Source organism: Rhodanobacter sp. C05, assembly GCF_002001165.1.
Classification (GTDB): domain Bacteria; phylum Pseudomonadota; class Gammaproteobacteria; order Xanthomonadales; family Rhodanobacteraceae; genus Rhodanobacter.
Genome location: NZ_MUNQ01000006.1, coordinates 400,889 through 458,559 on the forward strand (window position 1 = coordinate 400,889; position 57,671 = coordinate 458,559).

General features: G+C 60.1%; 40 protein-coding genes and 2 tRNA genes (2 of these 42 running past the window's edge). 30 read left to right on the forward strand and 12 right to left on the reverse strand.

Translation table 11 applies throughout. From position 1 onward, the window contains the following. From B0E51_RS04365 to B0E51_RS04390, 6 genes are all read right to left on the reverse strand, one after another. Positions 1–88 carry the 5' end (the start) of a serine/threonine-protein kinase gene (locus B0E51_RS04365; RefSeq protein ID WP_077443599.1) on the reverse strand. Its footprint begins 1,571 nt before the window's first position, so the window shows 88 of its 1,659 coding nt (coding positions 1–88); its start codon is at positions 86–88; its stop codon lies off the left edge, out of view. Between the two features lie 231 nt (positions 89–319). After that, complete coding sequence (locus tag B0E51_RS04370; RefSeq protein WP_077443600.1) at positions 320–1,303, reverse strand: SOS response-associated peptidase family protein; 984 nt, start codon at positions 1,301–1,303, stop codon at positions 320–322. A 102-nt stretch (positions 1,304–1,405) separates the two neighbouring features. Continuing rightward, positions 1,406–2,779 (reverse strand): RNA-directed DNA polymerase, encoded by a 1,374-nt coding sequence (locus tag B0E51_RS04375; protein ID WP_077443601.1) that lies wholly within the window; start codon positions 2,777–2,779, stop codon positions 1,406–1,408. Next, positions 2,776–4,074, reverse strand: coding sequence for a restriction endonuclease subunit S (locus B0E51_RS04380; protein WP_077443602.1), 1,299 nt, complete (start codon positions 4,072–4,074; stop codon positions 2,776–2,778). Before B0E51_RS04380 ends, B0E51_RS04375 begins: the two co-directional genes overlap by 4 nt. Continuing rightward, positions 4,074–5,513, reverse strand: coding sequence for a class I SAM-dependent DNA methyltransferase (locus B0E51_RS04385; RefSeq protein WP_077443603.1), 1,440 nt, complete (start codon positions 5,511–5,513; stop codon positions 4,074–4,076). The genes B0E51_RS04380 and B0E51_RS04385 overlap by 1 nt, the downstream gene beginning before the upstream one ends. 12 nt (positions 5,514–5,525) lie before the next feature. Next, complete coding sequence (locus B0E51_RS04390; protein ID WP_077443604.1) at positions 5,526–7,910, reverse strand: DEAD/DEAH box helicase family protein; 2,385 nt, start codon at positions 7,908–7,910, stop codon at positions 5,526–5,528. 388 nt (positions 7,911–8,298) lie between these two features. Here B0E51_RS04390 and B0E51_RS04395 point away from each other — a divergent pair, with 388 nt between their 5' ends. Next, the gene (locus B0E51_RS04395) at positions 8,299–8,673 is read left to right on the forward strand and encodes a hypothetical protein (RefSeq protein ID WP_077443605.1); all 375 of its coding nucleotides are present in this window, start codon (positions 8,299–8,301) and stop codon (positions 8,671–8,673) included. Between the two features lie 4 nt (positions 8,674–8,677). On the opposite strand, the gene B0E51_RS04400 is transcribed toward B0E51_RS04395, so the two are convergent. After that, on the reverse strand, positions 8,678–8,896 hold the full coding sequence (locus B0E51_RS04400) for a hypothetical protein (RefSeq protein WP_077443606.1): 219 nt from the start codon (positions 8,894–8,896) through the stop codon (positions 8,678–8,680). Between the two features lie 442 nt (positions 8,897–9,338). Between B0E51_RS04400 and B0E51_RS19095 the strand changes: the two genes are divergently transcribed. Next, positions 9,339–9,809: a hypothetical protein gene (locus B0E51_RS19095; RefSeq protein ID WP_143525783.1), complete on the forward strand. Its 471-nt coding sequence runs from the start codon at positions 9,339–9,341 to the stop codon at positions 9,807–9,809. 176 nt (positions 9,810–9,985) lie between these two features. Here B0E51_RS19095 and B0E51_RS04405 read toward each other — a convergent pair whose 3' ends face one another. Further along, a complete protein-coding gene (locus B0E51_RS04405; protein ID WP_077443607.1) occupies positions 9,986–11,170 on the reverse strand; it encodes a site-specific integrase in 1,185 nt (394 codons plus the stop codon). A 129-nt stretch (positions 11,171–11,299) separates the two neighbouring features. Between B0E51_RS04405 and B0E51_RS04410 the strand changes: the two genes are divergently transcribed. Further along, positions 11,300–11,376, forward strand: a tRNA-Asn gene (locus tag B0E51_RS04410). A gap of 51 nt (positions 11,377–11,427) precedes the next feature. On the opposite strand, the gene B0E51_RS04415 is transcribed toward B0E51_RS04410, so the two are convergent. Next, complete coding sequence (locus tag B0E51_RS04415; RefSeq protein ID WP_254424403.1) at positions 11,428–11,943, reverse strand: GspH/FimT family pseudopilin; 516 nt, start codon at positions 11,941–11,943, stop codon at positions 11,428–11,430. Between the two features lie 197 nt (positions 11,944–12,140). Here B0E51_RS04415 and uvrB point away from each other — a divergent pair, with 197 nt between their 5' ends. Together uvrB and B0E51_RS04425 are read left to right on the forward strand one after the other, a co-directional pair. After that, positions 12,141–14,162, forward strand: coding sequence for an excinuclease ABC subunit UvrB (uvrB, locus tag B0E51_RS04420; RefSeq protein WP_077443609.1), 2,022 nt, complete (start codon positions 12,141–12,143; stop codon positions 14,160–14,162). An 83-nt stretch (positions 14,163–14,245) separates the two neighbouring features. Then, positions 14,246–14,320, forward strand: a tRNA-Val gene (locus B0E51_RS04425). Between the two features lie 77 nt (positions 14,321–14,397). Here the strand turns inward: B0E51_RS04425 and B0E51_RS19100 are convergent. Then, positions 14,398–14,730, reverse strand: coding sequence for a hypothetical protein (locus B0E51_RS19100; RefSeq protein ID WP_143525784.1), 333 nt, complete (start codon positions 14,728–14,730; stop codon positions 14,398–14,400). Positions 14,731–15,326: 596 nt separating this feature from the next. Here B0E51_RS19100 and tssB point away from each other — a divergent pair. The 13 genes from tssB to B0E51_RS04485 all read left to right on the forward strand — a co-directional run bounded on the left by tssB (position 15,327) and on the right by B0E51_RS04485 (position 29,999). Further along, positions 15,327–15,848 carry a type VI secretion system contractile sheath small subunit gene (gene tssB / locus B0E51_RS04430; RefSeq protein WP_077443610.1) on the forward strand — a complete coding sequence of 174 codons (522 nt, stop codon included), beginning with the start codon at positions 15,327–15,329 and terminating at the stop codon, positions 15,846–15,848. Between the two features lie 6 nt (positions 15,849–15,854). After that, positions 15,855–17,351, forward strand: a complete 1,497-nt coding sequence (tssC, locus tag B0E51_RS04435) for a type VI secretion system contractile sheath large subunit (protein ID WP_077443611.1) — start codon at positions 15,855–15,857, stop codon at positions 17,349–17,351. 129 nt (positions 17,352–17,480) lie between these two features. Continuing rightward, positions 17,481–17,969 (forward strand): type VI secretion system tube protein Hcp, encoded by a 489-nt coding sequence (locus B0E51_RS04440; RefSeq protein WP_254424404.1) that lies wholly within the window; start codon positions 17,481–17,483, stop codon positions 17,967–17,969. A 189-nt stretch (positions 17,970–18,158) separates the two neighbouring features. Beyond that, positions 18,159–18,950: a type VI secretion system accessory protein TagJ gene (locus tag B0E51_RS04445; RefSeq protein ID WP_077443613.1), complete on the forward strand. Its 792-nt coding sequence runs from the start codon at positions 18,159–18,161 to the stop codon at positions 18,948–18,950. Between the two features lie 18 nt (positions 18,951–18,968). Next, the gene (gene tssE / locus B0E51_RS04450) at positions 18,969–19,472 is read left to right on the forward strand and encodes a type VI secretion system baseplate subunit TssE (protein ID WP_077443614.1); all 504 of its coding nucleotides are present in this window, start codon (positions 18,969–18,971) and stop codon (positions 19,470–19,472) included. A 6-nt stretch (positions 19,473–19,478) separates the two neighbouring features. Continuing rightward, positions 19,479–21,362, forward strand: a complete 1,884-nt coding sequence (tssF, locus tag B0E51_RS04455) for a type VI secretion system baseplate subunit TssF (RefSeq protein WP_077443615.1) — start codon at positions 19,479–19,481, stop codon at positions 21,360–21,362. Continuing rightward, positions 21,326–22,348, forward strand: coding sequence for a type VI secretion system baseplate subunit TssG (gene tssG / locus B0E51_RS04460; protein WP_077443616.1), 1,023 nt, complete (start codon positions 21,326–21,328; stop codon positions 22,346–22,348). The genes tssF and tssG overlap by 37 nt, the downstream gene beginning before the upstream one ends. 110 nt (positions 22,349–22,458) lie before the next feature. Beyond that, the gene (gene tssH, locus B0E51_RS04465; RefSeq protein WP_077443617.1) at positions 22,459–25,191 is read left to right on the forward strand and encodes a type VI secretion system ATPase TssH; all 2,733 of its coding nucleotides are present in this window, start codon (positions 22,459–22,461) and stop codon (positions 25,189–25,191) included. 97 nt (positions 25,192–25,288) lie between these two features. Continuing rightward, a complete protein-coding gene (locus tag B0E51_RS19105) occupies positions 25,289–25,900 on the forward strand; it encodes a hypothetical protein (protein WP_143525785.1) in 612 nt (203 codons plus the stop codon). 104 nt (positions 25,901–26,004) lie between these two features. Continuing rightward, entirely contained in the window at positions 26,005–26,928 is a 924-nt protein-coding gene (locus tag B0E51_RS04470; RefSeq protein WP_077443618.1) for a hypothetical protein, read from the forward strand. 42 nt (positions 26,929–26,970) lie between these two features. Continuing rightward, on the forward strand, positions 26,971–28,101 hold the full coding sequence (locus B0E51_RS04475) for a hypothetical protein (protein WP_077443619.1): 1,131 nt from the start codon (positions 26,971–26,973) through the stop codon (positions 28,099–28,101). A 112-nt stretch (positions 28,102–28,213) separates the two neighbouring features. Further along, entirely contained in the window at positions 28,214–28,501 is a 288-nt protein-coding gene (locus tag B0E51_RS04480) for a PAAR domain-containing protein (protein WP_077443620.1), read from the forward strand. Positions 28,502–28,622: 121 nt separating this feature from the next. Next, positions 28,623–29,999, forward strand: coding sequence for a tetratricopeptide repeat protein (locus B0E51_RS04485; RefSeq protein ID WP_077443621.1), 1,377 nt, complete (start codon positions 28,623–28,625; stop codon positions 29,997–29,999). A gap of 33 nt (positions 30,000–30,032) precedes the next feature. On the opposite strand, the gene B0E51_RS04490 is transcribed toward B0E51_RS04485, so the two are convergent. Continuing rightward, complete coding sequence (locus B0E51_RS04490; RefSeq protein WP_077443622.1) at positions 30,033–30,830, reverse strand: lysozyme inhibitor LprI family protein; 798 nt, start codon at positions 30,828–30,830, stop codon at positions 30,033–30,035. A 13-nt stretch (positions 30,831–30,843) separates the two neighbouring features. Continuing rightward, positions 30,844–31,590: a glycoside hydrolase family 19 protein gene (locus B0E51_RS04495; protein WP_217333058.1), complete on the reverse strand. Its 747-nt coding sequence runs from the start codon at positions 31,588–31,590 to the stop codon at positions 30,844–30,846. Between the two features lie 507 nt (positions 31,591–32,097). Between B0E51_RS04495 and tssI the strand changes: the two genes are divergently transcribed. From tssI to B0E51_RS04555, 12 genes are all read left to right on the forward strand, one after another. Continuing rightward, the gene (gene tssI, locus B0E51_RS04500) at positions 32,098–34,098 is read left to right on the forward strand and encodes a type VI secretion system tip protein VgrG (protein ID WP_254424405.1); all 2,001 of its coding nucleotides are present in this window, start codon (positions 32,098–32,100) and stop codon (positions 34,096–34,098) included. Positions 34,099–34,113: 15 nt separating this feature from the next. Continuing rightward, positions 34,114–34,653: a hypothetical protein gene (locus B0E51_RS04505; RefSeq protein WP_077443624.1), complete on the forward strand. Its 540-nt coding sequence runs from the start codon at positions 34,114–34,116 to the stop codon at positions 34,651–34,653. 566 nt (positions 34,654–35,219) lie between these two features. Beyond that, entirely contained in the window at positions 35,220–36,605 is a 1,386-nt protein-coding gene (gene tagH / locus B0E51_RS04510) for a type VI secretion system-associated FHA domain protein TagH (RefSeq protein ID WP_077443625.1), read from the forward strand. Between the two features lie 127 nt (positions 36,606–36,732). Continuing rightward, positions 36,733–38,070, forward strand: coding sequence for a type VI secretion system baseplate subunit TssK (gene tssK / locus B0E51_RS04515; RefSeq protein ID WP_077443626.1), 1,338 nt, complete (start codon positions 36,733–36,735; stop codon positions 38,068–38,070). 4 nt (positions 38,071–38,074) lie between these two features. Beyond that, entirely contained in the window at positions 38,075–39,448 is a 1,374-nt protein-coding gene (gene icmH / locus B0E51_RS04520) for a type IVB secretion system protein IcmH/DotU (RefSeq protein WP_077443627.1), read from the forward strand. A gap of 5 nt (positions 39,449–39,453) precedes the next feature. After that, the gene (gene tssM, locus B0E51_RS04525; RefSeq protein ID WP_077443628.1) at positions 39,454–42,987 is read left to right on the forward strand and encodes a type VI secretion system membrane subunit TssM; all 3,534 of its coding nucleotides are present in this window, start codon (positions 39,454–39,456) and stop codon (positions 42,985–42,987) included. 4 nt (positions 42,988–42,991) lie between these two features. Further along, positions 42,992–44,599 carry a type VI secretion system-associated protein TagF gene (tagF, locus tag B0E51_RS04530; protein ID WP_077443629.1) on the forward strand — a complete coding sequence of 536 codons (1,608 nt, stop codon included), beginning with the start codon at positions 42,992–42,994 and terminating at the stop codon, positions 44,597–44,599. Next, the gene (locus B0E51_RS04535) at positions 44,596–45,318 is read left to right on the forward strand and encodes a PP2C family serine/threonine-protein phosphatase (protein WP_077443630.1); all 723 of its coding nucleotides are present in this window, start codon (positions 44,596–44,598) and stop codon (positions 45,316–45,318) included. Before tagF ends, B0E51_RS04535 begins: the two co-directional genes overlap by 4 nt. 16 nt (positions 45,319–45,334) lie before the next feature. After that, positions 45,335–49,822 (forward strand): protein kinase, encoded by a 4,488-nt coding sequence (locus B0E51_RS04540; protein WP_077443631.1) that lies wholly within the window; start codon positions 45,335–45,337, stop codon positions 49,820–49,822. Next, positions 49,819–50,175, forward strand: coding sequence for a hypothetical protein (locus tag B0E51_RS04545; protein WP_077443632.1), 357 nt, complete (start codon positions 49,819–49,821; stop codon positions 50,173–50,175). Before B0E51_RS04540 ends, B0E51_RS04545 begins: the two co-directional genes overlap by 4 nt. Positions 50,176–50,775: 600 nt before the next feature. Then, positions 50,776–52,371: a ShlB/FhaC/HecB family hemolysin secretion/activation protein gene (locus tag B0E51_RS04550; protein WP_254424406.1), complete on the forward strand. Its 1,596-nt coding sequence runs from the start codon at positions 50,776–50,778 to the stop codon at positions 52,369–52,371. 12 nt (positions 52,372–52,383) lie between these two features. Then, positions 52,384–57,671 carry part of the coding region annotated (locus B0E51_RS04555) for a filamentous hemagglutinin N-terminal domain-containing protein (protein ID WP_168172571.1) on the forward strand (this coding region is incomplete at its 3' end). The annotated region continues 689 nt past the right edge of the window, so 5,288 of the 5,977 annotated nt are shown.

Here is a 57,671-nt window from a genome sequence, read left to right on the forward strand (position 1 = left end):
GTGTTACACCTTGGCCACCTCGGCCAAGTTCCTCGCGCCCAGTCCACGCTAGCTCCCACTTTTTGTCGTTCACCCATACTTTGGTCATTCAGCACCCGTCCGCGTTTCGCAGCGTTGGCGATATGGTTAATGGAAACGATGCTAGCTGATCGAATGTTCCAAAACGGCCATTCATAGGTGGCCGCTCTTGGCCGATTCCGGCCGGTGGCGTCACGCTGACCAGAATGCCGACGCGCTGATCATGATCGACTGGTTCTACTGAACAACCACATCGGTGTTCGCAGTCAGATTCAGGTTGCTGCGATCGTAAGCATCAAAGCTACTTCTGCTGCACCAGTTGATGTTCGTAGTACGGCCGCACACGTCGGTCGAGGATCGCGTACAAGCTCGCGTAGTCGTCAGGACTTGGATTGAGCCATGCGTCGATGTCATCTTCCTGAATTGGAACGGGACATCGGTCATGGCCCGCCTCGACAACTTCAAAGGGTGGATCATCCGTGATTGCGGCGAACGTGTAGAACCCTGGATCGTCGCCGGCCGCCTCAACATAGGTCCAGAGACAAGCTACGAAAAGGTCTTCACCGGTCGATGGCGAAAAGAGAATTTCAACGCTCTGCTCGCGCTCACCTGGCACCAGCGGTCGTTGCTGCAGATTGTGGAGATAGACGCTTTCGTAGAACCGATCCACGACCATGATCCCGTGGCTGTAACCAAACACCTTGCGCCAAACGGTCGACAGCTTGTCGCGCCGCGCGTTATATGTGCCTGGCTTCTCGATCTCGTCGGCTTCTGTCCACCCCGGCAGGCGGCAGCGGTAGCGCATCGGGACGACCATGCGCTCGCCCGTTTCAGAATCTCGAATCATTACCGGAGCGAAGAAACCAGGCCAGATTCTGTCGATGCCGTCGGCCGGCGCCGGTAAGGCTAAGTCTTCCAGCTTCTTCCTTCCTGCCTCTATTTTGTTTGTCGCGACGCGGCGATCGTTCTCGGCCTTTTTTGTCGGCTTGCTTGACGCTAGCTTGGCGTTCGCGTCGACGAGGCGTGCTTCCTGGACGCCGATCTCAGCCGCGATCAAGGCGATTGCCTCAGTTTCCGCTTCGCGCGCCATCCCGACCGTGCCAATGTCCAGCACGCCACTCGTGGCATCGGTCATGGCGCGGCGCATCGCCTTAGGGACAACCTTGACCCAAGTGCCCTTCTTCTTAGTCCAGCCGGCGAGCTTCGTGAATTCCTTGATGGCGAGCTTTCCGCCAAACCGCTCGTATTTCCTGAAGTCCGCCCAGATCTGCGCCGAGTAGCACATGTCGAAACCTGCTTGATGGGACTTCGCTAAGAATAGAGCGCAGTCAGCTGCACTTGAAACTGCTCACCCGCCCGCCCTCACGCACAGTCACCATGAGAAGGCCTAAGGGGAAACCCGGTTCGCGTCCATCTGCTCCTGGATCTCAGAGAGACGCGTAGTGAAGAATTCAGTCAGCGCCTTGTCCTTTACCTCACGAGCGTAGCCGAGGCCCTCGTGATGGAAGGCGTTGTGCATTGTCTTTTGCCCGAGCTCTGTCAGGCGTTTTCCGAGGTTCATAGGCCTCTTCCTTTTGGCGTTGAGCTCATGCACGCGGACCAATTTTCCCTTCTCAGAACGGAGGAGATATTCGGGTGCGGTGAACCGAGAGAGAAGCTTGTTGAAAAGCTTCTGCGGTAGAGACTCGATATTCGCCCAGAGAAGGCGATTGAGAAGTGGCAAGCCGCCGTTCCAAGTGGCGGCGAGCTTCTTGTCCGAGAGTTTCAGGTAGGCATAAACGAACTTGCGGACCAGCTTCGCGTCCTGGTTGTCCCCCTTGTTGGCAAAGATCGACTGGATGTCTCGGCAGCGGTGCCGCTGGAGTTCCTTCACGGTCCATAAGTCGACCTTCTTCTGATTCACACGCAGGCCGTGGCGGTCGAGATTCCTCGTAAGAAGGAGCATGAGCGCATCAACGCTGTCCGTTCCGTTGACGAGGATCATTTGGTCGTCGGCATACCGGAAGTAGCTCGCGCCCGCTGTCGCGCAGATCGCAGCGGCGAACTTGTCATACTTCTGGAGGTAGTAATTGGCAAGCAACCGCGAGCAGTCGGCCAAGGCATCTTGCGGGATTCCTACACCCTGCGGATGCAGACCCGTGTTGCGACGGTTCCACTGATTGAGGAAGTAGAAAAGAAGCGCGATCACCCAGCCCTTCTCCGCAGGGGCGTCTTCGCGAATCCACCGCTCCAGAATGTCGAGTCTGATGCAGTCGTAAAAGTTTGAAAGATCGAACTGAAGGGCGTGCGTGTAAGCGCCGGTTTCAAGCTGCGCAAACAGCAACGAGTTGAACTCCCCAAAGGCCGACGTCCATGCACGAGGGTTGAAGGCGTAGCGGGCGTTGGAAAATCCGGAGTCGAACTCGACGTCAATGTTCTCAAGCTTCCGCAATTCTCCGCCAAGCGTCCAGCCGCCGAAGGTGTGGTCTGTCCGGTTGCCGGAAATAACCTCCTCCAGTTCCTTGATGCAGAAATAGAAGACGATGTAGTCCTCGATGCAAAACACCGGGATCGTCCGAGCCACTCCATGGCCCTTGTTCATCACGATTTCCTCCTCCGGGATGGACGGAGCGTAGCGAGACGACTTCACCGCTTCGAAGACCTTGCGAACCATGGCCTCCTTGTTGGCAGCGGTCTGGGGGATGTCGATGGGAAACGTGCGGTTTTTGAAGGCTTTCCAAAAACTGCTGTTAAACCACCGACTGAAATTCTCCCAGTTCATGAGAGGGGGGCGAAGGCTTCTTTGAGGACAGCTTGGAGGAGGTGGTCGGCGTGGATACGGGCGTGCTCAATCTCCGCTTCCAGCGTCCGGCAGGTCGTCATCAGCGCCTCCACTCGCTCCACAATCGCAGCTTGCTCAGCGAGGGGTGGAAGGGGGATGAGAACCTGAACTAGCCGGCTCGACTTGATTCCTTTCGCCGTGATTCCAGACGCTTTTTCGGCGAGCTGCGACTTCACTGTGCGGGATAGTATCGCGAACAGGAAGAAGCGTTTCTCGGAAAGAATTGGCTGAATCGTTATAAGCCGCTGACCGAGAGCAAACCGTTCGCTCATGTTCAATTGGCAGGCGTTCCCAAGAGGCGCTTCGGTCGTAAAGAGAATATCTCCATTGTCGGGAAATCCACGAACCATGTGACGGCTGAAGCTCTCTTCTGACAAGTAGTCACGCGGCGTGTCGGAAAATCTACCGAACTTCACGTTCTTGGCAGTTATGAGCCTCACTCCACTTGAGATCTTGTTTGGCGTCTTACCCCGGTAATCGAAAAATCGCGTGACTGCACCCAACCGGCACCACTCCCAGCCCTTCGGGATCTCGAAGGGGATTTCGCTGAGGGCGATTTTTGGCAGGGGCTTTTCGGTGCGGAGTTTCTTGTCGGCGATGAGACGGGCTTTTTCGACTTTGATGCGATGAAGGAGCTGACTCGCGGGTTCCACGTCCGGGTGGGCGACTCGCCAACCTTCCGTCAATTTGCCCTGGATCGCCTCCTGCAGGATGGCTTGCTTGAGCTGAGGGAGCTCGTGACGATCACTGTTCTCTTCAAGGATGAATCGGATCGTTTCCCTAATCCGATCAATCCGCGACACGAAAGCGCGCTGCTCAACCATGCTCGGGACAGGAAGTTCGATCTCGGCAAGGCCGGAGTAGTAGAGTCGCTTCCGCACTGCCCCGGAGCTATTGCGAGCAATGGCTTCGAGTCCGTAGTCGCTCTTGAGGAAATGCAATAGGTAGTGCGGATCAAGTCCCTTGCGGCAAGAGAAGACGGTGTAGTCCGGGCTGGTAAAGCCAGTCTTGGACTCGTTATCGGCGAGGCCGATAGAGCCGACGTTCACCCTCATAGGGTTGTAAGCAAACCAGTTCTTTTCAACACGCTGATAGCGTGCGAGATCGGCGGAGGTATCACGCGAGCTGGCATGGAGACCATGCTCATTGCTCACGCCGATTAGTCGACGATCCTTCGCGCCCGATGAACCAAGTGGATTGCACTCCTCGCGGATGTAGTCGCCGAGCTTTGCCACTAGGAATTTCCGTTGAGGGATGATGTCAACTTAGCGACCAGATCGCCGATCTTTTGCTGACGTTTTGCCAGGAGGTGCAGTAGTCCCTCGACGGTATACTCGTTCTCCTCGACTGTGGAGTTCGGATTCTTTACATCCAGGTCGAACCCCTTCTTCAAATCCCCGATCTTCACGTTCCACGCAACGTCACTTACCTCGCGGTTGTCCCACCATTCGATCAGCGGCGCGAACTCTTCGAACTGGATGGCTTTGGTTTTTGAGTAGCTCTTTTGCCCCTCGGGCAAGCGGTGCTCCCAATACCAGATTTCCTTGGTGGGCGTGCCCTTTTGGAAGAAGAGCAGGTTCGTGGAGACGGTGGCGGGAAAGAAGGTGGATTGCGGGAGGCGCACGATGGTGTGGAGGTTGCAATCGGTGAGGAGTTTTTCGCGGATGCGCTCCTTGTAGCCATCGCCGGTGATGCAGCCGTCAGGCAGCACGATGGCGCAGCGTCCACCGGGCTTGAGCAGCTGGATCATGAGGATGACGAAGAGGTCGGCGGATTCCCTGCAGCGGAAGGACGCTGGGAAGTTTGTCTCCACGCCGTCGGCAATGCTGGCGCCGAAGGGCGGATTAGCGAGGATGCAGTCCACCTGTTGCCTAGGGCCGATGGCGTTGTATTCGGTCTTGAGGCTATCGAGGTAGTGCCAATCGGGTACGTCGAGTCCGTGGAGGATGAGATTCGTGAGGCCGAGGACATAGGAGACGGGCTTCAGCTCCCAGCCCGTGATGGATTTCTGGAGGATGCCTTCGTCGTCAAGGGTGTGAACTTCCTTTTCGCGGATGAAATCAATGGCAGCGCTGAGGAAGCCGCCGGTGCCAGCGGCAGGGTCTAGGACCTTTTCGCCCAGCCTGGGCGCGGTCATCTGCGTCATGAGCTGGGTGATGGCGCGGGGAGTGTAGTACTCGCCCTTGTTTCCGGCATCGCGCAACTCGACCAAGATGGATTCATAGACGGTGCCGAAAACGTGGCGGTCGTCGCTGCTGTTGAAGTCGAAGCCATTGAGCTGGTTGATGACCTTGCGTAGCTCGTAGCCGGACTTCATGTAGTTGTTCGAGCCGTCAAAGACTTCGCGAACGAGCATGGCGCGCGGCGCAGCGTGCGGAGCCTTGAGGTTCTTGAGCGTGACGAAGAGGCCGTCCGTGGGATGGTCGATGAAGAGGATGAGTTCCTCGCCGGTGATGCCTTCAGCGTCGGCGGCCCAGTGTCGCCACTGGAATTTTGCGGGCATGACGGACTTGTAGCGTTCGCGGATTAGTTCGAGCTCCTGATCCTTGTCGTCGAGGATTTTCAGGAAGAGAAGCCAGCCGAGTTGCTCCAGACGCTGGGCATCGCCGGAGACGCCACGGTCTTGCCGCATGATGTTGCGGACGTTCTTGATGATGGATGAGATATTGGGCATGAGTGTCTAGGGTCAGGCAGCCTTGTAAAGTTCGTCAGTTAGCGCGTGGATCGCGGCCTCGTAGGTTGACTTGCCACCGAAGGCGCGGATGATTTCAACCGGAGAGCCGAGCTTGCTGAGCGGGTCGAGGCGGATGATCTCGGGGTTCTCGAAATCGAGCCCACCGTCGTCGGCGTATTTGTCGAGGAGCGCGGCGATGACCCTGCGGGCAAGGTCTCCGTATTTGGTGAAGTAATCGCGCTTCTTCACCTGCTCCGCGCGCTCCTTGCGGGTAAGTGGCTTCCGCTCGTAGGCGACGTGGCAGATCAAATCGAAGGGATCGAAGGCTGAGCCGATTTCCTCGTTCAATGCGGCAAAGATAACGCCTTGTTGCTCCAGCTCATCGACGATGGCGCGCTTTTTGTCGGCGAGATTCCACGAAGTGAGAAAGTCATCGAGCGAGGCGTAGGCTATGCGGACGCTCTTGCGTGTGTAATCGCGCAGGCTCTCGGTGATGATCTTGCCATCGTTGCCCATGTATTGGACGCGCTCCTTGATGACAGTGACTTCCACGCCGTTGACGGTGACTTTGCGGCGACGCTCCGGCGCAGTGGGGTCGCCGTCGATTGAAACATCGGGCTTTTCCGCCTCCGGGAAGTCGATCTCGTCGCCGGTGATGACGTCAGTGACAGGCTTGTCGTCGGTTTCATCGTCGGCGTCCGCGATGTCGTCGTTCTCGCTGAATTCTTTCACACGGACGGGATCGCCGTCGAACTCCTTGTCCGCAAAGAGCGCGGTGACATTGCGAAAATCCATGATGGTGAAGTAGTGCTTCCCAAAGTCCTCATTGATGCGGGTGCCGCGTCCGATGATTTGCTTGAATTCGGTCATGGAGCCGATGTTCGAGTCGAGGACGATAAGCTTGCAGGTCTGCGCGTCCACTCCCGTGGTCATGAGCTTCGATGTCGTAGCGATGACGGGGTAAAGCTCGGTGGGGCTGATGAAGGCGTCAAGGTGGCGTTTTCCCTCCTCGTTGTCCCCAGTGATTTGCATCACATATTTGCTGTTGACGGCGACGAGATCGGCGTTGGCGTTGGCCAATTCCTTTCGCATCCCCTCGGCGTGCTCGATGTCCACACAGAAAACGATGGTCTTGGAAAAGCGGTCGCTACCTTTGAGAAAATCCGTGATCTTCTGCGCGACGATGTGGCGGCGTTCTTCGACCACGAGGTGACGGTCGAAGTCGGTGCGGTTGTAGAGGCGATCTTCAATTTCCCTGCCATCCTTGTCCTTGAAGCCCTTCGGCGGACGCCAGCCTTCGGCGTCGATGTCGAGCGTGACCTTTATGACCTTGTAGGGAGCGAGAAATCCGTCGTCGATGCCCTGCTTGAGCGAGTAGGTGTAGAGCGGTTCGCCGAAATACTCAGAGCTGGAAATTTCCTTGGTCTCCTTCGGCGTGGCGGTGAGGCCGATGTGAGTCGCACCTTTGAAGTATTCGAGAATCTCGCGCCATTTACTGTCTTCTCGGGCGCTGCCGCGATGACACTCATCCACAATGATTAGATCGAAAAATTCGGGGCTGAACTGCTTGTAGGCGTCGGCGTCGTTATTGTCGGAAAGGCCCTGGTAGAGGGCGAGATAGATGTTGTAGGCAGTGTCTATCTGCTTGTGCTTGATGACGGTCATCGCGTCCTTGAAGTGGCGGAAGTCGCCGCGGACGGTCTGGTCGATGAGCGCGGTGCGGTCGGCCAGAAATAGGATCCGCTTCTTCAGGCCGCTCTTCCACAGGCGGTAGATGATCTGGAAAGCCGTGTAGGTTTTGCCGGTGCCCGTCGCCATGACGAGGAGGTGGCGGTTGTTACCTTCGCTTCGGGCGATTGCTTCGACCGCGCGGTTGATGGCGATTTGCTGGTAATAGCGTGGCGAGCGGGTTGAGCCGTCTGAGAAGTAATCCTGCGCAACGAGAGACTCGATCTCATCGTTGATCCCTTTAAAGGCTTTGTATTTCTGCCAGAGCTTCTCAGGCGACGGGAAAGCGTCGAGCGGGAGTTCTGTCTCGATAGGTCCCGACTTCACCGTCTTGTCGTGGAAGAGGAACCCGTCACCGTTGCTGCTGAAGACAAATGGAACGTCAAGCGGCTTAGCGTAGCCGAGGGCCTGCTGCATTCCCGCGCCGACCGTGTGGTTGTTGTCCTTGGCCTCGATGATCGCGAGAGGGATGTTGGGCTTGTAGTAAAGGATGTGGTCCACGCGCTTCTTCGCGCCGCGAGCGTGGATTTTTCCGCGCACATAGATGCGGCCGTCGGTGAAGCCGACTTCCTCACGAATCTGGGTGTCGAGGTCCCACCCCGCTGCCACGAGGCTCGGCGTGATGAACTTCGTGCAGATGTCGCGCTCGCTGAGGGATTTTTTGTTCATGCGGCTAGAGCGCGTTCTGGATCGGACATGCTATTTTTCCCCTGGCCGCTGACGAGGCGGGTGCCATTCTCTCGCTCGAATACTTCGGCTTGGCGATAGTAGTTCAGGTTGCCTTGAAGGCGTTCATCAATCTGCGTGTCCTGGTATCCCTCATTAAGTCGCTGCCCCACCACAGGAGCAGTCCAAGGGGGATTTTGGCATGCACGAGCCGGTTGTGGCTGCTGGCAATGGTATTGACTGGACGCCGGCGCGCGGATCAACTTGATTGACGACCGAGTTACTGCTCTCAATCGCTGAGATCGCCTGCACTTCCTGAATTTCCAGCCCGACAGTAGCGCGCGACGTCGCTAGCATTGAGCGATCAATCACTCTTGAACGCGAGGTGCACATGGCCATCTACCATCTGATTTCAGTAGCTGAGGACCAACTCCGAACCAAGCACGGCGATCAGGCCGACCGCGAACGCGCTGTTGGAGCTGCGGTCATCGAAGCTTGCCTCAACCCCGAGTCAAGAAAGCCCGCAGCCAAGGGTCACTCCGATCAGGCAGGGCAGGATTCACCGACGCGTCTTGTAGCAGTGACGCACGTCGATGAACACGAAAGCGACGAGTTCGTCATGTGGGTATGGTCTTCGGGCGATTCCGTTTGCATCGCTGATTTGCCAGGCGATGATCTCGACCTGATCATCAAGCTCGCGCATGCCGTGAGAATGAAGACGATGGTCGACTCTGGCAACTTGTCGCCGACGGTGGTGCCGGACTGACGGTCTATCGACTTGCAGGCAGCTGCGTGAGGGTGATGGCGGAGTCTTGGACATACATCTCCACAACGGCGTCCTCACCGGTGGCGAGCTGTTCGTCGCGGGAGAGTTGGTTGGCTTGCTTGATGGCTTGTTCCAGCCGTAGGCGGCTGGCGATATCGTGGTGACCGCGACAGATTCGCCAGAGTCCGGCGCTGTCTTCCTTGATGGAAAAGGTCCCACTCATCGTTGTAGCCCAAATGAAAAGGTGCGTCCCGGTTCGTCGGTTCCACCTGACTCGTTCGACGCCGGCATGGCCTGACGTCCGTCGGCTCGGGCCGGACTAGCGGGACGGCTTGAGAGTGTCATCGAGGCTTGCTACTCGTATGTCAGGGGTTGCCGACACGCAGTGTCGGTGGGAGGACTGTGTGAAACGTTACCGGGTAATCCTCACACGGAGAGCTTCCGCCGCCCCTCGGTGAGGAAAATAATCTCGATAAATTTCCTAGGAATTTCCTAAAAATTTTTTAGGAAAAAACTGCCTAAAGATTTCTGTTGAAATACTGTTTTGATTAAGGCTCAATACTTCTCGGGCGCAGACCGCCACCCGGCTGAGATGTCTACACAGCGTGGAGATATCTGGGTTAAAAAGAATTCGGAGAGTCGACACATAACAGGAGGAATACAAGATGCAGAATGCGGCAATGGTGACGGGTTCACCTCAGGAAGATAATGATGTGGCAACATTGATTTCGCTCTTTGCAGAGCTCTGCGATCAAGATGCGACTTACAATGTGGCCATGAGTCGCGCGCCTCTTGTTGCAGTCCCTGAGCGCTTGGTTACACAGGGTTTTCATGTAGGTGAATCAACAAACCCTGAATTCCCAATCGAGATTTGGCTTCGTGACAATGTATTAATGTCGGGTGCAATGCTCATTGACGAAGGCGAGGCGGAAACACTCGCCAGTCTAATCCGACTTGCAACTGATGGATTTGTAGAGAAGGGAAGTATTCCTCTCAAATGGTCGGGGGAAACAGTAACGATTATTCCGCAGCATCGAGGGCGAGTTCGAATCAAGCTGCATTCTTCAGGCTTATCGGCTCAACTGAAAAGATCACAAGTTCACAATATGGTCTGTGAGCTTCGTTCAGCTGCCTAATTGATAATATATATGGTCACTTCGGTGGTGCTGGATAGGATCCGTCCTGCACCACTGTGACTCGCGAAGCGCAGGCAGCAGCCTCGCGTCAGGTGAGCGAGAGCGTTTGTAGGGTAACGTCATACGAAGTGTTGGCGTCGTCGAGCAGGTACGATTCAATAACTTTACGAGGTAAATTAGGATTTCGTATCACGAACCATTTTAAAGAATGCCTCGTCCAACGTTGCGGCTGAACGGTGGATGTTTTCGTCAAACAAGTGTGCATACCGTTCCGTGGTGCGGCTCTGCGTGTGTCCGAGCACCCCGCCAACCTCCGCAAGAGAGTGACCCGCCGATAGCAACACAGAAGCGCTGGTGTGGCGAAGATCATGTAGTCGCACGCCTTCTAACCCTAAATCTTTTTGTAAGGCAGCCCAGAACTTTTTGATTCCAACGATCGGTTTTGCTGGATCTGACCTGCGAGGGAAGACAAAAATGGATGCTGCCCCGACCTTTTCCTGCCGGCTTTCTAGAATTTCGACCGCGGCCTTCGACAGTCCGACGACGTGCTCGCGATTTTGCTTGGTGTGATGGCTTGGCTTGATCCAAAGCTTCCGTGTGAGATCGAACATGTTCCAAGTGGCTGCAAGGACTTCGCCTCGTCTAGCGCCGGTGAGAAGAAGTAGCCTCACAACATCAGCCGCGTTCTGATTACGATGCCTGTTCAGATAGGTGACGAGGGCTGATTGCTCGGCAGTTGTTAGAAAGCGTTCTCTGGCGCGTTCGCGATAGGCGATCACGCCCTGGCAAGGATTTTTCTCGATCCAACCTAAGTTGACTGCGACGCCATACATCCCGGAAATGACCGCCCTCAGCCTATTGGCTGCGGTCGGTGTCCCAACCAGTGTATGCATCAATGCCGTCATGTCGCCCTTGGTGAACTGGTTCAACTTCCAGTTACCAAACTTCGGTAACAGATGCTTGCCAAGTGCCCGGCGATACTCGTTGAGCGTAGTGGTTCTGTTTCCTTTGGTTGTTGCGTGTTGCCCCAGATAGTAGTCAGCAAGTTCGCGCACGGTCTTGGCTGCCCGGGCTCGTCGTCGTTCAACCGCTGGGTCGACTCCTTTCGATTTCTGGGCGTAGAGTTCCCGAGCATGCTCACGAGCTTCTTCGACAGAGAGACTTGGATATCGACCAATGGTTACCTTTCGATCATTCCCACCACCCGGTGTGCGATAGCGGAACATGAATGATCGAGTCCCACTAGGTTTGACCCTTACGCCGAACCCGGTCACCTCGGTATCCCAGATAAATACGTCCCCAGAGACTGCCGGGCGTAGAGATTCGACAAGCCTCTTGGTGAGCTTTTGACCTGCTGGCATTGATCCCCTCTGCGGTGCTGCCCGGGGAAGCGCCAGGGAAGCGGAGTGCGTGATTTCGAGGGTTCATTATACTTCGTTGTCTGAAAGAATGCGGTATATATATGATATATATCAATGGCTTGGATGATAGCCCGAATAGCTCAGCTGGTTAGAGCACTTGACTGTTAATCAGGGGGTCGCTGGTTCGAGTCCAGCTTCGGGCGCCAGTTTGGCAAAGGCCGGCACATAGCCGGCCTTTTGCTTTTACCGCATTCCATTCAGTCCATCTGGGCGCAACCTGTGGCTTCGGTCATGCTGGCAGGAGCGCCACGAATTCGACCGGAGTTGGAGACCACCACGCTTAGTGCGTTTCGTGGGTTGGATCGCTCGCAGAACACCAGGGTGAGATTGCTGCCGCTGGCGTTGCCATCGGGTTGAAAGCGCACAAAGCGGCGCCCGGTGCTGCTGTGGACGATCAACCTGTCGTTGTAACGGCGGCCGGTATACAGCGGTGCCTGGTCCGGTTGATTGTTGCGATCAGTGTCGTGACCAAGCAGCCAGCCGTTTTCCCAGCGCCATTCATCGCTGCAACTGCGGCCATTGCGAGTCGGGCAGAACAGAGCGGGTTTGCCGGTAGTCACCGCAGTTTCGCGGGCGTGCTGCAAGGCTTCGATGAAATCAGTCTGGGCAACCTGCAACTGGTTCCTGCTCAACAGTCGCTGCAATGGCGGTATGGCGATGCTGGTGAGCGTCGCCATCAGGGCAAGCACCATGATCTGTTCGATCAGGGTCACGCCGCGCTGTCTGCACGGTATCCATGCATTCCGGCATATCCTCATGACGACATCCCTGTGTTGTCAGGGACCTCATGCTAGGACAGTGCCGATGTGCGGCCAGTGGCGCAGCCGACTGCCCGAGCGTCGGACTCTGCTGACGCATCCTGTCAGCAGGCTCGATTTAAAATGCGCTGCCCCGCCCACATCTGTAGCCGATGACTGACCGCTTCCAGCTCGTTGCCCCCTATCAGCCCGCTGGCGACCAGCCGCAGGCGATCCAGCGCCTGTCCGAGGGTTTCGAGGCGGGATTGGCTACGCAGACCTTGCTTGGCGTCACCGGTTCGGGCAAGACCTACACCATCGCCAACGTGATCCAGCAAGTGCAGCGGCCAACCATCGTGATGGCGCCGAACAAGACGTTGGCGGCACAGTTGTATGGCGAGTTCAAGGAATTCTTCCCGCACAACGCGGTGGAGTACTTCGTCAGCTACTACGACTACTACCAGCCGGAAGCCTATGTGGTGGCGTCGGACACCTTCATCGAAAAGGACGCCTCGATCAACGAACACATCGAGCAGATGCGGCTATCGGCGACCAAGGCGCTGCTGTCGCGACGCGATTCGATCATCGTGGCCACCGTGTCGGCGATCTACGGCCTCGGCAATCCGGAGGACTACCTGTCGTTGCGGCTGATCCTGGCCAAGGGCGAGCGCATCGACCAGCGCAAGCTGATCCATCAGCTGACCGAGCTGCAGTACACCCGCAACGAGATGGAGCTGCGCCGCGGCATGTACCGCGTGCGCGGCGAGATCATCGACGTGTTTCCGGCCGAATCGGAGATCGAGGCACTGCGTATCGAGCTGTTCGACGGTGAGGTGGAGAGCCTGTCGCTGTTCGATCCGCTCACCGGCGAAACGATTCGCAAGGTGCAGCGCTACACCGTCTATCCACGCACGCATTACGCCAGCACGCGCGAGAGCGTGCTGAACGCGATCGAGACGGTCAAGGTCGAGCTGAAGGAGCGTCTGGAGCAGCTGTACAAGGACAACAAACTGGTCGAGGCGCAACGGCTGGACCAGCGCACGCGCTTCGACATCGAGATGATGGCCGAAGTGGGTTACTGCCAGGGCATCGAGAACTATTCGCGCCATCTGACCCGGCGCGAGCCCGGCGAGCCACCACCGACGCTGTTCGACTACCTGCCATCCGACGGCCTGTTGGTGGTGGACGAATCGCACGTCACCGTGCCGCAGCTCGGCGCGATGTACAAGGGCGACCGTTCGCGCAAGGAAACCCTGGTGGAGTTCGGCTTCCGGTTGCCGTCGGCGATGGACAACCGGCCGCTGCGTTTCGAGGAATGGGAGCAGCGCGTGCCGCGCTCGATCTTCATCTCGGCCACGCCGCGCACCTATGAGCTGGACAAATCCGGGGAGGCGGTGGTCGAGCTATTGGTGCGCCCGACTGGCCTGGTCGACCCGGAAGTGGAGGTGCGTCCGGTGCGTACCCAGGTCGATGACCTGCTAAGCGAAGTGCACAAGCGCGTTGCGATCGGCGATCGCGTGCTGGTCACCACCCTGACCAAGCGCATGGCGGAAAACCTCACCGAGTACCTGGCCGAGCACGACGTGAAAGTGCGCTATCTGCACTCGGACATCGAGACGGTCGAGCGCAGCGAGATCATCCGCGACCTGCGCCTGGGCGAATTCGATGTGCTGGTCGGCATCAACCTGCTGCGCGAGGGCCTGGACATGCCCGAGGTATCGCTGGTGGCAATCCTCGACGCCGACAAAGAGGGTTTCCTGCGGTCCACTGGCTCGCTGATCCAGACCATCGGCCGCGCCGCCCGCAACGTCCGTGGCAAGGCGATCCTGTACGGCGACCAGATCACCCGCTCGATGCAGGCGGCGATGGACGAGACCGCTCGTCGCCGCGAGAAGCAATTGGCGTGGAACGAGCAGCAGGGCATCGTGCCGACCACCATCGTGCGGCGCATCGCCGACATCATGGAGGGCGCGCGCAGCGACGCAGGCAACCGCCGTGGCAGCAAGTCTTCTCGTGGCCGTACCGCGGTGGCCGAGCAGGCGGCCGATTACGTGGCGCTCAACCCGCAGCAGGCCGCGGGCGCGATCAAGAAGCTGGAAACGCAGATGTACAAGCACGCGCAGAATCTGGAGTTCGAGGACGCCGCGCGGCTCCGTGACCAGATCCATCAATTGCGCGAACAGGCGCTCCGCTGAACCGCCAGCCTGTGCCGGGATATTGTCGAGCGCAACCGGCTGCCGTATACTGCGCGGCTCGCGCGGTCATCCCGTGGCGAGACGGGCGGTTAGCTCAGCGGTAGAGCACTACCTTGACATGGTAGGGGTCACAAGTTCGATCCTTGTACCGCCCACCACTTTTCACAGCGGCGTAGGTATAAACCTACATGTGTTACCGACGCAACTGTACGTAGAAAGTCCAGAAAGCCACCCTTTAAAAGGGTGGCTTTTTTGTTAATGTCACCGTCTTGGTAACCAGCGGCCGATAAGCCGGTTGCTGAAATATGGATGTCATCGGATGATCGCCACGGCGGCCTTTGCTGAGCAGGGCCGCTTCTTGGAGTTTCCCCCAAAGCACGAATTTTGAAGCGCGGGGTCTTTCCTGGTTGCTGTCGTGGATGTCTTGGCGCCGACAGGTAGCAACGGCGACGGGCAAGTTCAAATTCAGCTTGCAGACGATCGTTGGCGGATGTACGTTAACGAGCGAACAGCTCTTGTTCTTGGCCTGAAGGTGCGCCGGATCGGGGGGAGCTTGTTGGTGCTGCATGGGGCTTCTGTCGTTCGTGCGATCTGCGCTATTCGGACGTCATGTCGATGATGACGCCATGTGGCAGTGGGCCGGTGGTTCACAAAGACTTATCCCGTCTGGAACTGGCGGGTGCCTTGGTCAACCGGGATTTTCGGGGAAGACCATTGCAGTAACACGGTAGATGTACGGTTGAGGCGAGTAGGAATGCCTCATGTCTGTCCGACGCATGGAATGGAGGGGGGGGACGACCACGCTTGCGAAAATACCTGGCAATCATGGGCCCGGCCCGGTTGCGTGCGCGAGCATCCGGAATTCCGGTGGCTCGAACGCAAGGTATCGAGGATCGCAGCATTCAAGAATATTTGACCTGACGATGCCAAAGCTTGATGTGCGGGAAGTGCGTACTGCACGACACGGCACAAGCCAGTGCCGTTAATGACGGCAGCAGACTGCATCGGCGCAGGTTGCAGTAAATCGGCACTTCCATCCAAGTCAGCTTGCTGGGTTGCCGTCACATTGAAGCCTGCTTTCCCTGCGGCAAGTTCGTTTACGCGCTGCACCGAAATTGATCGTTCCGTTCGAATCCGTACGAGCATTTACTTGGGAGACATCGCATGGCCAAGCAAAGTAGTCAGAAATTCATCGCACGCAACCGTGCGCCGCGCGTGCAGATCGAATATGACGTTGAGGTCTACGGCGCACAGAAAAAGGTGCAGGTGCCGTTTGTGATGGGTGTGATGTCCGATCTTTCCGGTGCGAATGCCGGGGAGCTGCCGCCGATCGAAGACCGCAAGGCGCTGGAGATCGATGTCGACAACTTCGACAACCGCATGCAGGCAATGAAGCCGCGAGTGACTTTCGCTGTGCCTAATACGCTGACCGGAGAAGGCAATCTCTCCGTCGATATCACCTTTGAGAGCATGGATGATTTCTCTCCCGCCGCGGTCGCAAAAAAAGTGGGTGCGGTAGCAAAGCTGCTTGAGGCACGTACCCAGCTCGCCAACCTCGATACCTACATGGATGGCAAGGCCGGTGCTGAAAAACTCATTGCGCAGGCCTTGAAAGATCCGGCACTGCTGCAGTCCCTGGTATCGGCACCCAAGCCGGCCGACGGCAACAACAAAGACGGGGAGTAATCGAGCATGGCCACCGAAAACCTAGCCGAACAACAGGGCGGCGCAGTCCAGACTCTTGATGCGGGCGATTTCGCCTCGTTGTTGAACAAGGAATTCAAGCCGAAGAGCGATCGTGCGAAAGAGGAAGTGGAGTCTGCGATTCGCACGCTGGCCGAGCAGGTATTGAACAAGTCGGACATCGTTTCCGACGATGTTGCTCAGACCATCAATGCCTATATTGCAGAGCTGGATCGCAAACTCAGTGAGCAAATCAACCTGATCATGCATCACGCCGATTTCCAGAAGCTGGAAAGCGCCTGGCGTGGTCTTCATCACCTGGTCAACAACACCGAAACGGATCAGCAGCTGAAGATCCGCGTGATGAACATTTCCAAGAAGGAACTGGCCAAGACCCTGAAGCGTTACAAGGGCACCGCCTGGGATCAGAGCCCGATCTTCAAGAAGATGTATGAAGAGGAGTATGGCCAGCTGGGTGGCGAGCCGTATGGCTGCCTGGTCGGTGACTACTACTTTGACCATAGTCCGCCCGATGTGGAGCTGCTTGGCGGCATCGCACAGGTTGCCGCGGCCGCGCACGCGCCATTCCTGGCTGCTGCCAATTCAACCTTGATGGGTATGGACAGCTGGAACGAACTTGCCAACCCGCGTGATCTGGCCAAGATTTTCTCGACCCCGGACTATGCCTCGTGGCGTTCGCTGCGTGAATCGGACGATGCCAAATACATCGGCCTGACCATGCCACGCACGCTGGCGCGTCTGCCTTATGGTGCGAAGACGGATCCGGTCGAAGAATTCAACTTCGAGGAAGATACCGCGGGTGCCGATTCGTCCAAGTACACCTGGCAGAATGCGGCGTATTCGATGGCGGTGAACATCAATCGCTCGTTCAAGGAATATGGTTGGTGCTCGCGGATTCGTGGCATCGAGTCCGGTGGTGCGGTGGAAGGACTGCCCTCGCATACTTTCCCGACCGACGATGGCGGCGTGGACATGAAGTGCCCCACTGAAATCGCCATTACCGACCGGCGCTCGGCCGAACTCGACAAGATGGGCATGATGCCGCTGGTGCACCGGAAAAACTCGGACATGGCGGCCTTCATCAGCGCGCAGTCCTTGAGCAAGCCGGAGGAGTATGACGATCCGGACGCAACGGCCAATGCCGCCTTGGGTGCACGCTTGCCTTACATGTTTGCCTGCTGCCGTTTCGCGCATTACCTCAAGTGCATCGTGCGCGACAAGATCGGCTCGTTCAAGGATCGCGATGCGATGGAGCGCTGGCTGACGTCTTGGATACTGCAGTATGTCGACGGTGATCCCGCCAACTCCAGTGAAGAGACCAAGGCACGCAAACCGTTGTCTGCCGCAGAAGTCGTGGTTGAGGAGGTCGAGGGTGCGCCGGGCTACTACACCTCGAAGTTCTTCCTCAAACCGCACTATCAGCTGGAAGGCCTGACTGTCTCCCTGAGGCTCGTGTCTCGTCTGCCGTCCGCGGCCAAGAGCTGATTGAGTGTAAGTGTCACCTGGTTTCAAAAGTCGCATCAGCAATTGCAACGCAAGCAACTACCAGTAGCGTCCACGAAATACGTAGGGTACGGCTGGTTCAACTGAAATAAACAGTCCAGGAGAATTCTGATGTCATTAGACATGCATTTGAAATTGGAAGGCGGTTCGACCAAGTTCACCGGCGAATCGAAGCATGCGAAGCACAAGGACGAGATTCAGGTTCTGGCTTGGTCCTGGGGCATGTCGCAGAGTGGTTCGTTTGGCCACGGTAGCGGTGGTGGTGCCGGCAAGGCGAATGTGCAGGACATCAGCTTCACCAAGTACATCGACAAGAGTTCGACGTCGTTCATCAAGGCACTGACGACGGGCGATCACATGGATACCGTGACCTTGGCGATTTCGAAGGCTGGCGGCAAGCAGGAAGACTACTTCACCATCAAGCTTTCGAGCGCAATGGTCACCAGCTATTCCACAGGCGGCTCGGGTGGCGAAGACATGCTGACCGAAAACGTCTCGATCGCCTTTGCGAAATTCGATGTTGAGTACTTCGCACAGACCGACAAGGGTGTGGTTGCCTCGGCCGGTACGGTGACTTACAGCGTCGAGACCGTAAGCTGATCCAGGTCGTTTGATTGAGGTTCGTGGGAACCCTGTACGAGTCGGTCGTGTATTGTGGCGTTGCGCATGAGTTTGCAGTTGCAAACAGCCATATGCCGACCGCTTGTCCAGAGTTTCCCCGTGAGCCGGACACTTCATGGGGTTGGTCATGTCATTGACATGGCCAAGAGTTGGCCTGCGAGAGATGAAATGACGCCTGAAAGCAAGCTCAAAGAAGGCCGGCTCGACGAGGCATTGCAACTGCTGACTGTGGAAGTACGCAACAACCCGGCAGACGCCAAGCGCCGGGTTTTTTTATTCCAGCTGTTGTCCTTGCTGGGGCAATGGGAGCGTGCGCAGAACCAGTTGAACATCAGCGGCGAGCTTGAACCACTCAACGCGATGATGGTGGGTGCCTATACCGAAGCGTTGAAAGGTGAGCTGGTACGTACCGAAGTTTTTGCCGGAAAGCGTCTGCCGGTGGTGATCGGTGAGCCCGAGCAGTGGCTGGCATTGTTGCTGCAGGCGCTCAAGCTGACGGCTGACGGATTGCATGAACAGGCCGCGGTCTTGCGTGAGCAGGCTTTCGAGCAGGCCACGGCGGTAAGCGGGACCATTGACGGTACGCCGTTCGAGTGGATCGCAGACGCCGATCCGCGGCTTGGCCCGTGCCTCGAGATCATCGTCAACGGCGGATATTCCTGGGTGCCGTTTTCGCGCTTGAAGGAACTGAAGTTCGAAGCGCCGACAGATCTGCGCGACAAGGTGTGGGTGCCGGTGCAGGTGACATGGGTCAATGGCGGCCGCGCGATCGGTTTCATCCCCAGCCGCTATCAAGGCTCAGAACGTGCCGACGAGAGTGATCTCGTACTGGCACGCAAGACGGACTGGGTCGAGACCGCGACCGATTTCCAGGTCGGTTGCGGCCAACGGATGCTGGCGACCGATACAGGTGATTACCCGTTGCTCGATGTCCGCCTGATCGCGTTTGACGCAGCATGACGCGGGTGTGAGGACGTCATGGCCGAGTTGACCACTCAGGAAAGGCTGCAGCCCTCGCTGCTTGATCGGCTGACCGACGATGAACCCGGCAAGGCTGAGGAAAGTCGCGAGAAACGCGTGATCTCGGCTACCAGGCTGCGCGATTGCGTGTCGCGAGACATGTCCTGGCTGCTGAACTGCGTGAGTCTTTCGGCGGGTATGGATCTCGCCGACTACCCCGAGGTGTCACGCTCGGTGCTGAATTTCGGTATCCCCGACCTCACTGGCGTGGCTCTGTCGGGAATTGATGCGGATACCCTGCAGCGTCAGGTCAAGGAAGCGATACTCGCTTTCGAGCCGCGTCTGACGGCTAACACATTGCGAGTCACGGTAAACGCGAACGCCTCGCGCATGGATCGGCAGGCGTTGATGTTCAACATCGAATCCGAAATGTGGGCCCAACCGATTCCGCTCAATCTCTACCTGAAAACCGAGGTGGATCTGGAGACGGGCAAGTTCAAGGTATCGGAGGGCTTCGGCTGATCATCCATGGACCCGCGTTTGCTGCGTTACTACAACCGTGAGCTACAGCACGTCCGCGAGATGGGCGGCGAATTCGCGCGCGAATACCCGAAAATCGCCGGTCGTCTCGGGCTGGAAGGCTTCGAGTGTGCAGACCCGTATGTAGAGCGCCTTCTTGAAGGGTTTGCGTTCCTGGCAGCTCGAGTGCAGCTCAAGCTGGATGCGCAATACCCTGTGTTTACCCAGCACATGCTGGAGATGATCTACCCGCATTACCTGGCGCCGATTCCCTCGATGGCCGTAGTGCAGATGCAGCCTGATCTGAAAGAGAGCGGGTTGCTCACGGGGCATACTGTGGCTCGTCATACCGCACTGCGCAGCCTGACCGGCAAGGATGACCGTACCGCGTGCGAATACCGTACAGCTCACGATGTCACGCTATGGCCGCTGGAGCTCACCGAAGCCAAGTACTTCGAAACTCCAGCTGCCATCGCCGCGACCGGCGTAGCGCTGCCGGCGGGCAAGCCGGTACGTGCGGGTTTGCGACTGAAGTTCCGCATTTCTGCGGGCGCCCAGGCAAACATGTTGGCGCTGGACAATCTGCCGGTATTCATCGCCGGTGTGGATGAACTACCCAAGCGATTGTACGAACAGCTGCTGGGCAACGCGGTGAGTTATATCGTGCGTGGGCATGGCGCGAACGGCGAAGTCAGTCAGAGTTTCGACGGTGCAAGCATCCGGCGCCGGGGCTTCGACGATGATGAGGCCCTGATTCCCTACACCGGTCGCTCGTTCAGCGGCTATCGGCTGCTGCAGGAGTATTTCGCCTGTCCCGAACGATTCCTGTTCGCAGAATTTACCGGCCTCAAGCCTGTGCTGGCGCGTATCCCGAACAGCGAATTCGAGATCGTGGTGCTGTTCGACCGCAGTGTGGCCAGCCTGCACAACGCAATTGATGCCAGCAACTTCCGCCTGTTCTGCACGCCGGCGATCAACCTGTTTCCGCGTCGTGCCGATCGCATTCATCTGCAGCAGGGCAAGACCGAATATCACGTTCTTGCCGATCGTACGCGCCCGATGGATTTCGAAATCCACAGTATCGGCAACGTCGAGGGGTTCGGTGACAAGCAGGAGCCAGAGCAACGCTTCCTGCCATTCTACGGCTGCGATGAGCGTACCTGGCACAGCCAGCATTCCGCTTACTACACTGTTCGTCGCGAGCCGCGCCTGGTCTCGTCGCGGCAGAAGCGGCAGGGTGCGCGCTCCAGTTACGTCGGCAACGAGATGTTCATCGCGCTGGTGGATTCCAACGATGCGCCGTACTCCACCCAGCTGCGCCAGGTCGGCATGCAGTTGATGTGCACCAACCGGGATCTGCCGCTGCAGATGCCAGTGGGCAAGTCAAAGACCGATTTCACACTGGAGACGGGTGCGCCGGTCGAAGCCATCCGCTGCGTTGCCGGTCCGACCAAGCCGCGGGCACCGGTGGCCACGGGTGAAACCGCGTGGCGACTGCTGAGTCATCTGCAACTGAACTATGTATCGCTGCTGGAAAACAACAGTGGAGAGGGTGCGGCTGCCCTGCGCGAAATGCTGACGCTGTATTGCGACGAGTTCGATTCCGGCGCCTTGCGCCAGATCGAAGGCGTGAAGGCTGTCAGTTCACAGGCGATCGTTCGGCGTATTCCGGTGCCGGGGCCGATCACCTTTGGTCGTGGGTTGGAGATCACGCTGACTTGTGATGACGGCGCTTTCGAGGGGACTGGCGCCTTCCTGCTGGGCGCAGTGATGCAGCACTTTTTCGCGCGCTATGTATCCATCAATTCCTTTACCGAAACCGTTCTGCGCACATTGGAACGTAACGAGGTCGCTCGATGGCCCGCCAAGCTGGGAACGCGGCAGACGCTGTAGCGCTGGAAAATGCGTTGCGCGACCATCCGGAGAGCTTCGAATTTTTCGAGGCTGCCCGCAGGCTTGAGTGTGCGTTTCCGGAGCGGCCCCGGTTGGGGCAGTCCACCAAGGCCGCGGATGATTTTGTGCGGCTGTGCCAGACACCATCGTTGCTCTTTGCACCGCGCATGGTCGATCGCTATCAGCCAGGTGGTGGTGGCAGGCCGGCGCGCATGCATGGGCTGTTCTTCGGCCTGTTCGGACCCAACGCGCCGCTGCCCCTGCATCTCACCGAATACGCGATGGATCGCGAGCTGAATTCCAAGGACAGCACCTTCATCGCGTTCGCAAACATCTTCCATCACCGGATGATGAGCCTGTTCTATCGGGCATGGGCCGATTCCCAGCCGACCGTGCATCTGGATCGTCCAGCCGAGGATCGTTTCCGTCTTTACATGGGCGCGATGGTGGGGCTGGCCACGCCGAACCTCGGCGACCGCGATGCATTGCCGGATCAGTTCAAGCGCTTCTTTGCCGGTCGACTGCTGCAGCAAACCCGCAATGCCGAAGGCTTGAAGGGAATGCTTGAACGGTTCTTCCGCATCCCGGTCGGCATCGTCGAATTCGTGGCCGAATGGATGCGCCTGCCGCCGGCTTCCCATCTCCGGCTGGGCTCATCCAGCGAAGTAGCCGGGTTGGGGCGCACGGCGGTCACGGGCGAGTACGTGTGGGGTTGCCAGCAACGCTTCCGTCTGCGGCTCGGGCCGCTCAGTCGTGCCGAATTCAACAACTTCCTGCCCGGTGGCGAGGCGCTCAGGCAACTGGTGGCTGCGGTCAAGACCTACGTAGGCGAGGAAAAAGCCTGGGATGTGCAACTTGTGCTGAAGCGGGCCGATATCCCTGCTACCCGCCTGGGGCAGAACGGACGTATGGGGCTGACCACCTGGATGGGCCAGCCGTCGCAGAAAAACGATGCCGACGATGTCGTGCTCAAACCCGTAGGGTGATTGATCGCGCACGGTATCGAGATCGGACAAGAGAGACGGCCTCACGACATTGGCTTGACTTCGTTCCAGCAAATTCGGATTGACAACCATCGCACTAAGGATCAATGACCATGGCCGAAATCAGTCGCAGCGCCCTGTTCGGGAAGCTCAACAAACTCGCCTTCCGGGGCATCGAAAGCGCCACCGTGTTCTGCAAGCTGCGCGGCAATCCGTATGTGGAGCTGGTGCACTGGATCCATCAGATCCTGCAGCTGCAGGATTCGGATCTGCATCGCATCGTCAAGCAGTTCAATCTGAATCCGTCAAATCTGGTGCGCGACCTCACCGACGCGCTGGATCGCCTGCCGCGAGGTTCATCGAGCATCTCCGACCTTTCCGGCGATGTCGAAGAGGCTGTCGAGCGTGGCTGGGTGTTCGCCACCTTGATGTTTGGCGAGGCGCAGGTGCGCACTGGCTATCTCATCGTCGGCTGCATGCGCACACGCAATCTGCGCAATGTGCTGGTGAACATCTCGGCGGAATTCGACAAGATCAAGCCCGAGGCGCTGATGGAGAAATTTGCCGAAGTCGTAGCGGGCTCGCCGGAAGACGGACAGAGCGCAAACGACGGCTTCAAGATGGGTGGCGGTAGTGCACCCGGCGAAGCCAGCGGAGCAATGTCGCCCGCCCAGATGGGCAAGCAGGAAGCGTTGCGGCAGTTCACCGTAGACCTCACCGAACAGGCGCGCAGCGGCAAGATGGATCCGATCGTGGGTCGTGACGACGAGATCCGTCAGCTGGTCGACATCCTCATGCGTCGCCGGCAGAACAACCCGATGCTGGTCGGCGAGGCTGGTGTGGGCAAGACTGCGGTGATCGAGGGTTTCGCATTGCGCATCGTCGCCGGCGATGTACCGCCACCGCTGAAGGATGTGCAACTGCGCGTACTCGATGTCGGCCTGCTGCAGGCCGGTGCCAGCATGAAGGGCGAGTTCGAGAACCGCCTGAAGCAGGTCATCGAGGAAGTGCAGTCCTCGACCAAACCGATCATTTTGTTCATCGACGAGGCGCACACCCTGGTTGGTGCTGGTGGAGCAGCGGGTACCGGCGACGCCGCAAACCTGCTCAAGCCTGCGCTGGCGCGCGGCAACCTGCGCACGATTGGCGCCACCACCTGGGCCGAGTACAAGAAGCATATCGAGAAGGATCCGGCGCTGACCCGCCGCTTCCAGACCGTGCAGATCGACGAGCCCAGCGAGGAAAAGGCGATCCTGATGATGCGCGGTGTCGCCAGCGTGATGGAGAAGCACCACAAGGTGCAGATCCTCGACGAAGCGCTGGAGGCCGCGGTCAAGCTTTCGCATCGTTATATCCCGGCGCGTCAGCTGCCGGACAAGGCGGTCAGCCTGCTCGATACTTCGTGCGCACGCGTGGCGATCAGCCAGCATGCGGTGCCTGCAGAAGTGGATGACACCCGCAAGCGCATCGAGGCGCTGGAAACCGAGCTGGCCATCATCGGTCGCGAGAAGAATGTCGGTGTCGATGTAAAGGTGCGCGAGGAAGCGGCTACCGAGAAACTGGCAACGCAGAAGGCGCGGCTGGAAACCCTGGAAGCGAACTGGGTCACCGAGAAGGCGCTGGTCGAGAAGGTTCTTGAAATACGCGCCCGTTTGCGTGGTACGGCTGCGCCCGTGGAAGGTACCGGCAGCAAGCTGGAGGAGTCTGCCAACAAGGAAGCAGTTGCCGAAGGTGTAGCGGCACTCGACGGCGCCGAACGTACAACGGCGCTGGAGGAGCTGAAAGGGCTGCAAACCCAGCTTGCCGAACTGCAGGGCGAGCACCCATTGATCCTGGCTTCGGTGGATCAGCAGGCCGTCGGCTCGGTGGTTTCGGACTGGACCGGCATTCCGGTCGGTCGCATGGTCAAGAGCGAAGTCGAGACTGTGATGAACCTGGCCAAGCTGATGGGTGCCCGTGTCATTGGCCAGGATCATGCGATGGAGATGATCGCCAAACGCATCCAGACCTCGCGTGCCGGACTGGTCGATCCGAACAAGCCGATCGGCGTGTTCATGCTCGCCGGCACTTCCGGTGTCGGCAAGACCGAGACCGCTCTGGCCTTGGCCGAAGCTTTGTATGGTGGCGAGCAGAACATCATCACCATCAACATGAGCGAATTCCAGGAAGCGCACACGGTGTCCACCCTGAAGGGCGCACCTCCCGGCTACATCGGCTATGGGGAAGGTGGTGTCTTGACCGAGGCGGTACGTCGCAAGCCATATTCGGTGGTGCTGCTGGACGAGGTGGAGAAGGCACACCCGGACGTGCATGAAATCTTCTTCCAGGTATTCGACAAGGGCGTGATGGAAGACGGTGAGGGCCGCTCGATCGACTTCAAGAACTGCCTGATCCTGCTCACCACCAATGCCGGCACCGAGATGATCGCCAGCCTGTGCAAGGATCCCGAGCTGATGCCCGATCACGAGGGCATGGCCAAGGCCTTGCGCGAGCCCTTGCTGAAGATCTTCCCGCCGGCCCTGCTGGGGCGTTTGGTGACGATCCCGTATTACCCGCTCAGCCCTGAGATGCTGGGCAAGATCGTCAAACTGCAGATCAACCGCATCAAGAAACGCGTCGAGGCGCGCTACAAGATCCCGTTCGAGTACAGCGAGGACGTGGTGAAGCTGGTGGTCGCGCGCTGTACCGAGACCGAGTCAGGCGGGCGCATGATCGACGCGATTCTCACCAACTCGATGCTGCCCGATATTTCACGTGCATTCCTGACCAAGATGATGGAAGGCGAGCAGATTGCGAAGGTGCAGGTGGGGGTGACGGACGGGGAGTTTTCGTACGGGTTTGTGTGAAGAATGCGGAATTGAGCTGGAGTGCCTTGGTCTTTTTTTAATATTCAATAAGCATAAAAATATTATTTCAGTATTTGAAACCTGAAGGGAATCTACCATGCAGAATGCATTTACGGCTGTAACCCCTGATTATAGGCCATGGGGTGATGCAATTCCTGCGGCTTTGGGCACCAAGGGCACTGCTCTGACGGACGCTGGGCATCCAGTTGAGGTGTGGCAGCCAAATGCGGGCATTCCGGCAAAATATAGATACTGGTGTCACGGGCACGCTACATTCAGTTACTGGCTTCACGGTTTTTCTATTTTCAGTAATGCGGACATGGAAACGGTTTTGAGCGATGAGTGGGTTCGTGTCGATAAGAAGCCCATAGTTGGTGACATCATTGTGTTCAGAGCTGATGCCGATGGAGTGGGCTATGCAAGCGGCGCCATACTTCATACTGCCCGGGTAGAGTCGGCCGCTCATCATTTTGGTGGGCGAACCAATATCAATGTAAGCAGCAAAAATGGTACGGCTAAATTAAAGCTCGCATCGACACCCGCAGAAGTGCTTGGCGTATACAACGATTGTCACTGGTTCAAGACAGAGCAGGCATGTTGCTGCTCAACGAAACGTATCGACAAGCAATATTATCGAAGACTGGATAGAACTGTTGCTCAAGGTACCTTTGTGGCATGGGCTACCCGGAATATGGATCGGCTGAGATAGGCTAAATAACTGGTTCAAGGATATTCGCACTGATCAGTGAAATTGCAGGGAGTTTTCATTCGGAACAATCCACAAGCTCGATTCATTGCAAGGGAGAATCCATCATGGGAACACTCAGCGACGCCGAGATCATTGCCGACTTCGCCAAGGGCGCACGCCCGATCTACGAGAACTGGCAGAAGAACACGCCGATCGCCAACCAGAACGCCATCGTCAACCTGTTGCGGGCTGCCGTTCGCAACACGCCGATCACGTCATATTCGTATTCGTTCAAGGACTTCGCCAACGGCAGCGGAGGTCAACTGACTTCCGAGCACTGGAGGCTGGAAATCAACCGCGCCTATACGAACCAGCATGCGTTGCCGGCTTACCTGTTCCAGTGGTTGTGCGGCATCCTCTACCACGAGGCACGCCATGGGGAACAATGGTTCTGTTGCGCGCAGGGCATCCATGAAGGAGACCTTGTACTGACTACGCCGCTGAGCGGTACCGGTACGAAGAGCCAGCAGATTGCCGCCGCCATGGGCAACATGCCGGCAAACGTGGTCACCGATGCCGAGAATACGGGCAGCTACCGGCTCAAAAGCGGCGCCGAAAAGACCACGATTGCTGCGTGGTTCAATTCGGTGTGGGGAACCCAGGCGGGGCACCGGAACACCGTATATGGAATGGGCGATCTGTTTACACCGGGGTCAGCCGGCAATCTTGCCTATACCAGCTTGCCTGAAGAGGTCGATGCGTATGCGATTCAGGCAGCCGTCGAGGCTGCCGTTGGGGCAGAGATCAACACGGTCGTGCAAATCGTCGTGGCTGACAAGGCGCCGGTGGCCACGCTCAAGACTCAGGTCGTCAGCGCCCCTCCAGCGGTGACCGGGCCGAAGCCCGTCATTGCAACCGGTGCAACTCAGGGCGCTTCACAGCTGGCCGCCAGCTTTTCCACCGCACCGACGCTGCCTTCAGTCGATGCGGTGAAGCCTGCGATGAGTCGCAACACCGTCGCCTCGCTGGCAAGCCTGTTCTCGAAATGATCTTTGGGTGGAGACGCGTCTCCGATTGACAGGGTTACGATCATGGCCGGCAATGACTATCTGTCGAATTATCAGAACCTCAGGTTGAACGAAGTCGTCATGCCGGGCAGCCATGATGCCGGCGTGTACACCGCGAATAAATCCAATGTGCAGACGCAGGCGCTTGACATTGCAGGCCAGGCAAATGCCGGGTGCCGCTTCTTCGACCTCAGGATAGCGACGTACAAGTCGACGGTGGGCGGCCAGACAACGTATACAAACAAGGCCTTTCACCTTGACCAGAGCCTGGTGGTCGATCACAAGGTCAAGAACACCCCAGGGATCACGTCGTATCAGAATGTGGGTCATGCAGGCGGCTGGGGCGGTGGTCTGGACGACATGCTTGATGATGCCAGGACCTTCGTCACGACAAATCCGACCGAGTTCCTCATCCTGAAGTTTTCGAAATGCGCGAACTGGTCGAGCATTGCGAACGCCTGCATTACGAGGCTCGGGCCCGCGCATTACACGGATGCCGGAAATCTCAACAACAAGACCGTTCGGCAGTTGTCGGGGAGAGTGATCACCGTATTTGACGAATCGGCCAGACCAAAGCTGATTCCCGTCATCACGGCGCAAGGTGGGCGTCCCCACGGAATACTGTTCATCAAGGCGCTGTATGACAGCGACTCCGGCAGCAGCAAGACCTACGACCCCAATTTCTGGGGCATTCAGTACTTTGGCAAATTTTCGAGTACCGACAAGGTCGGCAAGAATACTGCCAAGCAGGGCAGGACTCTGGTCAACGGTGCGGCCACGCATATGGATGTGCTGGGCATGATGTACTGGACAACGACAGGGTTGTTGGGAGACATACGCCAGCGCAACAACACCATGTGGAACCAGACCAATGTTGCCGCCTTGCAACAGACCTGGAAGTCAGGTCTGGAAGCATCGATCACGCAACGTTTCGGCAACGAGAAAGACAGTGCCATGCTGCTGGCCCAGACTCATGGTGGTGCACTCGGTGGCCGCTTGAAGTCATTCATGCCGAACATTGTCATGATGGATTTCGTTGACCAGCAGAAGTGCGACATCGTGGAGCAATTGAACGCCGTGGCGGCAACGTCATTGCTGCAACTCATGATCCCGGCACCGCGAGGCCCGCAGCCTCATCCGAATCCCATCGGTTGATTCCATGCATGTGCTGGAACTGCTTTTCCGGACCATTTCCACGGTGACGTTGCATGCGGTTGAATTTTTGAAGTAGCGTGTCATACCCGAATTGATGACGAGGACGTCGATCATGCCTCCAGCAGCCAGAATCACCGACATGCATGTCTGTCCCATGGTGACGGGCATCATTCCGCATGTGGGCGGTCCGATTCTTCCGCCCGGTGCGGTCACGGTGCTGATCGGCGGCTTGCCGGCAGCACGTGTCGGTGACATGGCAACCTGCGTGGGTCCACCGGATGTCATCGCGCTGGGTTCGTTCAAGGTGTTGATCGGCGGGATGCCTGCAGCGCGCATGGGAGACATCACGGCACATGGCGGCGCCATTGTGCTGGGTTGCCCGACCGTGATCATCAATTGAAGGGCAGGCCCTGGATCACCGTTGCGGCACTATGTTAATCGGGTGGGAGCTGGGTGATGGACAGGGATCAGGTGAAAGTGTGCCGCCGTTGGATTGAGTGCGACGTACCTGGAATGTCGACATGAGCAGGGCTTCGTCGAGCAACGCCGGACGCAGGCATCGCGGTGCGCGAGGCGTGAGCATTGCGCTGCAGGAGGCGATTCACGCACATCAGCTTGGCCACCTTGATCTGGCGGAGCCGCTCTATCGCAAGGCCCTGGAGTTGCATCCGGGGCAGCCGGATGCACTGCATTTTTTTGGTGTGCTATGCCACCAGCGCGGACGCAGCGAAGAAGGAGTTGAACTGATCCGCACGGCGTTGCGTGCCATCCCGCAGCATGCAGACGCGCACAACAATCTCGGCAACATCTACAAGGAAAGCGGGAACCTCGTCGAAGCCGAGGCCTGCTATCGAAAGGCGTTGAGCTGCGCGTCGTACCATCACGATGCATTGAGCAATCTTGCGCTCGTGCTTGAAGCGCAGGAGCGGACAGAAGAAGCCTTCGAGGTCTACGAGGCTTTGCTTGCGCATGCCGGAGCGCCGCAACTTGCGCGGGCGAATTACCTGATGGGGTTGTACCTGAGCACGCATGCGCGCACGTTCGACGACGTCGAAAACGCCGTCGTCTGCTTCAGGGCTTCCTTCAAGCACGACAACAGGGACATGCGAACGCTCGAGTTGCTGGGCATTGCGCTTTACATGCTTGGCAGGCGCGATGAGGCCATCGAGGTATACCGCGACTGGATCAGACGCGAACCGGATAACCCGGTGGCACGTCACATGCTGGCTTCCTGCGGTGGCGAGGTAGCCCCGCCGCGGGCGGACGATGCTTACGTACGCAAGGTGTTCGACAGCTTTGCCAGCAGCTTCGACGAGCAATTGCTGAACAAGCTCGCATATCGCGCGCCGCAGATATTGATAGATGCATTGGCCCAGATACTCGATCCGCCCTGCGCCGCACTCGATGTGCTCGATGCGGGTTGTGGTACGGGCTTGTGCGGCCCGCTGATCAGGCCCTATGCGCGTCAGTTGAGCGGCGTCGACCTGTCCGGTGGGATGGTCGAAAAAGCCCGGCTGCGCGGTGGTTACGACGAATTGACTGTAGCCGAGCTCACGGCCTATCTGCAGGCCAATCCGGATGCCTGGGATCTGGTGCTGTCTGCCGATACTCTGGTCTATTTCGGTGACCTGCAAGCGGTTCTGTGCGCCACTTACGCTGCTTTGCGGCCAGGTGGCTGGCTGGGGTTCACGCTGGAAGCGCTGGACAGTGAAGAGGATCGTGCCGAGTTGAGTCACAGCGGTCGTTACCAGCACACGCAGCACTACGTGCAGCACGTACTGGACACAAATGGGTTTACCGATGTGAAGATTTCCCCTGAATCGCTGCGCAAGGAAATGGGCGTGCAGGTGGCTGGTTGGGTGGTGCTTGCGCGCAAGGGAAAGATCGGCGGCGAATAAGGCATGTAAGGGCTGACAGAGCCTACCTCGCACCTACTGTTGCATAAGCTGATCGACCCGGTCGCGCATGCTTTTCTCCAGGCATGCGGCATCCGCGCCGCAGGCATTGCGGGTCTTGAGCCAGTCGAGCTGCTCCTGTTTGATCGAGGCTGCATCGTCGCCTGACACCGTCAGGGCATGGCGATAGGCTGCGGTGACACTGCGGTCATACCCGGCCAAAGCGGCGGACGTGCAGATGGCATGTTCGACGATGCTCTGGGCCTTGGGGCAGGCGAACGAAGCCTTGATCGGATCGGCTTCCTGGCGGCGGTGCAGCACCAGTACGTAACCATTGTTGTCGAAGTTGGTCAGCAGACGGTCCGATGCGATGGGGATGATCCAGGCGCCGTTCCATTGCGAAGTATCGGGATCGCAGTTGACTTGCAAGGGCTGTACCGATGAATCAGGGAGAGTCAGGCCAAAATCGGACAGGGTCGGATGGACAGGTGTCGCGGATTGCGGGGCACGCGGAAATTTCTGTCCGATGTATTTCTGCAGTTCGGTTTTTGGAAGTACCGCCAGTGCCGGCTTCGAACAGTCGCGCGAGTCGTTGTTCAGGCTGATCACGGAGTCACTGATGTGCAGCTCGCGACCGAGCAATCGCGGATCCGCCGGGAAATACAGCCAGTGCGGCTGGTCCCGTTGATCGACGGCCACCTGCACCACTTCCCATGTGCCTTGCAGATTCGGTGGCGGTGTGGCGGCCGAAGCGTATCCCGCGATACATCCCAGTGGCGGCAGGATCAGGCGCAGGAATGTCGGCAGGCGAAACGGCGAGGTGGCTTGAGGCATCGTGGTTTCCGGCTCAGGATTTCGCAGCGAGTAGGATGGTTTCGAAGTCTTTCGCAATCGTGGCGATCTTCATCGCATTGTCGGAGCCGTTGACCATGGCGCGAGCCTTGATGTAATCGGTGGTGGCGCCGTGAAAATATTTTTCCAGCTTTCTGCCGTTGGCAAAACCTTCACCGGTGAGCATGCCTTGAGCCATCAGCTTGTAGGCGATTTCCGGCTGCAGCACCATGTCCGGATCCAGCAGCAGTTGCAGTCCCATATTCAGGTTGGCGCCGGCTTTGGCGTAGTTTGACCACCAGGTCAATTGCACGTACCCGCGACCGTAATATTTCAGCTCGGTGCCATCGTCATCGGAATAGGCTTTTACCGCCTTCTGCGTGGCGGGTACTCCCAGCTTTGCACCCTTGGTGATCGCGCTATCCCGGCCTTTCGCGGTGACGGTGAACTGGTCGCCATCCTGCTCGGTGACGCGCGCTTCACCCGTGGGCAGGGATTTGACCTTGACCGGCAGGAAATACTGCCGGTTGGCGCCTTTGCCCACTTCCTCAACGGGCGACATCGTGATGAGCCAGCTTTGTCTCGAGCGCACCAGCGGATTGCCCTTCTTGTCGGTACGCTGCTTGCCGTGCTTGTCGAGCATGGGCACGGTTTCCTTTTTCAGGGAGGTGGTCTCCCAATAGGCGGTGGCGAGCATGTACGCGATCCAGCGGATATCGGTAAGGCGGATATCGCTCTCCATGAAGCCGAGCAGCAGCTCCATGTGCGGTATGGCTGAGGCATCGAAGTGAGGATCCTTGCCGAACTGCCGGGTGAAGCCTTCGCCCAGCTTGATCCGGTCGAATTTTCCCTGCCAGACATAGATGGCCATCGCCGCGACGTCAGCGGCACTGTTGGTTGTGACCGGTGGATCTGCCGGGTGGGCTGCCCTGTGGCGGGTCTTGCCTGGGCCTGATTGATGCCCCGGCAACGGGTGCTGGATGACCTTGCGTGTATGCCCCGGGTGTGAGGATCGAAAATTGGCCATGACATCGTTCCATTGACAGGGTCGGGGCAACTGCACGCCGGATGACACGATTTTAGCGACTCCAGGCATGGCTGCCATGTTAGTCGCCCATGGAAGCAAGGGACTTGCCATGCACGAAAGTGACAAATTCAGGGATGCCTGACACGGCGTAAACTACCCGCAAATAGCGGAAATATGGTAAACAATCGAGCTTGCCAGCCCGTCATCACGGGCTCGCTGGGGAGAATGGATATGACGCATCGGATGACACTGAAGTCAAACCTCGGTGACAAGCTGCTACCCGCAAGTCTGTCGGGCAGCGAGCAGCTTGGAAGGCTTTTTTCCTATCAGCTGAAATTGCTGAGCAAGGAAGGCGCCGTTGAGCTGCGTGACCTGCTTGGCAGCTCGATGACGGTTACGCTCGATACCGACGGCTACAAGCGCTATTTCAACGGTATCGTTTCGGAAATTTCCCAGACCGGCTTCGAGAGTTTCAAGAACGAGCGCTACGCCGAGTACACCGTGACCCTGGTGCCGAAGCCATGGCTTTTGCTGCACAAGGTGGATTGCCGCATCTACCTGAGCTCGACGGTTCCCGACATCATCCGGACCGTTCTGTCCGAGGTGGGCTATACCGACGTCAAGTTGAGCCTCAGCGGCAGTTATCAGCCGCGTGATTACTGCGTGCAGTATCGCGAGGACTACTTCAATTTCATCAGCCGGCTGATGGAACAGGAAGGCATCTACTACTTTTTCCAGCACACCAGCGATACCCACACCATGGTGCTGGCCGATTCGCTGGGTGCGCATGCGGCAAACAGCGGATTCGACAAGTTGCCGTATCGGCCGCAGGGCGCCAGCAGTCGCGGCAAGCAGGAGGTGGCGGTCCACGACTTCTCGACCGTGCGAACCGTTCAGACCATCAAGTATTCGCTGACCGACTACGATCCGCTGAAGCCGAAGACGTCCTTGCTGGGAACCGACCAGATCAGCAATGCGGACGACAATCACAGCGTGAACGGACTGGAGTCGTTCGATTATCCGGGTGACCATTTAACGGCTAGCGATGGGCAGCATTACGCACAGGTTCGGCTCGAAGCACTGAATGTGCCGCAGTCGCAGTGCGCTGGTTCAACCACGGCCTGCGGGTTATTGACCGGCGGCCTGTTCAACCTGAGCGAATTTCCGCGTAGTGAACTGAATCTGGAATACCTCGTCACCGGCTCGACCATCCACATCGAGGACGACACCTACATTTCCGGACAGCAGGCCGGTGGAGATCTGTTCTATTGCCATTTCTCGGCCATCCAGAGCCGACAACCGTTCCGCACCATGCACACCGCGACGAAGCCGATGATCGTTGGCCTGCAGACGGCGGTGGTGGCCGGCAGCGACACCGCCGAGGACATCAGCGTCGACAAGTACGGGCGCATCCAGGTGACTTTTTTCTGGAATCAGGCGGACAAGAAGAATGCGCACATTTCCTGCCCGGTCAGGGTGGCTTCCTCCTGGGCCGGCCAGAACTGGGGTGCGGTGAATATTCCGCGCGTCGGCCAGGAAGTGGTGGTCAGTTTCCTTGAGGGCGATCCGGACCGGCCGCTGGTGATCGGCAGCGTCTACAACGCAAGCAACATGCCGCCGTACACGTTGCCGGACAACAAGACACAGAGCGGCATCAAGAGCCGAAGCCTGCTGGGCGGTGCGGACGACTTCAACGAGATCCGCTTCGAGGACAAGAAGGGCAGCGAAGATTTCTTCATGCATGCACAGAAGGACATGCATGAAGAGGTGGAGAACGACCATACGGTCACGATCGACCACGATGAGTCGATCACCATCAAGCACGACCAGACCGAGAGCATCTCGAACGATCGCAAGATCAGCGTGGGCAACAACGACAAGCTTGATGTCACCCAGAATGGCACGACCACGATAGGTCAGAAATTCAGCCTCAATGCCGGCACCGAGATCGAGCTGGTCACCGGCGCCTCCAGCATTGTCATGAAAAGCGATGGCACCATTGAGATCAAGGGCGTCAACATCACGATCACCGGCCAGATGGGTGTAAAAATTGAAGGCCAGACCCAGGTCGGCATCACGGCTGGTGCGACGATGGACATCGGTGCAGGAGCCAGCCTGAAGATGCACTGCGACGCGATACTGGAAGTTGCTGGTACCGCCATGACGACAGTCAAGGGAACCATGTTGACGCTGAAGGGCGACGCCATGGCACAGATGTCCGGTGGCATCATCATGATCGGGTGAGCGGAGGACACGCACATGTCAGCAGTCATGCAAGCATGCATCCAGATGGAGCTATCCGAGCCGGCGGGTGCACTGCTCAGTTCCGATATGACCCCGCAGATGGCGGTGCAGGCTCTGGTGGGCGCCGGCAAGGTACAGGATGCGTTGAAATTGCTTGCGCGGCTGTTGCCCAAGCGTTATGCCGTGGCGTGGCTGTGCCAGTGCGCACGCGATCAGACGCTGAGTCCCGAGGACAAGGCTGGCGCATCGCTGGCTGAAAAGTGGGTGCGCGAACCGAATGAAAGCAATCGGCGGGCCGCGTTCGAATTCGCCAGTGCGGGGGGCTACAAGTCGACCGGTGCATGGCTGGCCGCCGCGGCTGGCTGGTCCGGTGGCAGTCTGGCACCGGCTTCGCAGGAAACACCGGTGCCTCCGCCGGATCATCTGACCGCCTACGCCGTGGTGGCCGGGATCAACATGCTGGCGGCGCTGGTCATCGAGAAATTCGAGGCCCGGCGGACGGGATTCATCGAGCCGGCAATGAGCCTGTTGAATGGCTCAGGCGGGGGGGCATGAGCCTGGCGCCGCATGGTACTCGGGGCATGGCTTAGTAACGGTTGTCCTGCCGGATAACTGCATCGCCGAGATGGTCATGTCATCCTGGTGGATGCGATTGGTGTAGCCATTTGACTACACCGCTGACAGAGCACGTTGCCGGCCAAGACAGACATGCCGCGAACTATGCGGGCGCGCGTTGCTATCGGGCTTCCGGCGGCTTGCCCGTTGTGCGGATGGGCGATACGATGGCGAGCGGCAGATGCATCGCGCGTGGCTTGGCCATGGTCGAGTTTGACCAAAGTTTTTGTCGGCCGTGAGTTGTGGTTTATCCACGAGCAGCAGCGTGTTGCGTCGGTTGATGAAGGTAGGGATTGCCGAATTGTTTGATGCCACGGGGGCGGGACGCTTTGACGCCGATGAGAGAGTCATCTGCGCGCTCGCGCCAACTCCCGGATAAGATCTTTTGCTCGTGCCATCGTGGTCTTGCCGGGGTTGATCCGGACAGGTTGGTCACGCAGGTGCGAGGCGGTTCATCGATTGCTGTCTTGGTTGCAGTGACAGCTCCAGGGAAATAGAGCGTGCCGATGTCGCAGACCCTGATCCTCGCAGTTGCCGGCCATCAGGCTGCCCAATTCGGCAGTCGCAGCCGCAAGACGTTCGAGGCCAAGGGTGGCAGTGTCGGGCGTTCGGAGGATTGCGACTGGGTGCTTAGTGCCTCGGGCATATCCCGCGTCCACGCGATGATCCGTTATCTCAACGGCATGTACTTCGTCGAGGATCGCAGCACCAACGGGATGCTGTTGAACGATGTGCCGCTGATCAAGGGTGAACCTTCCGCTTTGAAGGAAGGCGACCGCCTGCTGATCGATACCTTCGAAGTGGAGATCCATCTGCAGGATGCCAATGCGGCATCGGCAGTACCGGATCTGCTGGGGACTGCACCTGCGCCCGCGAGTGAGCCGGTACGGCAGCCAGTGCCGGCGATGATGGATCCGCTGGATTTCGGCCTGCTCGATCCGGCGCCACACGCCAGTTACCCGCCGACGTCATCGGTCATTCCGATGGATGCCGAACTGATTCCCGGAGCGGTCAGCGCGACTTCCGGCAATGAGCTGGATCCGCTGAACCTGTTCGGTCCCACTGATACTGGGTCGTCGGGGTTGTTGTCGTCGGCAACGACGGGCAATGGCAGTTCGGGGTGGAACCACTCGGTCAGCACCGAAGATTATTTCCGACCGCCCATAACGACGGAGCAGCGGCAGGCTCAGGCTCTGCCGGACGACTGGGATCTGACCATGGGCGACTTCGGATCGGCGCCAGCGCCGTCACCCAGTCCACCCGCACCCGCACCCATACCCCCGCCGCCAGCAGCTGCACCGGCATATGCACCCGCGGTTGCTGTGGCTTCGATCGCGGAAACCACGGGTTCTGCGGCACAACTGCCGGCTAATATCGACCAGATTTTCCGTGTCGTGGTCGACGGCGTCATGGATGTGTTGCGCGCCCGCGCGGAAATCAAGAACACGTTCCGCCTGCCGGTGACGATCATTCAGCGCTCGGAGAACAATCCGCTGAAGTTCGCGCCGAACCCGGAAGAAGCCTTGCAGAAAATCATGGGGCCAACGAATTCGGCCTTCATGTCGGGAACCATGGCGTTCGAGGATGCATTTGACGATATCCGCTGCCACCAGATGGCCATGCTGGCCGGGGTGCGCGCGGCGTTCGAATCGTTGCTGGCGCACTTCAACCCGGATCGGTTCGAGCAGGAGGCGGATGGCGGCGGCAAGCGCTCGGCGTTTGCCGGCAAGGGCAAATACTGGGAGAAATACCGCGAGGGCTTCGACGGGCTTTCCAAGGATCCCGACGAATGCTTTCGCCGACTGTTCGGCGACGAATTCGCGCGTGCCTACGAAGAACAGTTGTCACGCCTGAAATCGGCGCGGAGAATGCAGAAGTCAGCACGTCACTGAGGCGCAGGGGGCGCCACGGGTCGCAACAGGAAATATCCAGGGGGAGGCGTTACCGGCTGCGTGCCGGCAATGCCTTATTGGCCGGCAGCATCGCCGGGCGGAATTCTGACAGGGGCAGACGCGACGCATGACGGATAACAACAAAGTCGTCTGGAGCGAGGGACTGTTCCTCCGTCCCCAGCATCTGCAGCAGCAGGAGCGCTATCTTGAGCGTTTCGTGGAGCTGCGCTCGGGCAGTTTGCGCCCTTATACCTGGGGCTTCTCGGAGCTGGAGCTGGAGATCGACCTGCTGGCGATCGGCAAGCTCGGCATCAAGCGCGCGCGGGGCGTATTCCCCGACGGCACCCCCTTCTCGATGCCGAACGACGATCCGTTGCCGCTGGCGCTCGAGGTCGACGGCAACTGGCGCGACCAGACCGTTTTTCTGACCTTGCCACTGCGCTCGCCGGCACAGCCCGACAGCGGGCGGCCCGAAGCCCCTGCGGACAAACTGTTTCGCTTTCGCGTGCGGGAAACCGAGGTGCGTGACGCCTCCGGCAGCGTCGATGGCCTGACTGCGCTGGAGGTGGGCGGTCTGAACAGCCGGTTGCTGCCGCAGTCGCAGCCGCTGGAGGGGCTGGCACAAATCCCGCTGGCGCGGATCGTGGAGTGCCGCTCCGACCGGCGCGTGATCCTCGAAGAAGCCTTCATGCCGACGGCGCTCAGTGTCCAGGCCGCGCCCAAGTTGACCACCTTCCTCACCGAACTTCTCGGCCTGCTGCACCAGCGCGGCGAGGCGCTGGCCAGTCGCGTGGCGGTGACCGATCGTGGTGGTGCGGCCGAGATTGCCGATTTCCTGTTGCTGCAGGTGGTGAACCGCTACCAGCCGCTGATCGCCCATCTGGCCGCGGCGCCGATATTGCATCCGGAGGATTTCTACCGGGTGCTGGCGGGCATGGCTGGCGAATTGGCCACGTTCACCATGCCCGGCAAACGGCCGTCGTCGTTTCCGCCGTATCGGCACGAAGCACTGTATGAGAGCTTCGAGCCTTTGATCCATGCTTTGCGCAGTAGCCTCAGCGCCGTGCTGGAACAAACGGCGATCCCGATTCCGATGCAGCAACGCAAGTTCGGCGTATGGGTGGCGGTGGTACCGGATCTCAGCCTGATCGACACCGCTGCGTTCGTGCTGGCGGCCAAGGCCGACCTGAAATCGGAGGATCTGCGTCGACAGCTGCCGGCGCAGTCGAAGATCGGCCCGGTCGAAAAGATCCGTGATCTGGTGAACCTGCAGCTTCCCGGCATTCCGGTGACGCCAATGCCAGTGGCGCCGCGACAGATTCCATACAACTCCGGTTATCTGTATTTCGAGTTCGACAAGAACTCCTCGATGTGGCGGATGTTGAAGACATCCGGCGGCATCGCCTTCCATTTTGGTGGTGAGTTCGCCGGTCTCGACCTGCAGCTCTGGGCGATCAGAGGTTGAGCGCATGAATACCAATGGCCCGCATGATGACGATCCGCTGCGCGACGCTACTGTCGTTCGTCCGCGTGGACCGGCGACTCCCGCTGCACCCCCACCGGCTGCCCCGGCACCACCGGTTGCAGCACCGGCGGCTGCAGCGACCCGTGGTCAGGCGACCCGCGCGCCGAACCAGGGTGTCCCGCCCGCCGCGATCAGCGAGTTTCTGGGCGGTGGATTGAATGCCCTGGTGCAAGCTGCCAGCCCGTTGCTGCTGTTGGCGGTGCAGTTGCGCAACAGTGTGTCGCAGCCGGACGCAGCGCATCTGCGTGAACAGGTGATCGCCCAGGTGCGACAGTTCGAAACCAATGCGCAGGCTGCCGGCATCGCCTCCCAGACGATCACCGCGGCGCGTTACGTGCTGTGCACGATGATCGACGAATCGGTGATGAATACTCCCTGGGGCCAGCAAAGCGGCTGGGCTGCCAAGACGCTGCTGGTGGTCTTTCACGGCGAGTCCTACGGCGGCGAGAAATTCTTCATCATCCTCGATCGGCTGTGCGCGGATTTTTCGCGGCATATCGATCTGATCGAGATGATGTACATCTGCCTCACCCTGGGTTTCGGTGGGCGCTATCAGATCGAGGCCAATGGCCGCGCAAAGCTGACCGACATCCAGGAAGACCTGTACCGGCGCATCAAGGGGCAGCGTGCTCCGGCGGCGGAGGAGCTGGCGCCGCACTGGAAGGGCCTCGAGGATCGCCGCAATCCGCTGGTGCGCTACGTGCCGCTGTGGGTGATCGTGGCCGCTGGTGCATGCCTGCTGCTGGGTGGCTTTCTGTACTTCTATACGCGGCTCAACGAGTTGTCGTCGCCGGTCAGTGCACAGGTCGCGCAGATCGGCCTGCAGGGCGCGGTACCGCCGGATGAAGCGAAGTTGCGGCAAACCCAGCCGAAGCCCGAGCACAAGAGCCTCAAGCAGCTGCTGGCGCCGGAGGAGCAGGCGGGTCAGCTGAGCGTTGACGAGAAACCGGATGGCTCGGCTCAGGTGCGCCTGAACGCCGCGGTGATGTTCGCCTCGGGCGGTACCGACGTCAGCGCAGCGCAGATTCCCCTGTTGCACCAGATTACCGCTGCGCTGAATCAGGTGCCCGGACGTGTGGTCGTGGTGGGTCATACCGACGACCAGCCGGTGCACTCGCTGAAGTTCAAGGACAACTACGCGCTGTCGGCGGAACGCGCACGTTCGGTGATGCAGATCCTGAGTCAGGGTATCGACAATGCCGGAAGGCTGGAATCGAGCGGCGCCGGTTCGTCCCAGCCGATTGCGACACCGCCGGAACTTCCGGAAAACCGCGCGCGCAATCGCCGCGTCGAAATCCTTTACAGCCCGGAGGACTGAACACCGTGGGCAAGCTTCTTGCGCTGTTCAAATCCCGTCTGTTCATCACCCTCATCGGCTTGCTGCTGCTGTCGCTGCTGATCTGGTTCGGTGGCCCCTATCTCGGCTTCGGCGAGTCGCAACCGCTGGCCAGCCCGGTCGCACGCCTCCTGCTGATCATCGTGATCGTGGTGATCTGGGCCGTGTGGCTGCAGATCCAGCAAATGCGAGTGCGTGGCAAGACCAAGCAGATGGCCAGCGAGCTCAGCGAGCAGGGTGCGCCGGCAGCCGGGGGTGAGCGCGACGAACGTTCCGCCAACGAACGCGCCCAGCTGCAGGGCCGCTTCCAGGAAGCGGTTGAAACCCTGCGCAAGAACCGCAGCGGCGGCACCAATCTCTATGCCCTGCCGTGGTATGTGGTGATTGGGCCGCCAGGTTCGGGCAAGAGCACGTTGCTGCAGAATTCCGGCCTCAATTTTCCGTTGTCGAACAAGTTCGGCAAGGAAGCGATCCGCGGCGTCGGCGGCACCCGCAACTGCGACTGGTGGTTCACTGACGAGGCGGTGTTCCTCGATACCGCCGGTCGTTACACCACACAGGATTCCGACCGAGGCGCCGATGCTTCAGCCTGGGAGGAATTCCTCAACCTGCTGCGCAAATACCGCAAGCGCCGGCCGATCAACGGCGTGATCGTCGCGATGAGCCTGTCCGACCTGCTCACGCTAGACACCGCAGGCCGCCAGCAGCACATCCTGGCGATTCGCCAGCGACTGGATGAACTGGCCAAGTATCTGCGCATCGGCGTGCCTGCCTATCTGGTGTTCACCAAGTGCGATCTGGTCGCCGGCTTCACCGAGTTCTTCGACGATCTCAATCCTGAGTTGCGCAGCCAGGTCTGGGGCGTTTCCTATCCGGTCGACAAGACCATGGATGGCACCGCTGCGAAGCAGTTCCTCGACGAGTTCAACCTGCTGCTGGACCGGCTCAATACGCGCATCCTCGATCGCCTGCATGGCGAACGCGACCCCACCCGGCGTGCGGCGATCCTGTCGTTCCCGCAGCAGCTCGGTGCGCTGCGCGACATCACCCGGCAGTTCGTCGAGGGCGTATTCACGGGTCACCAGTACGACGCGCCACTGCTGTTGCGCGGCACCTATTTCACCTCGGGCACGCAGGAAGGCACGCCGATCGATCGCATGATGGGCGCGGTTGCGCGTACCTTCGGTCTGGACGCTTCGCGCCTGCACGTGCCCGGTGCGCAGAGCCGCACGTTCTTCGTCGAGCGCCTGCTCAAGGACGTGCTGTTCAAGGAATCGGGTTTTGCCGGTACCAACCCGAAGCTGGAGCATCAGAAGATCCTGATCCAGGCGGCGTCCTACATTGGCGTGCTGCTGGTCTGCGCACTGCTGATCTTCGGGCTGGCCAGCAGCTTCCGCCGCAACGGCAGTTACCTGACCGAGGTACAGACGGCGCTGCAGAAATATCCGGCACAAAGCGACATGTCGCTGGCGCCAACCCAGCAGGCGTATTTCGCCTTGGTGCTGCAACGACTGGAGGCTCTGTCCGCTGCGGTGGATGTTGCGGATGAGCACAAGGGCGATGTGCCACTGTCGATGCGCTTCGGCCTGTACCAGGGCAATGCCGTCGGCGACGAGGTGCGCGATGCGTACTACCGCGAGCTCAACGGCATCCTGTTGCCGGGCGTGGCTTCGCAGTTCCGCGCCGGTCTGGCGGCGAACGCCACCGACCCGCAGATGCTGTACTACTACCTGAAGGGCTATCTGATGCTGGGCGAGCCGCAGCATCTGGATCACGACGAGATCGTGGCCTTGTCCAGCATCGAATGGCACCGGCTGTTCCCGGACGATCCGGTGCTGCAGAAAGCACTGACCAAGCACTTCGATGCACTGGTATCGCATGAAGGCCGGCTGCGTCCGCTGAGCCTGGACAACACCCTGGTGGAGCAGGCGCGCAATACGCTGCGTACGGCGGACTTGCCGACCCTGATCTACGGCAACATCAAGCTGACCGCAGACAGCAATGCGTTCCCGCCATTGCGGCTGGACAAGGAGCTGGGTCTGCTCGGCAATGTGTATCGGCGCAAGAGTGGTGCAGCGCTGTCCGATCCGCTGCCGGCGATGTTCACTCAGCCAGCCTTCAAGAACGAGGTCGACAAGGGCATCGATCAGGCCGTGACGCAGTTTGCCGCGGACGACTGGGTGTTTGGTGCCACCAAGATCGATTCGCTGCAGAAAGCGCATCTGGCCCAGCAGGTGCTGGCCTTGTACGAGCAGGATTACATCAAGGCCTGGGATGCCATTCTGGCCGATCTGGAGCTGCAGCCGATCAACAACATCCAGGATGCCAGCTCGATCGCGGCCAAGCTTGCCGGCGCCAATTCGCCGTTGAAGCTGCTGCTGAAGGTGGTGCGTGACAACACCAATGACCTGATGCGTGCACCGCCGGCGGATGCCGAGGACAAGGCGCTCGCCACTGCCAAACAGGCGGCGCAGGCCAAGGCCACGCAGAGCGCGCTGGCACGTGCACTGGCCTCGGCTGGAGGTGCCGGCGCCGCCAACACTGCCAGCGCAGCGACGGAGCAGCCTGGGGCCGTGATCAGCGACCATTTCGCAGAGATCAACAAGCTCACCGACGGACCACCGGGCGCAGCACCGATCGACCAGACGCTGAACACGCTTGATCAGCTCAGCAAGACCCTGCTGACCATGGGCGATTTCAGCAATGCCGCCGGCCAGGCGAATCCGCAGCTGCTGATGGCGCAGCAGGCGGCCGCGCAGCTGCCGCCGCCGGCATCGGGCTGGTTTGCCGCACTCACCGGCAAGAGCCAGGCCCTGGTCGCCAGTGGCACCAAGGGTGCACTGGATGACCAGTACCAGCAGATGGTTGCCAAGGACTGCGCCGATTTCACCCGCGGTCGTTATCCATTCACGCCAGGCAGCAACAACGATATCCCGTTGCAGAATTTCGGCGAGATGTTTGGCTATGGCGGTCGTTTCGACGGCTTCTATACGCAGACGGTGGGCAAGCTGATCGATGCCAGCGGCCGCAACTGGCAATGGAAGACCGGGCCCGGCGCAGTCAGTGGGTCGGCCGGCATGCTGGCGCAGTTGCAGGGTGCCGATCGCATCAAGCAGATGTTCTTCCGCAGCGGCAATGTGCCCGAGGTCGACTTCACCTTGCTGACGCCGGTACTCGATGCCGGCATCGGCAAGCTGGTCATCAACGTCGACGGCCAGAAGTACGAATACCAGCCGGGTGGGCCGACCAATATCACGATGAAGTGGCCTGGGCCGACACCTGGCAGCGTCTCGATTTCGGCCTACGATCCTGCGGGCACGCTGCTGACGACCTTCGATTATCACGGTGACTGGGCATTCTTCCGGGCGTTGCAGGCGGCCAATCTGCAGAAAGTGTCCGATCTGAGTTTTCTGGCCAGCTTCAACTTCGGTGGCCATGTCGCGAAGGTGACGATCCAGGCCAACAACCTCAAGAATCCCTTCCTGAGCAGCGCCCTGCAAAGCTTCCGGTGCGGGGGATAAGCGCATGCCGAATCCCGTCGCAGGCTTCTTTGGAAAGCTGCCCAGCGCCGGGGATTTCGTGCAGCGGCGGTTGTCGCCGGGTTTTGTCGACGTTTGGGATCAGCATTTCGAGAATGCGGTAGCGGCCAGTCGCGACGCGCTTGGCGGCGACTGGCATGAGGCTTATCACGCCAGTCCGGTCTGGCGTTTCCTGCTGACACCGGGCGCATGCGGAGACTCCGCGTGGCTTGGCGTCATGGGACCAGGCACGGACCGCGTCGGTCGCTGCTTTCCGATGGTCATTGCCAAGCCATTGGCGGCGGATCTGGAAGCCTGCCGGCAGACCTTGCTGGACGACGGTGGCTGGTGCGATGCCGCCGAGCGGCTGCACAACATGGCGCAGGACGATGCTGCGCTCAGTGTGGACGCTTTCGATGAGCAGGTGGCCGCACTGACAGGTTCGCAGGATGTCATGTCGCCCAGTCGTGGCCTGGATTTTCTGCGCGGTGTGGACTGGAATGCGGCGGGCCATTGGCGCTTGCCGTTACCGACCGAGCCTGCCTTGGGCTCATTCCTGAGCGAACTGTGGACGCGACTCGGCACAGCTCCTGGCCGTTGGTGCCTGTGGTGGACGACAGGTGCCGGGCGAGTACCTGCCAGCGTGCTGGTTACCAACGGGCTTCCGCAGCCTGCAGCTTATGCAGGGTTTCTCGATGCCGGTCACAGTGCGGCCGCGTGGCAATCGCTGGGTGTGTTCGAACAGGCCACCCTGTTCCATCACGTCGCGCCCGAAGCCATGGCTGCTGCCGCAACAGTCACGGCAGAACCGGTGCCGCCAACGGCATGGCTGCCGGATGATCTGGAACTGCTCGCCGATCCGGGCACAGCCACCACGCCCGTCTTGGCTGCTGCTGCGCCGGTCGCTGTTGCGACCGATGTCGCGCTGGAAGCGTCTGCGCAGGATGCTTCTCATGCCGTCGTCGTGCTGCGCCGACAGGACTTCGCGTTGACCCTGGTAGCAGCCGAGGTCGGTCATCGGGATCCCCGGCAGCAGGCGGTTGCCGCCGTGGGTGCGATTGGCCGCGAGCTGATCGAAGCCGATCTGGCGGCAGGCATGCAGACACTGTGTACGCGGATCATGGCGCTGAACCCGCGATTGCGGCAGGCCGGCGAGGATCTGATCGATCCGGTGATGGAGGATTGCGCCGTGATCGCCGCGCACGTGGCTTCCGGTCAGGTGGGTCTGCTACGCATCGGCACGGCGGCGGCCTGGCACTGGCGGCAGGGACGGCTGCAGCCGATCTTTGCCGAGGGTGAGGCACCACCCGTTGCTGCTGATGCGGGTGTTGCCGATGATTTCGAGGATCTGCTGTTCAATCGCGCGTCGTTGACGGTACCAGGTCTCGGTGCGATCGAGCAGCCGAGCTGTGGCGAAGTTTCCTGTGCGATTACGGCGGGCGATCGCCTGTTGCTGGCAGCTGCTCCGACGCTGGTGCAGTTGCCGGCGGAAGTCCTGGTTCACAGTCTTGCGATGCCGTCGTGCGACGACGCGCGCCTGCATCTTGCCACCGCTGCGGGTCTTGGCGCAGATCCTGCGCAATGGCCACTGGCGATCATCGAGATTGACGCATGACGACTCGATACGTATCCGCTGGTCGCACGGTGACCGGAAAGGTGCGCGGCCACAACGAAGACGCCATCCTGGTCCGCGACGACGCCGGTTTGTGGGTGGTGGCCGATGGTCTCGGCGGTCATTCGGCCGGCGACTACGCCAGCACGATGATCGTCGAGCGTCTCGGTGCGTTGCCGCGCACAGGCAGTGTGTTCGACTTCATCGAATCGATCGAGGACACCCTGGTCCAGATCAATGCCGAACTGCTGCAGACGGCGGCGACTCGCGGTGTCGACCTGATCGGCTCGACGGTGGTGATCATGGTCTACGACCCGGACTTCATCCTGTGCGGCTGGGTCGGCGACAGTCGTGCGTACAGCTTCGAGGGTGGGCGCCTGCAGCAGATCACGCGCGATCACGTGCATGGTGGTGAAGAGGATGATGTCACCCATTTTGGTACCACGCCGACCCAGCAGCAGGCTGGGTCCGGTGTGCTGACGCGGGCGATCGGCGCCGAGGATCAGCTGTTCGTGGACTGGGTGTTGGCCGGCAATCGTCCCGACACGGCGTTCGTGCTCTGCTCCGACGGCATCAACAAGGAAATGTCCGATGTCGAGATTGATGACCAGTGTCGCCGTAAACAGCAACCGCAGGATCTCATCGACAGCCTGTTCGAACTCGCTCTCAGCCGTGCCGGTCGCGACAACATTTCGGCGGTCGTAGTGCGCCTCCAAGAATGAAAAAAGTCTCCCACTCATGAATTCCATTGCCGAACTGGTTGCCGCCTACCGCGCCGACAAGCTCAAACTTCCTGCTGTCTTCGAGGCACTGGCTGTACGTGGCGTGCTGCCCGAAGCCGACTATCAGGCCGAGGTGGCGTGGCTGGAGCGGCAACGAGCCGAAGGTACGCTCGACCCGTTGATCATCAAGGCGCTGCTGGCCAAGCTTGCGCTGGTGCAGACGTCGCCGGCGAGCGCGGCGGCGGACGCCGACGCCACCGTCGTCAAGCCTGCAACACAGCGGCCGGTCGTGCCACCAACGGGGCCCGGCGATGCCGATGCCACGGTGGTCCAGCCGACTTCCCGGCCTGTGCCACCCGTGTCGCCACCGCGGCCCTCACCGCCAGCGCCCGTCACGGACGAAGCCACCGTCGTCAAGCCGGCGTCACGCCCTCCGTCGCCACCGTCACCACCCGCTGGCGACGAAGTCACGATGGTCAAACCCACCTCGGGCACGCCACGCCAGCCCACCGGTGATCCTACGGTAGGCACCGGCACACAGCGTAGCGCTACCGGTACCCAGGGCATGACGGGCACCAGCTCGAGTCTCAGCAGTTCAAGCTCGAGCTGGCAGAACATCGCCGATGCGGAAGAGGGAGACTTCGTCGCGGTCGGTTCACTGCTCAAGGGGCGTTTCTATCTCGAGAAGGAAATCGGCCGCGGCGGCATGGGCGTGGTTTACATGGCGCGCGACGAGCGCAAGGTCGAGGCGCGTGACCGCGACCCGTATGTAGCGATCAAGGTGCTGAATGACGAATTCCGCCGTCATCCCGATTCGCTGATCTCGTTGCAGCGCGAATCACGGCGATCGCAGCAGCTCGCACACGACAACATCGTGCGCGTGTTCGACTTCGACAAGGATCGCACCATCGTCTTCATGACGATGGAATACATCGATGGTTCCGATCTCAAGCAGCTGATCCGTGAAAAGGCCTTCAACGGCATGCCGCTGGCCGAGGCCAGGCCACTGATCGAAGGCATGGCGCGGGCGCTCACCCGCGCGCACACCGCCGGTGTGGTGCATTCCGACTTCAAGCCGGGCAACGTCATGGTCACCCGCGACGGTGTGCCGAAGGTATTCGACTTCGGCATCGCCCGTGCCGGCAAGCACATGGGCGACGCGGTGGGTGAGCAGACCGTGTTCGACGCCGGCACGCTGGGCGCGCTGACTCCGGCTTATGCCAGTCTGGAAATGATCCAGGGCAAGGAGCCGGCACCGAGCGACGATGTGTATGCACTGGGCTGCGTCACGTTCGAACTGCTGACCGGCAAGCACCCGTACGACAAGCACAGCGCCGAAGTGGCGATGAAGGAAGGGCGCAAGCCGCCGCCGGTGAAGGGCCTGACCAAGCACCAGTACAAGGTGCTGTGCGCGAGCGTGGCCTTCACCAGCGAGCATCGCCTGAAGAGCGCGAACGAACTGATCGAAGGCTTGCGTGAAGTCGGCTTCGGCGAGCGGGCCAGGCCTTACCTCATCTACGGCCTGCCATCCATCCTCGTGCTGGCTGGTGGTGTGTGGGGCTGGATCGTCTACCAGCAGAAGCATCACGTCACCGAGGTGATCGCCCGGTTCACGATGACCCGGCCGGATCATTACGCCGACGAGAACCAGGCGCTGCAGGCCTTGAACAGCCTGGGTGAAGACGACCGCAAGCGGATCGTGGTGGATCAGGGCGATCTGATCCAGACCTATCTGCTGGGTCGCATCGACACCTACTGGAACCCGGACAAGGATCGCTACGATTACGTCAAGGCGCAGCAGGTGTTCAAGCTGCGCGACGATCTCAAACTGTATTCGCCGACGCTGGACATCCGGCGCAGTGCGGTGGACAAGCAGAAGAACGATTTGCTCAACACGCTGGATACCCAGCTCAGCCAGCAAATCGAAGCCGGCGCGATCTTCGAGAATCAGCCGAACAACGTCGTCAAGACCTTGAGCCACATTCGCGCGATCGATCCGACCAGCGCCTTGCTCAAGAACGCCGAGCTCGAGTTGAAGTACGACACGGCCATCGGCAAGTCGCTCGATGCCGGCCATGTCGACGAGGCTGCCGGGGAACTCAAGCTGGCCAGCAGCCTGTTCCCGGAATCCGCCCGCCTGAAGCAGCGTACTGCCCAGCTCAACGAGCTCGGCAAGGCATTGGCAGCACAACAGCAGCAGGAGCAGCAGGCGAAGCAGCAGCAGCAGCAGCGCGAGCAGAGCCTGCAGACGCTGACCGGTCTGCTCGATCACGCGAACAACGCCGACGACTGGCGTACCCAGGTGGCGGCGACTTATCGCGATGCGGCCAAGCAGCTCGGCGATGACCCACGGCTTGCAGCACAGGCGACCCGATTGAAACAGCTGCTGGCAGCGCAGGCGACCGAGAAGCAGACCGCGGGTGATCTTGCCGGCGCGATCAGCATTGCCGGATTCGGCATCGACCTGTTCCCCGGCGATGCGTCACTTTCCGCGACGCGCCAGACCTTGCTGGATCAACAGAACCAACTGGCGCAGAAGGCAGCCAGCGAAGCGCAGCGCAACGCTTTGGCCAAGAGCCGCGTTACCGACTTGCTGGCCAGTCCGCAGGGCACGGTGGTCTGGCTGCAGGACGTCAAGAGTGCATTGGGTAGCGCCCGTACCCAGATCGGCGAGACCGCGCCGGACTATGTCCAGTTGCGCGGCAGTGTCGATGCCAGCCTGATCAAGCTGGCGCGCGATCGCATGGCCGCGAGCGATTTCGACACCGCGCAGAACGTGATCCAGGCTGGCCAGCAGATGGATCCGAGCGAGGCCGGCTACGCGAAGGCGCTGACAGACATCGCGACGGCGCGCAGCTCAGTGCTGAAACAGACCCAGCAAGCCCAGGCGCAGGCGATCGCGCAGGCGCGTACCACGCTGACCGGTCTCGCCGCGAAGCCGCTGCTTACACCGGATTGGCAGCAATCGGTGGCCGTCGCGATGGGCAAGCTGCAGGGTGACAATTCGCCCGAGACCCAGCGTGCCGTTGCCGCATTGGGCACAGCTGTCGCCGGTGCGGCCGCGCAGCTTGCTGATCCGCAGCATCTGCCGCAGGCGAGACTCGCCGTGGATTTCGGCCTCAAGTACGTGCCGAAGTCACCTGAGTTGCTTGCACAAGGCAGCAAGCTCGATGCGCTGCAGGCGCAGTTGCAGACACAGGCGGCGCAGGAAAGTGCCGATGCCGAAGTAAAGTCGCGCATCGAATCGATGCGCAGTGCGGCGGCGGCGGACGATGTCGGCAAGGCCTCCCAATCGCTGGATCGGATCAAGGTCCTGCAGCCGGACAACCCGTTCCTCAAGACCGAAGGTCCGAAGCTGCTGGCCGATGCCTATCTGGGACTTGCCAAGGATACGTTCCAGAAAAGCCGCTACCAGAAAGCTGCCGACGTCCTCGGGCAGGGTCTCAAGACCCTCACTGGCAACGCAGACCTGCGTGCGGCGAAGGCACGCTACGATCTGGTCGCCGCGATCATGGCAGCCGGCAAGCAGCCGTTGACCAGCGCCACTGAATTTGCGCAGCTGAAGAAGCAGCTGGACGACGCCCGTCGGACCGACCCCACGGCCTTGGCGGGTCTCGAGGCGGACATGAAGATACGTGGCCAGCTGACCGCAAAATCGCTGGCCGATCAGCTCGACAAGCTCAAGCCCACCGGTGCCGTGCCAGTGCCGGTGGCTCAGCCCGGAACACCACCGACTACGGCTCCCGTCACTGAAGGGCAGCCACAGCCGGGTGTCGCACCCGGCAAGCCGGTGGCTCCCGGCAAACCCGGTGCGGCACCTGGCACCAGGCCGGTTGCAAATGTCGGTGGCGCGACGCCAGCGGCTGCCAACGGGACGGATCCCTGCGACAAGCCGGAGCTGGTCGGCACCGGCAAATTCTGTTCCGACAAATCCGCCACGGCACGCGGGCCGTTGCTGGTGGTGGTGCCAGGCGTTGGCGGCGGCAAGTCGTATGCCATGTCGCGTGCGGAAATTTCCATCAGCGAGTTCAACCAGTTCTGTCGCGCCACCGGCAAATGCGCCGCGTTCTCGGTGGACGACCCGGATCTGGCCAACGCGCCGGTCAGTCGCATCAGTCTCGATCAGGCCCAGGCCTATGCGCGCTGGCTGAGTGACATCAGCGGTTATACCTATCGCCTGCCCAGCGATGCCGAATGGGTGCATGCGGCCAAGGCTGGCGGCAGCTGGAAGCAGGCCGATGACAGCAACTGCATCCCGCCATCGGCGAATGGCAGCGACAACAATGGTGCGGCCGTGTCACCCAAGGGGCGCTCGCGCAATCCGTGGGGCCTGGTCAATCTGACCGGCAACGTATGGGAATGGGTAGTCAGCGGCGGCAGTGTCATGGTGCGCGGCGGCAGCTACAACAGCTACTGGTCGGACTGCAGCGTCGATACACACCGCGCGGACAGTGGTTCGTCTCAGAAAGATGTAGGTTTCCGGATACTCAGGGAGCTGAAATGACTGAACGGGAACAGGCAGTCAATCGTGATCTGCGTGCCCTGGACGAGGCGCATCGACTCGGCCGGATCACGCGTGCCGACTATCGCGCACGCCGCCGCCGCGTACTGCAATCGTTGCATGACAGCAGCAACGTCGTTACCGCGCGCAAGGTGCTGGTGCAACCGGATGCGCTGACGGCGCCGCGTGCACGGCACCGCCAGATGCCATCAGGCGAGGCGTCGAGCGGATCCGGCAGTGCTCTGACGAACCTGCTGTCGATGCGTCCGGCGATTGCCTGGAAACCATTGCTCGCACTCACCGCGGGAGTCGTCATGCTGATCCTGTTGACCTGGTGGCTGCTGCGTGGAGAGTGAAAATAACTGTCATCGCAGCTTCATTGATTTCGCGAACAATTGCGAAACACGCTGATGATTTCATGCGATTGCCCGTTGATGCATGGCAGTGTTGTTTGTAGCTGGCGGATCTTGCGGCGATAGCGGTGCAAGCCATCGCTCTTACTGATTGGTGGGCCGGTATTTGATGTGATGCAGCTGAATAATCTGCTCGAAAAGTCTGCCGCGACGGACGGTTTGAGTGAGCGTTTTCCTGCTGTGCTGTAGGTGTTTTCCTGGCAGAAAATGGTTGTCCTTTTGAACGCGTAAAGGTGTATCCTGCCGCTGGTAACAAGCCAGTGCAGGCAGCAATTGTCTGAGTTTCATAGGCTTGGAATTTCGCAGCCGGCGCGACCTTAGATGTTCCCGGGGCGCGTCGCCAATGGATGATGGTGCGGGCCGGGGGAAAATATCGTGCGAACTGTTTGCCTCGCAGCAGCGTTGGCTTCTGCATTGACTGGCGGAGTTGTCTGGGCGCAAGACACCAGCAGCTCTACATCTGCTCAAGTACCCAACAGACCGGTTTCCAGTGCCGGAAATCCTTCTGCGACAGCCACGTCGCCACCGCAGGCGTCAACTGGCGTGGTGCCGCCGGTCAAGGATCGCGATACCGGCAACAGCGCCTCGCAGAAGATCGAGGTGCATGGCTTTCGCGTCATCGGCGTAGCCAATCACGCAGGCCTTGGCGTCACACCGGCGACCATCCAGACGCTGGCCGATGCGCAATACCAGCAGCTCGCCAAAAACGGCATACCGGTGGAATTGACCTTCGCCCAGATGCAGGGCGTGGCCGACAAGATCACCGAACGCTATCGGGCGGCCGGTTTCATTGTCTCCAGTGCGTTTCTGCCGGCGCAGACCATCGGTCCCGACCGGGTCATCCAGATCCAGGTACTCGAGGGCCAGATCGGCAAGGTCATCGTCAAGGGCAACAAGCGCTATCGCTCCAGCGTGATTGCCGCACCTGCGGAGAAACTCAGGGGCAAGCCGCTGCTGAAGAGCGATGTCGACACGGCGCTGCTGTATGCACGCGACCTGCCTGGTGTCACGGTCTCATCGACCTTCCAGCCAGGCGCGAATACCGGCGACACCGATCTGGTGATGATCGCCAACGAAGCGAAGCGGCCCTACCAGATCACCCTGGGCGCCAGCAATTACGGCACCGATCTCACCGGTCAGTATCGCGCCGATGCCGGTCTGGAGTGGGACAACCCGTTGGGCATTGGTGACACCTTCAATGCCAACCTTGAATACGCGCTGGACCCGAACAACAACGTGTATGGGTCACTGAGCTATCGCGCACCCGCACCGATTGCTCCCGGGCTCACCGCCGTCGTAGGGGCCTCGCGCAGCGAGTTGCAGGTCAACACCGGTACCTTCGCCGCCCTGAACGTCAAGGGACCCACGTCCCAGTACTACGGCGGCTTCGACTGGAAGTTCATCAACGACGACGACCTGAAAATGCAGGGCACCCTGCACTTCATCGAGGAAGAGTCGAAACTCAGCAGTCTCGGCACCAGCCTGTCGGACGAGAAGTTCGCCGTGGCCGATCTGGGCTGGGGCATGATGCGTACCGATCGCCGCTTTCACGGCGTCGATATCCTGCAGGTGGACGTGCGCAAGGCCATCAACGACGACTCAGCCGAGCCGGATCTGGTCAGCCCGCAGCACGACAGCAATTTCACCGTGGCCAAGGTGTCGTACACACGGCTGCAGTTTCTGACCCAGTCGCAGCGACTCAATTTCAAGTTTGTCGGCCAGTACACCAGCGATGCGCTGGTGCCGCTTGAGCAATTCGTGCTCGGCGGCCCGGACAGCACGCGCGCCTATCCCATCGCCGATGCTCTGCGCGATCGCGGCTACTACACCTCGCTGGAGTACCACGTCGACGCGCCAGGATTCGGCAACGTCGTCTCGCCGTTCTACGGCCGACCCTGGCGTGAGCTGCTCGAGTTCGAGACCTTCGTTGATTATTCCAAGGGTTTTTCGGCAGGCGCCAACCGGATCACGACTCCAGCCTCGGCCACCCTCAGCGGTGCCGGTGCTGGTCTGATCTTCCGTCTGCCACGCTTCAACCACTTCGAGTTCCACCTGGACGGTTCGAAGGCTCTCAGCTCCCGGAACGCCTCGGATGGCAAGGGCTACCACATCTACGCTCGATTCAGCTTCACGTTTTGACGGGTGATGACCATGAGCAAGAGCACCAACACTTCTCGGCGCGAGTCGCGCCTTTCCGCACGCGCGAATGCGGCTTCCGTACGCCATGCGACCTTGCCTTTGCGCAGGACATGGCCGATCAGCCTGTGCATTGGCCTGGCTGTCGGTTCGATCATCTTCAGCGGCGATGCGTTGGCTGGCGGCCCCACCGGGGGCGTTGTGGTCGGCGGCTCCGGCTCGATCACCCAAAGCGGCAATGCAACGGTGATCAACCAGTACTCGAACCGGCTTGCGCTGAACTGGGACACGTTCAACCTCACCGCCAACGAATCGGTGCTGTTCAACCAGCCCTCGCGTTCGGCAGTGGCGCTGAATCGCATCCTCGACCAGAACCCCAGCCAGATCTTCGGCCGCATCAATTCGAACGGCCAGATCTTCCTGATCAACACGCACGGCATCATCTTCGGCGCCACCGCACAGCTGAACGTCGGCGGCCTGATGGCGAGCACGCTCGATCTCACGCCAACCAACTTTCTTGCCGGCAACTACACCCTCAATGCGGTGGGTGGCGGCGCAGGCATCGTCAACTATGGCCTGTTGCAGGCGGCCAGTGGCGGCTCGATCAGCCTGATCGGTGGCAGTGTCACCAACAATGGGGTGATCGTCGCCAACTACGGCAGCATCAACCTCGATGGTGCCGATCAGGCCGTGCTCGACTTCGACGGCAACGGCCTCATCAACATCCAGCTTACCGGCGAGCTCAAGCAGCGCCTTGAAGCCGACCAGGCTGCCGTGACCAACAACGGTACCTTGAGTGCCACCAGCGGCACCGTGGTGCTGCAGGCTGCAGCGGCCAAGGACCTGTTCACCAACCTGGTCAACAATACCGGTGTCATCAATGCAAGCGGCATCAATACCGATGGTGGTGTGGTGCGGCTGATCGGCAGCGGCGGCAACACCATCGATAGCGGAAACATCAGCGTCACCGGCGTGCGTGGCGGCAGCGTGCAGCTGCTGTCCGACCAGGACGTCGGCGTCATGGGCGGCGTCATCAATGCCTCGGGCACCGATGGCGGCGGCAGCATCCGTGTCGGTGGTGGCTGGCAGGGTGGTGAAGGCCTGCAGACGGCGGCAGCAACCTATGTCGGACCGGATGCCACGCTCAAGGCCGATGCCACGCAATTGGGCAATGGCGGTTCCGTGGTGGTCTGGGGCAACGATGTCAACAACTTCTACGGCAACATCAGTGCGCGTGGCGGTGCCAGCAGCGGCAACGGTGGCCGGGTCGAGACGTCATCGCACTATGGCCTCGACGCGCAGGGCCAGGTGGATGCATCGGCAGCACATGGTTATGCAGGTACCTGGCTGCTTGACCCTTACGACGTAACCATCAGCAATGCTGCTGACAACAACGTCAATGTCACCGGCGGCGGCGACATTTTTACCGCCAGCGGCAATACCTCGAACATCAAGGCCAGCGAGCTCAGCAGCGCACTGACCGGTGGTACCAATGTATTCGTCTTCACCAACAACACTCAAGCGGGCAATGGCACGCAGAACGGCGATATCACGCTCAACAACTCGATAACGGCCAGCGGAGCCGGCTCGTTGTACCTGGAGGCCGCGGGCAGCATTTTCCTGAACAACAACATCACTGGTGCCAGCACGGCCAATCCGCTCAACGTATATCTGTGGGCGAATTATGGCGGTACCGCTGCGGGGACCACCTATAGCAGCAATGCGACATGCGCTTCCTCCACGGCGTGCGCGGTGGTCATCGGCAATACCGGCAACGCCACGATCAATACCCGTGGCGGCAATGTGGATATCGAGACCACTGGTGCGGTGCAGATCGGCAACGGCACGCATACGGGTGCCATCAACACAGGTGGCGGTACGTTAAGCATCGGCAACCTGGTGGCTGCCGCATCCATCGCGGAAGGTACCGCTGGTACGCTGACCGTCGGTGGCGCCAGCAGCTTCAATGCGGGCACGAATGCGATCACGCTGGGCGATACCACGAATGCGTTAACCGGTGCAGTCAGCCTGACGGGTGGCAACGTGAGCCTGACGAACAACCGGGCCACCGTGCTGGGTGCCAGCACGGTAAGCGGTACGCTGGCTGTAAGCAGCAAGGGTGCGTTGACCCAGACCGGTGCGTTGACCGTGACGGGTGCGGCGACGTTCACCCAGAACAGCACGACAGCGGGTACCACGCAGGACATCAACCTGGGTACCCAGGCGAATGACTTCAAAGCGGGCGTGACCTTTGCGGCGGGCGCCGGTGCGGCGATCAACAACCTGTCGCTGAAGAACACGGACGCGACGCCGGGCACGCTGACGTTGCCGGCCAGCGTGGCGGGCAATCTGACCTTGAACTACACCAACGCCGCGTTGACGGTGCCGGTGGTGGGTGTGGGCGGTACGCTGAATGTGACCGCGGCCGACGGCATCACGATCAACGGCAACGTGACCACGGGCCTCGGACAGACCTACAACAGCGCCGTGACGCTGGGCGCGGATGCGACGCTGGCAACCACCAATAGTGCGATTGATTTTGTCTCGACGGTGGACGGTGCGTACAACCTGACGCTGAACACCGGTACCGGTAACACCAATTTTAATGGCGTGGTGGGCGGCACGACGGCACTGACTAGTCTGAGCACAGGTGTTACGACGCTGGGCGGTAACGTCAGCACCACAGGTGCGCAGACCTACAACGGTGCAGTGACGCTGGATGCGGATGCGACGCTGGCGAGTACCGGCAGTGGCGCGATCGACTTTGCCTCGACGGTGAACGGTGCGCACAACCTGACCGTGAACACCAGTGGTGTGACCACAATTAGTGGCGTGGTCGGCGGCACGACGGCATTGATCAGCCTGACCACGGATGCGGGCGGCAGCACGATGCTGGGCGGCAACGTCAGCACCACGGGTGCGCAGACCTACAACAATGCAGTGATCCTGGGCGCGGATGTGACGCTGGCGAGCACCGGCAATGGCGCGATCGACTTCGTCTCGACGCTGGACGGTGCGCAGGCACTGACGGTTAACACCGGAGGCCTGACCACGTTTGGCGGCGTGGTCGGCGGTACGACGGCCTTGACCAGCCTGACCACGGATGCGGCGGGCACGACCACGCTGGATGGCAATGTCAGCACGACGGGCGCGCAGACCTACAACGATGCCGTGACCCTGGGTGGTGATGCGACGCTGGCAAGCAGCGGCGGTGGTGCGATCGACTTTGGTTCGACGGTCAACGGCGCGCACAACCTGACGGTGGACACCAGTGGTGCGACCACGTTCGGTGGTGTGGTGGGCGGCACGGCCGCGCTGGCCAGCCTGACCACGGATGCCCCTGGCAGCACGACGCTGGGTGGCAATGTGACCACCACGGGTGCGCAGACCTACAACGACGCGGTACTGCTGGGCGGCAATGTCACGCTGGCGACGACCAACAGCGATGTGACGTTCGGTGGCACGCTCGACAACGCCACGGCGACGAAGCGGAGCCTGACGGTCAATGCCGGCACCGGCGGAGTGACCTTCACCGGTGCCGCAGGTGGTGGTGCGAATGGCGCACTGCTGGGTCTGACTACCCACAGCGGCGCGTTCAGCGCAAATGCGCTGACCATCGGCAGCGGTGGGCTGTCGGTCACCACCACGGCCGGAGGCATTACGCAAGGCGGCGCGTTCACGGTAGCGGGCACGTCGAGCTTCAATGCGGGCGCGAATGCGGTCACGCTGACCAATGCCGGTAACGCGTTCACCGGTGCGGTGAGCTTGACCGGTGGCAATGTGAGTTTGACGAACAACCAGGCGACCGTGCTGGGCACCAGCACGGTAAGTGGCACGCTGGATGTAGGCAGCAACGGTGCGCTGACCCAGACGGGTGCGTTGACGGTGACGGGTGCGGCGACGTTCACCCAGAACAGCACGACAGCGGGTACCACGCAGGACATCAACCTGGGTACCCAGGCGAATGACTTCAAAGCGGGCGTGACCTTTGCGGCGGGCGCCGGTGCGGCGATCAACAACCTGTCGCTGAAGAACACGGACGCGACGCCGGGCACACTGACGTTTCCGGCCAGCGTGGCGGGCAATCTGACCTTGAACTACACCAACGCCGCGTTGACGGTGCCGGTGGTGGGTGTGGGCGGTACGCTGAATGTGACCGCGGCCGACGGCATCACGATCAACGGCAACGTGACCACGGGCCTCGGACAGACCTACAACAGCGCCGTGACGCTGGGCGCGGATGCGACGCTGGCGAGCACCGGCAATGGCGCGATCGATTTTGTCTCGACGGTGGACGGTGCACATAACCTGGTGGTGAACACAGGCGGCCTGACCACGTTTGGTGGTGCAGTCGGCGGCACGACGGCACTGACCAGTCTGGACACGGATGCAGCGGGCAGCACGACGCTGGATGGCAATGTCAGCACCAGTGGTTTCCAGATCTACAACGATGCTGTCACCCTCGGTGGCGATGTGACCCTTTCCAGCACCGGCAGTGCCGTCATTTTCGAATCGACGGTGGATGGTGCGCATGCCTTGACGGTCAACACGCCGTCGGACGGAGTTGCCTTTGAAGGCAACGTCGGCGGCACGACGGCACTGACCAGTCTCACCCTGGGTGCGGGCGGCATTACTGAACTCTTTGGCAACGTGACGACGAGTGGTGCGCAGACCTACGGCAATGCCGTCACCTTGTTCGGTACTTCGCCGCAGACGTTGACCGGCAGCGCGATTGATTTTGTCTCGACGCTGGATGGTGCACAGGCGCTGACGGTGAACGCGTCAGGTGCAACCACCTTTGGTGGTGCGGTCGGCGGCACGACAGCCTTGACCAGCCTGACCACGGATGCGGCGGGCACAACGACGCTGGATGGCAATGTCAGCACGACGGGCGCGCAGACCTACAACGATGCCGTGACCCTGGGTGGTGATGCGACGCTGGCGAGCAGCGGCGGTGGTGCGATCGACTTCGGTTCGACGGTCAACGGCGCGCACAACCTGACAGTGGACACCAGTGGTGCGACCACGTTTGGTGGAGTGGTGGGCGGCACGGCCGCGCTGGCCAGCCTGACCACGGACGCCCCTGGCAGCACGACGCTGGGTGGCAATGTGACCACCACGGGTGCGCAGACCTACAACGACGCGGTGACCTTGGGCGGTGATACGACGCTGACCAGCACGGGTAGCGGCGCGATCGATCTCGCCTCGACGGTCAATGGTGCGCACAAGCTGAGCATAAGCACGGGCGGCGCGGCTACCTTGGGTGGTGCGGTCGGTGGCACGACGGCGCTGACCAGCCTGAC

Bases quoted from the DNA above. Each gene is read 5' to 3' on its own strand.
- B0E51_RS04370 (WP_077443600.1), bottom strand. From the start codon at position 1,303: ATGTGCTACTCGGCGCAGATCTGGGCGGACTTCAGGAAATACGAGCGG.
- B0E51_RS04375 (WP_077443601.1), bottom strand. From the start codon at position 2,779: ATGAACTGGGAGAATTTCAGTCGGTGGTTTAACAGCAGTTTTTGGAAA.
- B0E51_RS04385 (WP_077443603.1), bottom strand. From the start codon at position 5,513: ATGCCCAATATCTCATCCATCATCAAGAACGTCCGCAACATCATGCGG.
- B0E51_RS04390 (WP_077443604.1), bottom strand. From the start codon at position 7,910: ATGAACAAAAAATCCCTCAGCGAGCGCGACATCTGCACGAAGTTCATC.
- B0E51_RS04395 (WP_077443605.1), top strand. From the start codon at position 8,299: ATGGCCATCTACCATCTGATTTCAGTAGCTGAGGACCAACTCCGAACC.
- B0E51_RS04400 (WP_077443606.1), bottom strand. From the start codon at position 8,896: ATGAGTGGGACCTTTTCCATCAAGGAAGACAGCGCCGGACTCTGGCGA.
- B0E51_RS19095 (WP_143525783.1), top strand. From the start codon at position 9,339: ATGCAGAATGCGGCAATGGTGACGGGTTCACCTCAGGAAGATAATGAT.
- B0E51_RS04405 (WP_077443607.1), bottom strand. From the start codon at position 11,170: ATGCCAGCAGGTCAAAAGCTCACCAAGAGGCTTGTCGAATCTCTACGC.
- uvrB (WP_077443609.1), top strand. From the start codon at position 12,141: ATGACTGACCGCTTCCAGCTCGTTGCCCCCTATCAGCCCGCTGGCGAC.
- B0E51_RS19100 (WP_143525784.1), bottom strand. From the start codon at position 14,730: ATGCAGCACCAACAAGCTCCCCCCGATCCGGCGCACCTTCAGGCCAAG.
- tssB (WP_077443610.1), top strand. From the start codon at position 15,327: ATGGCCAAGCAAAGTAGTCAGAAATTCATCGCACGCAACCGTGCGCCG.
- tssC (WP_077443611.1), top strand. From the start codon at position 15,855: ATGGCCACCGAAAACCTAGCCGAACAACAGGGCGGCGCAGTCCAGACT.
- B0E51_RS04440 (WP_254424404.1), top strand. From the start codon at position 17,481: ATGTCATTAGACATGCATTTGAAATTGGAAGGCGGTTCGACCAAGTTC.
- B0E51_RS04445 (WP_077443613.1), top strand. From the start codon at position 18,159: ATGACGCCTGAAAGCAAGCTCAAAGAAGGCCGGCTCGACGAGGCATTG.
- tssE (WP_077443614.1), top strand. From the start codon at position 18,969: ATGGCCGAGTTGACCACTCAGGAAAGGCTGCAGCCCTCGCTGCTTGAT.
- tssF (WP_077443615.1), top strand. From the start codon at position 19,479: ATGGACCCGCGTTTGCTGCGTTACTACAACCGTGAGCTACAGCACGTC.
- tssG (WP_077443616.1), top strand. From the start codon at position 21,326: ATGGCCCGCCAAGCTGGGAACGCGGCAGACGCTGTAGCGCTGGAAAAT.
- tssH (WP_077443617.1), top strand. From the start codon at position 22,459: ATGGCCGAAATCAGTCGCAGCGCCCTGTTCGGGAAGCTCAACAAACTC.
- B0E51_RS19105 (WP_143525785.1), top strand. From the start codon at position 25,289: ATGCAGAATGCATTTACGGCTGTAACCCCTGATTATAGGCCATGGGGT.
- B0E51_RS04470 (WP_077443618.1), top strand. From the start codon at position 26,005: ATGGGAACACTCAGCGACGCCGAGATCATTGCCGACTTCGCCAAGGGC.
- B0E51_RS04475 (WP_077443619.1), top strand. From the start codon at position 26,971: ATGGCCGGCAATGACTATCTGTCGAATTATCAGAACCTCAGGTTGAAC.
- B0E51_RS04480 (WP_077443620.1), top strand. From the start codon at position 28,214: ATGCCTCCAGCAGCCAGAATCACCGACATGCATGTCTGTCCCATGGTG.
- B0E51_RS04485 (WP_077443621.1), top strand. From the start codon at position 28,623: ATGAGCAGGGCTTCGTCGAGCAACGCCGGACGCAGGCATCGCGGTGCG.
- B0E51_RS04490 (WP_077443622.1), bottom strand. From the start codon at position 30,830: ATGCCTCAAGCCACCTCGCCGTTTCGCCTGCCGACATTCCTGCGCCTG.
- B0E51_RS04495 (WP_217333058.1), bottom strand. From the start codon at position 31,590: ATGGAGCTGCTGCTCGGCTTCATGGAGAGCGATATCCGCCTTACCGAT.
- tssI (WP_254424405.1), top strand. From the start codon at position 32,098: ATGACACTGAAGTCAAACCTCGGTGACAAGCTGCTACCCGCAAGTCTG.
- B0E51_RS04505 (WP_077443624.1), top strand. From the start codon at position 34,114: ATGTCAGCAGTCATGCAAGCATGCATCCAGATGGAGCTATCCGAGCCG.
- tagH (WP_077443625.1), top strand. From the start codon at position 35,220: ATGTCGCAGACCCTGATCCTCGCAGTTGCCGGCCATCAGGCTGCCCAA.
- tssK (WP_077443626.1), top strand. From the start codon at position 36,733: ATGACGGATAACAACAAAGTCGTCTGGAGCGAGGGACTGTTCCTCCGT.
- icmH (WP_077443627.1), top strand. From the start codon at position 38,075: ATGAATACCAATGGCCCGCATGATGACGATCCGCTGCGCGACGCTACT.
- tagF (WP_077443629.1), top strand. From the start codon at position 42,992: ATGCCGAATCCCGTCGCAGGCTTCTTTGGAAAGCTGCCCAGCGCCGGG.
- B0E51_RS04535 (WP_077443630.1), top strand. From the start codon at position 44,596: ATGACGACTCGATACGTATCCGCTGGTCGCACGGTGACCGGAAAGGTG.
- B0E51_RS04540 (WP_077443631.1), top strand. From the start codon at position 45,335: ATGAATTCCATTGCCGAACTGGTTGCCGCCTACCGCGCCGACAAGCTC.
- B0E51_RS04545 (WP_077443632.1), top strand. From the start codon at position 49,819: ATGACTGAACGGGAACAGGCAGTCAATCGTGATCTGCGTGCCCTGGAC.